General features: G+C 71.2%; 57 protein-coding genes (2 of these 57 running past the window's edge). 28 read left to right on the top strand and 29 right to left on the bottom strand.

Annotation, left to right across the window (positions count from 1 at the left end; all coding sequences use genetic code 11):
- Together JKJ07_RS19555 and JKJ07_RS19550 are read right to left on the bottom strand one after the other, a co-directional pair.
- Positions 1-223, bottom strand: the beginning of a protein-coding gene (locus tag JKJ07_RS19555) for a hypothetical protein (RefSeq protein WP_202993024.1). The gene continues 827 nt to the left of window position 1, outside the view; the window shows 223 of its 1,050 coding nt (coding positions 1-223); its start codon is at positions 221-223; its stop codon lies beyond the left edge, outside the window.
- Between the two features lie 14 nt (positions 224-237).
- The gene (locus JKJ07_RS19550; protein WP_202993023.1) at positions 238-681 is read right to left on the bottom strand and encodes an SRPBCC family protein; all 444 of its coding nucleotides are present in this window, start codon (positions 679-681) and stop codon (positions 238-240) included.
- Positions 682-771: 90 nt separating this feature from the next.
- On the opposite strand from JKJ07_RS19550, the gene JKJ07_RS19545 reads away from it, so the two are divergent.
- Together JKJ07_RS19545 and JKJ07_RS19540 are read left to right on the top strand one after the other, a co-directional pair.
- On the top strand, positions 772-2,454 hold the full coding sequence (locus JKJ07_RS19545) for a GAF domain-containing sensor histidine kinase (protein WP_438871420.1): 1,683 nt from the start codon (positions 772-774) through the stop codon (positions 2,452-2,454).
- Between the two features lie 7 nt (positions 2,455-2,461).
- The gene (locus tag JKJ07_RS19540) at positions 2,462-3,130 is read left to right on the top strand and encodes a response regulator transcription factor (RefSeq protein WP_020512124.1); all 669 of its coding nucleotides are present in this window, start codon (positions 2,462-2,464) and stop codon (positions 3,128-3,130) included.
- A gap of 59 nt (positions 3,131-3,189) precedes the next feature.
- On the opposite strand, the gene JKJ07_RS19535 is transcribed toward JKJ07_RS19540, so the two are convergent.
- Positions 3,190-3,603 (bottom strand): DUF4395 domain-containing protein, encoded by a 414-nt coding sequence (locus tag JKJ07_RS19535; protein WP_202993022.1) that lies wholly within the window; start codon positions 3,601-3,603, stop codon positions 3,190-3,192.
- Between the two features lie 59 nt (positions 3,604-3,662).
- Positions 3,663-4,175, bottom strand: coding sequence for a MarR family winged helix-turn-helix transcriptional regulator (locus JKJ07_RS19530; protein ID WP_202993021.1), 513 nt, complete (start codon positions 4,173-4,175; stop codon positions 3,663-3,665).
- A gap of 59 nt (positions 4,176-4,234) precedes the next feature.
- Between JKJ07_RS19530 and JKJ07_RS19525 the strand changes: the two genes are divergently transcribed.
- Both JKJ07_RS19525 and JKJ07_RS19520 read left to right on the top strand, forming a co-directional pair.
- Positions 4,235-5,470, top strand: a complete 1,236-nt coding sequence (locus JKJ07_RS19525; RefSeq protein ID WP_202993020.1) for an MFS transporter — start codon at positions 4,235-4,237, stop codon at positions 5,468-5,470.
- A 582-nt stretch (positions 5,471-6,052) separates the two neighbouring features.
- Complete coding sequence (locus JKJ07_RS19520) at positions 6,053-6,403, top strand: thioredoxin family protein (protein WP_202993019.1); 351 nt, start codon at positions 6,053-6,055, stop codon at positions 6,401-6,403.
- Here JKJ07_RS19520 and JKJ07_RS19515 read toward each other — a convergent pair.
- The 4 genes from JKJ07_RS19515 to JKJ07_RS19500 form a co-directional block, all read right to left on the bottom strand.
- A complete protein-coding gene (locus JKJ07_RS19515; protein ID WP_202993018.1) occupies positions 6,400-7,524 on the bottom strand; it encodes a glycosyltransferase family 4 protein in 1,125 nt (374 codons plus the stop codon). The two genes, JKJ07_RS19520 and JKJ07_RS19515, sit on opposite strands and share 4 nt — an antisense overlap.
- A complete protein-coding gene (locus tag JKJ07_RS19510; RefSeq protein ID WP_202993315.1) occupies positions 7,524-8,780 on the bottom strand; it encodes a M48 family metallopeptidase in 1,257 nt (418 codons plus the stop codon). Before JKJ07_RS19510 ends, JKJ07_RS19515 begins: the two co-directional genes overlap by 1 nt.
- A gap of 23 nt (positions 8,781-8,803) precedes the next feature.
- Positions 8,804-9,025, bottom strand: coding sequence for a hypothetical protein (locus JKJ07_RS19505; protein WP_202993017.1), 222 nt, complete (start codon positions 9,023-9,025; stop codon positions 8,804-8,806).
- Positions 9,026-9,142: 117 nt separating this feature from the next.
- Positions 9,143-10,513, bottom strand: a complete 1,371-nt coding sequence (locus JKJ07_RS19500) for an NYN domain-containing protein (RefSeq protein WP_202993016.1) — start codon at positions 10,511-10,513, stop codon at positions 9,143-9,145.
- A 104-nt stretch (positions 10,514-10,617) separates the two neighbouring features.
- Between JKJ07_RS19500 and JKJ07_RS19495 the strand changes: the two genes are divergently transcribed.
- The 5 genes from JKJ07_RS19495 to JKJ07_RS19475 all read left to right on the top strand — a co-directional run bounded on the left by JKJ07_RS19495 (position 10,618) and on the right by JKJ07_RS19475 (position 16,167).
- On the top strand, positions 10,618-12,417 hold the full coding sequence (locus JKJ07_RS19495) for a DEDD exonuclease domain-containing protein (RefSeq protein ID WP_202993015.1): 1,800 nt from the start codon (positions 10,618-10,620) through the stop codon (positions 12,415-12,417).
- Positions 12,418-12,526: 109 nt separating this feature from the next.
- Positions 12,527-14,317, top strand: a complete 1,791-nt coding sequence (locus JKJ07_RS19490) for a RelA/SpoT family protein (RefSeq protein ID WP_202993014.1) — start codon at positions 12,527-12,529, stop codon at positions 14,315-14,317.
- 82 nt (positions 14,318-14,399) lie between these two features.
- Positions 14,400-14,849, top strand: a complete 450-nt coding sequence (locus JKJ07_RS19485) for an NUDIX hydrolase (RefSeq protein WP_202993314.1) — start codon at positions 14,400-14,402, stop codon at positions 14,847-14,849.
- A complete protein-coding gene (locus JKJ07_RS19480; RefSeq protein ID WP_202993013.1) occupies positions 14,846-15,712 on the top strand; it encodes a nucleotidyltransferase family protein in 867 nt (288 codons plus the stop codon). The genes JKJ07_RS19485 and JKJ07_RS19480 overlap by 4 nt, the downstream gene beginning before the upstream one ends.
- A 44-nt stretch (positions 15,713-15,756) precedes the next feature.
- A complete protein-coding gene (locus JKJ07_RS19475) occupies positions 15,757-16,167 on the top strand; it encodes a YybH family protein (protein ID WP_202993012.1) in 411 nt (136 codons plus the stop codon).
- 86 nt (positions 16,168-16,253) lie between these two features.
- On the opposite strand, the gene JKJ07_RS19470 is transcribed toward JKJ07_RS19475, so the two are convergent.
- The 5 genes from JKJ07_RS19470 to ctaE form a co-directional block, all read right to left on the bottom strand.
- Positions 16,254-16,541, bottom strand: a complete 288-nt coding sequence (locus tag JKJ07_RS19470; RefSeq protein WP_202993011.1) for an Lrp/AsnC family transcriptional regulator — start codon at positions 16,539-16,541, stop codon at positions 16,254-16,256.
- A 102-nt stretch (positions 16,542-16,643) separates the two neighbouring features.
- Positions 16,644-18,254 carry a cytochrome bc1 complex cytochrome b subunit gene (gene qcrB / locus JKJ07_RS19465; RefSeq protein ID WP_202993010.1) on the bottom strand — a complete coding sequence of 537 codons (1,611 nt, stop codon included), beginning with the start codon at positions 18,252-18,254 and terminating at the stop codon, positions 16,644-16,646.
- A complete protein-coding gene (gene qcrA, locus JKJ07_RS19460) occupies positions 18,251-19,357 on the bottom strand; it encodes a cytochrome bc1 complex Rieske iron-sulfur subunit (RefSeq protein WP_202993009.1) in 1,107 nt (368 codons plus the stop codon). Before qcrA ends, qcrB begins: the two co-directional genes overlap by 4 nt.
- A complete protein-coding gene (gene qcrC / locus JKJ07_RS19455) occupies positions 19,354-20,202 on the bottom strand; it encodes a cytochrome bc1 complex diheme cytochrome c subunit (RefSeq protein WP_202993008.1) in 849 nt (282 codons plus the stop codon). The genes qcrA and qcrC overlap by 4 nt, the downstream gene beginning before the upstream one ends.
- A 52-nt stretch (positions 20,203-20,254) precedes the next feature.
- Positions 20,255-20,854 (bottom strand): aa3-type cytochrome oxidase subunit III, encoded by a 600-nt coding sequence (ctaE, locus tag JKJ07_RS19450; protein WP_202993007.1) that lies wholly within the window; start codon positions 20,852-20,854, stop codon positions 20,255-20,257.
- 108 nt (positions 20,855-20,962) lie between these two features.
- On the opposite strand from ctaE, the gene JKJ07_RS19445 reads away from it, so the two are divergent.
- The 4 genes from JKJ07_RS19445 (at position 20,963) to JKJ07_RS19430 (ending at position 23,872) form a co-directional block, all read left to right on the top strand.
- Positions 20,963-21,991: a cytochrome c oxidase assembly protein gene (locus tag JKJ07_RS19445; protein ID WP_202993006.1), complete on the top strand. Its 1,029-nt coding sequence runs from the start codon at positions 20,963-20,965 to the stop codon at positions 21,989-21,991.
- A 50-nt stretch (positions 21,992-22,041) separates the two neighbouring features.
- The gene (locus tag JKJ07_RS19440; RefSeq protein ID WP_202993005.1) at positions 22,042-22,476 is read left to right on the top strand and encodes a hypothetical protein; all 435 of its coding nucleotides are present in this window, start codon (positions 22,042-22,044) and stop codon (positions 22,474-22,476) included.
- Positions 22,477-22,501: 25 nt separating this feature from the next.
- Positions 22,502-23,560, top strand: coding sequence for an anthranilate phosphoribosyltransferase (gene trpD / locus JKJ07_RS19435; protein WP_202993004.1), 1,059 nt, complete (start codon positions 22,502-22,504; stop codon positions 23,558-23,560).
- 120 nt (positions 23,561-23,680) lie between these two features.
- Positions 23,681-23,872 carry a hypothetical protein gene (locus tag JKJ07_RS19430; protein ID WP_202993003.1) on the top strand — a complete coding sequence of 64 codons (192 nt, stop codon included), beginning with the start codon at positions 23,681-23,683 and terminating at the stop codon, positions 23,870-23,872.
- Positions 23,873-23,930: 58 nt separating this feature from the next.
- On the opposite strand, the gene JKJ07_RS19425 is transcribed toward JKJ07_RS19430, so the two are convergent.
- The gene (locus JKJ07_RS19425; protein WP_202993002.1) at positions 23,931-24,356 is read right to left on the bottom strand and encodes a cytochrome c oxidase subunit 4; all 426 of its coding nucleotides are present in this window, start codon (positions 24,354-24,356) and stop codon (positions 23,931-23,933) included.
- A 6-nt stretch (positions 24,357-24,362) separates the two neighbouring features.
- Positions 24,363-25,241 carry an aa3-type cytochrome oxidase subunit II gene (gene ctaC / locus JKJ07_RS19420; RefSeq protein ID WP_202993313.1) on the bottom strand — a complete coding sequence of 293 codons (879 nt, stop codon included), beginning with the start codon at positions 25,239-25,241 and terminating at the stop codon, positions 24,363-24,365.
- A 250-nt stretch (positions 25,242-25,491) separates the two neighbouring features.
- Between ctaC and JKJ07_RS19415 the strand changes: the two genes are divergently transcribed.
- Positions 25,492-26,637, top strand: coding sequence for a cysteine desulfurase family protein (locus JKJ07_RS19415; RefSeq protein WP_202993001.1), 1,146 nt, complete (start codon positions 25,492-25,494; stop codon positions 26,635-26,637).
- Complete coding sequence (locus JKJ07_RS19410; RefSeq protein ID WP_202993000.1) at positions 26,634-26,846, top strand: sulfurtransferase TusA family protein; 213 nt, start codon at positions 26,634-26,636, stop codon at positions 26,844-26,846. Before JKJ07_RS19415 ends, JKJ07_RS19410 begins: the two co-directional genes overlap by 4 nt.
- Positions 26,847-26,889: 43 nt before the next feature.
- Here the strand turns inward: JKJ07_RS19410 and JKJ07_RS19405 are convergent, their stop codons facing one another.
- From JKJ07_RS19405 to JKJ07_RS19390, 4 genes are all read right to left on the bottom strand, one after another.
- Positions 26,890-27,393, bottom strand: a complete 504-nt coding sequence (locus tag JKJ07_RS19405; RefSeq protein ID WP_202992999.1) for a P-loop nucleotide/nucleoside kinase family protein — start codon at positions 27,391-27,393, stop codon at positions 26,890-26,892.
- Between the two features lie 25 nt (positions 27,394-27,418).
- The gene (locus tag JKJ07_RS19400; RefSeq protein WP_202992998.1) at positions 27,419-28,396 is read right to left on the bottom strand and encodes a carbohydrate kinase family protein; all 978 of its coding nucleotides are present in this window, start codon (positions 28,394-28,396) and stop codon (positions 27,419-27,421) included.
- A gap of 123 nt (positions 28,397-28,519) precedes the next feature.
- Complete coding sequence (gene erpA / locus JKJ07_RS19395; RefSeq protein ID WP_202992997.1) at positions 28,520-28,888, bottom strand: iron-sulfur cluster insertion protein ErpA; 369 nt, start codon at positions 28,886-28,888, stop codon at positions 28,520-28,522.
- An 89-nt stretch (positions 28,889-28,977) separates the two neighbouring features.
- Positions 28,978-30,081, bottom strand: a complete 1,104-nt coding sequence (locus JKJ07_RS19390) for a glycerate kinase family protein (protein ID WP_202992996.1) — start codon at positions 30,079-30,081, stop codon at positions 28,978-28,980.
- Positions 30,082-30,186: 105 nt separating this feature from the next.
- Between JKJ07_RS19390 and nadA the strand changes: the two genes are divergently transcribed.
- From nadA to JKJ07_RS19370, 4 genes are all read left to right on the top strand, one after another.
- Complete coding sequence (gene nadA, locus JKJ07_RS19385; protein WP_236029331.1) at positions 30,187-31,365, top strand: quinolinate synthase NadA; 1,179 nt, start codon at positions 30,187-30,189, stop codon at positions 31,363-31,365.
- Positions 31,366-31,576: 211 nt separating this feature from the next.
- Entirely contained in the window at positions 31,577-32,932 is a 1,356-nt protein-coding gene (murA, locus tag JKJ07_RS19380; protein WP_202992994.1) for a UDP-N-acetylglucosamine 1-carboxyvinyltransferase, read from the top strand.
- A 68-nt stretch (positions 32,933-33,000) separates the two neighbouring features.
- Positions 33,001-33,621 carry a DUF3043 domain-containing protein gene (locus JKJ07_RS19375; RefSeq protein WP_202992993.1) on the top strand — a complete coding sequence of 207 codons (621 nt, stop codon included), beginning with the start codon at positions 33,001-33,003 and terminating at the stop codon, positions 33,619-33,621.
- A gap of 61 nt (positions 33,622-33,682) precedes the next feature.
- Positions 33,683-34,441, top strand: coding sequence for a class I SAM-dependent methyltransferase (locus tag JKJ07_RS19370; protein ID WP_202992992.1), 759 nt, complete (start codon positions 33,683-33,685; stop codon positions 34,439-34,441).
- A gap of 148 nt (positions 34,442-34,589) precedes the next feature.
- On the opposite strand, the gene JKJ07_RS19365 is transcribed toward JKJ07_RS19370, so the two are convergent.
- A complete protein-coding gene (locus JKJ07_RS19365) occupies positions 34,590-34,898 on the bottom strand; it encodes an AzlD domain-containing protein (RefSeq protein WP_202992991.1) in 309 nt (102 codons plus the stop codon).
- Positions 34,895-35,557 (bottom strand): AzlC family ABC transporter permease, encoded by a 663-nt coding sequence (locus JKJ07_RS19360; RefSeq protein WP_202992990.1) that lies wholly within the window; start codon positions 35,555-35,557, stop codon positions 34,895-34,897. The genes JKJ07_RS19365 and JKJ07_RS19360 overlap by 4 nt, the downstream gene beginning before the upstream one ends.
- Before the next feature lie 55 nt (positions 35,558-35,612).
- Between JKJ07_RS19360 and JKJ07_RS19355 the strand changes: the two genes are divergently transcribed.
- The gene (locus JKJ07_RS19355) at positions 35,613-36,179 is read left to right on the top strand and encodes a helix-turn-helix domain-containing protein (protein ID WP_202992989.1); all 567 of its coding nucleotides are present in this window, start codon (positions 35,613-35,615) and stop codon (positions 36,177-36,179) included.
- Here the strand turns inward: JKJ07_RS19355 and JKJ07_RS19350 are convergent.
- The 4 genes from JKJ07_RS19350 to JKJ07_RS19335 form a co-directional block, all read right to left on the bottom strand.
- Positions 36,176-37,129 carry an ABC transporter ATP-binding protein gene (locus JKJ07_RS19350; protein ID WP_202992988.1) on the bottom strand — a complete coding sequence of 318 codons (954 nt, stop codon included), beginning with the start codon at positions 37,127-37,129 and terminating at the stop codon, positions 36,176-36,178. The two genes, JKJ07_RS19355 and JKJ07_RS19350, sit on opposite strands and share 4 nt — an antisense overlap.
- Positions 37,126-37,926 carry an ABC transporter permease gene (locus tag JKJ07_RS19345; protein ID WP_202992987.1) on the bottom strand — a complete coding sequence of 267 codons (801 nt, stop codon included), beginning with the start codon at positions 37,924-37,926 and terminating at the stop codon, positions 37,126-37,128. The genes JKJ07_RS19350 and JKJ07_RS19345 overlap by 4 nt, the downstream gene beginning before the upstream one ends.
- Positions 37,919-38,779 carry an ABC transporter permease gene (locus JKJ07_RS19340; protein ID WP_307834325.1) on the bottom strand — a complete coding sequence of 287 codons (861 nt, stop codon included), beginning with the start codon at positions 38,777-38,779 and terminating at the stop codon, positions 37,919-37,921. The genes JKJ07_RS19345 and JKJ07_RS19340 overlap by 8 nt, the downstream gene beginning before the upstream one ends.
- 1,881 nt (positions 38,780-40,660) lie before the next feature.
- Positions 40,661-41,326 (bottom strand): hypothetical protein, encoded by a 666-nt coding sequence (locus JKJ07_RS19335; RefSeq protein WP_202992986.1) that lies wholly within the window; start codon positions 41,324-41,326, stop codon positions 40,661-40,663.
- A gap of 569 nt (positions 41,327-41,895) precedes the next feature.
- On the opposite strand from JKJ07_RS19335, the gene JKJ07_RS52260 reads away from it, so the two are divergent.
- From JKJ07_RS52260 to JKJ07_RS19325, 3 genes are read left to right on the top strand one after another with little or no spacing between them, the layout of a single operon-like run.
- A complete protein-coding gene (locus tag JKJ07_RS52260; protein WP_369077004.1) occupies positions 41,896-42,822 on the top strand; it encodes a pentapeptide repeat-containing protein in 927 nt (308 codons plus the stop codon).
- Entirely contained in the window at positions 42,786-44,441 is a 1,656-nt protein-coding gene (locus JKJ07_RS19330; protein ID WP_369077003.1) for a WG repeat-containing protein, read from the top strand. The genes JKJ07_RS52260 and JKJ07_RS19330 overlap by 37 nt, the downstream gene beginning before the upstream one ends.
- A gap of 20 nt (positions 44,442-44,461) precedes the next feature.
- Complete coding sequence (locus JKJ07_RS19325; RefSeq protein ID WP_202992984.1) at positions 44,462-45,460, top strand: aldo/keto reductase family protein; 999 nt, start codon at positions 44,462-44,464, stop codon at positions 45,458-45,460.
- 21 nt (positions 45,461-45,481) lie between these two features.
- Here JKJ07_RS19325 and JKJ07_RS19320 read toward each other — a convergent pair whose 3' ends face one another.
- Entirely contained in the window at positions 45,482-46,309 is an 828-nt protein-coding gene (locus tag JKJ07_RS19320; protein WP_202992983.1) for a site-2 protease family protein, read from the bottom strand.
- Positions 46,310-46,319: 10 nt separating this feature from the next.
- Positions 46,320-46,517, bottom strand: a complete 198-nt coding sequence (locus JKJ07_RS19315; protein ID WP_202992982.1) for a hypothetical protein — start codon at positions 46,515-46,517, stop codon at positions 46,320-46,322.
- 81 nt (positions 46,518-46,598) lie between these two features.
- Between JKJ07_RS19315 and JKJ07_RS19310 the strand changes: the two genes are divergently transcribed.
- On the top strand, positions 46,599-48,554 hold the full coding sequence (locus tag JKJ07_RS19310) for a bifunctional adenosylcobinamide kinase/adenosylcobinamide-phosphate guanylyltransferase (protein WP_202992981.1): 1,956 nt from the start codon (positions 46,599-46,601) through the stop codon (positions 48,552-48,554).
- Entirely contained in the window at positions 48,551-49,288 is a 738-nt protein-coding gene (locus JKJ07_RS19305) for an adenosylcobinamide-GDP ribazoletransferase (protein WP_202992980.1), read from the top strand. The genes JKJ07_RS19310 and JKJ07_RS19305 overlap by 4 nt, the downstream gene beginning before the upstream one ends.
- Before the next feature lie 152 nt (positions 49,289-49,440).
- Here JKJ07_RS19305 and gcvT read toward each other — a convergent pair whose 3' ends face one another.
- Positions 49,441-50,523: a glycine cleavage system aminomethyltransferase GcvT gene (gene gcvT / locus JKJ07_RS19300; RefSeq protein WP_202992979.1), complete on the bottom strand. Its 1,083-nt coding sequence runs from the start codon at positions 50,521-50,523 to the stop codon at positions 49,441-49,443.
- 140 nt (positions 50,524-50,663) lie between these two features.
- On the opposite strand from gcvT, the gene JKJ07_RS19295 reads away from it, so the two are divergent.
- Positions 50,664-52,199 (top strand): leucyl aminopeptidase, encoded by a 1,536-nt coding sequence (locus JKJ07_RS19295; protein WP_202992978.1) that lies wholly within the window; start codon positions 50,664-50,666, stop codon positions 52,197-52,199.
- A 38-nt stretch (positions 52,200-52,237) separates the two neighbouring features.
- Here the strand turns inward: JKJ07_RS19295 and JKJ07_RS19290 are convergent, their stop codons facing one another.
- Positions 52,238-52,567, bottom strand: a complete 330-nt coding sequence (locus tag JKJ07_RS19290; protein ID WP_202992977.1) for a hypothetical protein — start codon at positions 52,565-52,567, stop codon at positions 52,238-52,240.
- A gap of 164 nt (positions 52,568-52,731) precedes the next feature.
- On the opposite strand from JKJ07_RS19290, the gene lpdA reads away from it, so the two are divergent.
- Both lpdA and sucB read left to right on the top strand, forming a co-directional pair.
- Positions 52,732-54,120, top strand: coding sequence for a dihydrolipoyl dehydrogenase (lpdA, locus tag JKJ07_RS19285; protein ID WP_202992976.1), 1,389 nt, complete (start codon positions 52,732-52,734; stop codon positions 54,118-54,120).
- 53 nt (positions 54,121-54,173) lie between these two features.
- Positions 54,174-55,078, top strand: partial view of a 2-oxoglutarate dehydrogenase, E2 component, dihydrolipoamide succinyltransferase gene (sucB, locus tag JKJ07_RS19280; RefSeq protein ID WP_202992975.1) — the start only. 931 nt of this gene lie beyond the right edge of the window; only the first 905 of its 1,836 coding nucleotides appear in the window; its start codon is at positions 54,174-54,176; its stop codon lies off the right edge, out of view.

Raw genomic sequence — 55,078 nt, 5'->3', positions numbered from 1 at the left:
GCCCCGCCACCGAGCCTGCGAGGTCGCTCGCGCCGCCGGCCAGCTTGGCCGCCGTCTCGGGTTTCGGGTCGCGCATGGCCGCGATCGCCTTGCACACCGGGCACACGCAGCATTCCGGCTCGCCCGTCGCCCAGCGCTTGTCGTTGAAGGCCTGCCCCGCGACCGCCCGCGCCAGCACCGTGGCGACGAGCCGCTCGGCCTCTTCCCGTGCCGATCCGGCCATAGAAAAACCTCCCGCTACAACGACTCGACTCGACGTTTGAGCTGCTTGAGGGCCGTGTCCATGATCATTTTTTCGGCCTTGCGGCGGAACATGCCCAGCATCCCGATCGACAGCTCTACTTCGAGTGTGTACGTCACTGTCGTGCTGCCGTCGGCGCCCTCGGTCAGGTCGTAGGACCCGCGCTGCGACTTCTGCGTCTTCGACGGCTCGACGAGGTGCCACTCGATCCGCGAGAGATCGTCGGCGTAGGCGTACTCGAGGGTGTAGTCATCGGCCATGACTCCGGCATCGATGACGAAACGGACACGATAGGCATACCCGTCCTCGTACTCCTCGAGGACATCCACCTGCTTCATCGCCTCGGCCCACTCGGTGTAGCGCGGGAAGTCGCTGATCACCGCGGCCACCCGGTCGAGGGGCGCCTGGACCTGGATCGACTGGGTCGAGGTATCCGCCATGCACGGAGGCTACCCCTCGGCTGCGACATTCCCGGCGGCCGGGCCAGGCACGACGCGCCTCCGGAGGAGAGGGCGGCTACCATCCCTCAGGTGCCGGTGCTAGCCAGTGTCTCCGCGCGCGTCCAACCGCTCGCGGTGGCCGCTCGCATCATCATGCTCGCGCTGGTCGCGGCGCTCACCGTGATCGCCACGAGCGACTTCGGGCAGCTCCGCTGGATAGCGCTGCTCGCGGTCGCCGCCCTGCCCGCGGTGCTCGCCCCCGACCATCACCTGCTGGCCCCGCTGGGCCGCTTCGCCGAGGTCGTGGTCACCTGTCTCGCGGCCGGCTCGGTGGCCGCCGCCAGCGACAGCAACAACACATTGGACGCGGGCTTCGGCGCCGAGGCGGTGCTGCCCTATCTGGCGGTCCCGCTGCTCACCGCGGCCCTGCGCCGCCGCCCGACCGAGGGCACGGCGCTGCTCGGCGTCGCGGCCGTCTCGCTGGTGGCCGGCGGCACCCTGGTCGGCGACGTGATCACCCAGCCCGGGTTCCTCGCGGTCGGCGGCCAGTGGCTGGTGCTGGGCGCGATCATCACGTTCGCGGCCGACACCATGCGCCGCTTCATCCAGCCCGCCGAGCCCACCCCCCAGCCGTACGCGGAGGCCACGCGGCTGCTCACCCAGCTGCGCAGCGTGGCCCGGTCGCTGCCGGGAGCCACTCTGGACCCGGGCGGCATCTCCGAGCACCTGCTCGAGGAGTTGCGCCTGGTCAAGCCGTCCGACCGGGCCGCGGTGCTGTCGGCCAGCGGCGGCGGGCGGCTGGTCGTGCTGGCCCAGACCGGGGTCGAGCGGGTCGACTGGGAGGTCACGCTCGACGCCGACTCCGCGATCGCCGACGCCTGGGCCAGCCAGCAGCCGCAGGTCGCGAGCCGCTCGCAGGCCCGGTCGAGCCGCCGCGGCGACACCTCCTCGCTGGTCGTCCCGCTGGTCGCCGGCGTACGGACGATTGGTCTCGTCATTCTCGAGAGCGACGTCGCCAACGCGTACCCCAAGGAGACCGTGGGCGAGGTGACCTGGGTGACCGACGCCGCCGCCCTGCGCCTCGAGGCCGCCCTGCTCTTCGACGACGTGCGGTCGCTGGCCACCAATGAGGAACGTCAGCGGCTGGCCCGCGAGATCCACGACGGGGTCGCGCAGGAGCTCGTCATGGTCGGCTACGGCATCGACAACGCGCAGGCCACGCTGCCCGAGGGCGCGGAGGAGACGGCCGAGGAGCTGCGGGCCCTGCGGGCCGAGGTGACCCGGGTGATCACCGAGTTGCGGCTGAGCCTGTTCGAGCTGCGCTCCGAGGTGGATCGCAACGGCGGCCTGGCCGCGGCGATCGCCGAATACGCACGCACCCTCGGCACGTCGGCCGGCCTGCGGGTGCACTTCACGTTCGACGAGTCGACGGCGCGGCTGCCCGCCGCCACGGAGGCCGAGCTGCTGCGCATCGCCCAGGAGGCGATCACCAATGCGCGCAAGCACGCCGGAGCCTCTAATCTGTGGGTTACCTGTACTGTCGACCCGCCCTACGCCGAGATCGAAGTCTCCGACGACGGACGGGGCTTCGCGGACGACCGCCCGGACGGTCGTTACGGCCTGACCATCATGGCCGAGCGGGCCGAACGGATCCGGGGCCGATTGAAGATCACGCCGCGACACCCCAGCGGGACAACCGTTGCCGTAGTGCTCGGATCCCCTGCCAGGCGCGATAGCGTGCGGGATAGCGTTTCCGCTCCAGAAGGGGAGTAACCCGAGCATGTCGACCAGTCCGGCGCCGACTACGCGCACCAAGGTCCTCCTTGTTGACGATCATGACTTGATTCGTAAGGGGCTGCGACACGCATTCGAGCGCGACCGTCAGTTCGAGGTCGTCGGCGAGGCGGCCACGGCCGCCGAGGCGGTCCGGCAGGCCGGCGCGTTGCAGCCCGATGTCGTGATCATGGACCTGCGCCTGCCCGACGGCAGCGGTCTCGAGGCGACCAAGGCCCTCCGCAAGAACAACGCCAACATGGGCATCGTCGTCCTCACCATGTATGCGGGTGACGATCAGCTGTTCGGAGCGCTCGAGGCCGGCGCGAGCGCGTTCGTGCCCAAGACGGCCCCCGCCGACGAGGTCGTCGCGGCCGCCCGGCACGCCGCCTCCGCCCCCAGCGCCTTCACCGCGGCCGACCTGGCCGAGGCCATGAAGCGCCGGCTCGCCCCGTCGGGCCCGCAGCTCTCCCCGCGTGAGGGTCAGGTGCTGCGCCTGCTGGCCGACGGCATGAGCGTGGCGGGCATCGCCAAGCAGCTGTTCGTGTCGGAGTCCACGGCCAAGACCCACATCTCGAAGCTGTACGAGAAGCTGGGCGCGGCCAACCGGGCCCAGGCCCTGATGACGGCCCTGCGCCTGGGCCTGCTCGAGGCGCCCGACGCCCCCAAGTTCTAAGAGTCGTCAGTTTCCCCACGACGTCAGCGCCCGGTTCCCCCACCGGGCGTGTCGTCTTTCTAGGCGTTTCTCGCGCTCAGCCGCCGGATCGCCAGATAGGCCTCGCAGCCCAGACACAGCCCGAAGGCGGCGTTGAGGAAGGCGGCCAGGAGGGCGAAGGCGGCGAAAACGACCCCGAGCGTCGTCACTCCGGAGAGGTACCCGACACTCGCGACAGCCATGAAGCTAAATCCGACTAACTGCGCGAACCGTACGGGTGGGACGGGTTCGCGCTCGGCCGGCGGGCCCAGGCGGGGCAGCACAAAAGCGCGATAGACGTACGCGTAGGGCCCGCGCCGCGGATCGGCCGCCGTGATCGCGAAGACGATCGCCTGCGCGAGCGCGAGCCATCCCCACCCGGTCGCCAGCACGACGACGAGCACGACGCTGGTCAGCGTGGCGGCGAACCGCTGCCCGCGGGGGTCGAGTTCCATGCCGTCAGGGTCGCATTCACCAGCACTTTTATTGCCGTCCGAGGTCAGTGAGGGGCATCTCAGCCCTCCAGGTCGAGAAGGACCTTCCGCAGCAGCCCGTTGAGCTGCACGAGCTCCTCGTGCGAGAGCGCGCGCAGCAGGCGTTGATCGCGCGCCATGCCCTCGAAGATGTATTTGCTCCACATCGCGCGCCCCGCGGCGGTCGGCCGGATCAGCACGCGACGGCGATCCGTCTCGTCGTTCTCACGGGTCACCAGCTCGGCCGCCACGAGCCGATCGAGCCGGCTGGTCATCGCGGCCCGGGTGACCTTGGACGCCTCGGCCAGCTGGGCCGGCGTGGCCTCGATCGGCCACGGCTGGATCATCAGCACGTGCAGGGTCTTGTAGTCCTCCGAGGTCAATTCGCGCGACTCGGCGAACGCCGCGGCGTCGGCCCGCCGGGCCTCGCGCTGGATGAAGTTCATCCGCACCAGCGCCCCCTCGACCTCGGGCGCGAAGGACGGCTCGTCCTTCCAGAACGCCGCCCACCGGGCCACATGCTGATCGACGCTGTCCTGCTCCATGATCGCCATTCTGCCACCATCTGACTTTTCGATTGCTAATAGTTAGACGGTGAACTAGTTTCCTCGGCATGCGGATCTCCGACTTCCGGCTGCTCGCCGCCGGGCAGACCCTCTCCTGGATCGGCAACGGCTTCCAGACGGTGGCGCTCGCCGTCGCGGTCGTGCTGGCCGGCGGTGGCGCCCGCGACCTGGGCCTGGTCATGGCGTCCTCGATCGTGGCCCGGCTCGTCTGCACCCTCTTCGGCGGCGTCTGGGCCGACCGTCTGCAGCCGCAACGCGTCATGGTCGCTTCCGACCTCGTACGGCTCCTGGCCGCCACCGCGATGGCGGTCATGTTCGCGAGCGACGGCTATCACCTCGTGCTGCTCTGCGCCCTGGCCGCGATCTCGACCGGGGCCGCCAGCTTCTTCGACCCGGCCTTCGGCGCGCTCCGCCCCCTGCTCGTGCCGGCCGAGAGGCGCCAGTCGGCCAACGCGACCTTCAGCATGTTGCAGACCGGCAGCCAGGTGGCCGGCCCCGCGCTCGGCGGCGTGACCGTGGCCGCGTTCGGCGCCTCGGCCGGCTTCACGGTCAACGCCGTCAGCTTCCTGGCCTCGATGGTCGCCGCCTTGCTGCTGCGGGTGCGAGCCGAGCGCGGCCCCCGCACGTCGATGCTGGGCGAGCTGGCCGAGGGCTGGCGCGAGATCAGCAAGCGTGACTGGCTGCTCGGCGGCCTGTTCGGCGCGACGGTCTATCACGTGGCCAACGGCGTCATCCTCGTCCTGGTGCAGATCGTGGCGATCGAACGCCTGGGCGGGGCGTCCGCGGCCGGCTTCATCGCCGCCGCCGAGGGGCTGGGCGGCCTGCTGGGCGCGGCGATCGCCCTGCGCTTCAAGCCACGCCGGCTGCTGCGCGCGGGCTGGCTCACGCTGCTGCTGATGCCGCTGTGGGCCCTCGCGTACGTGTGGCCGGCCGAACTGATCGCCGTCATCGCGGGCGCCATCATCGGCTACGCGGGCCTGATCTTCTTCGACGTGGCCATGGAGACCGCCATCCAGGACAACATCCCCCAGCGCATGCTGGGCCGCGTCACCTCGTGGGACTACCTGACGTCTTTCCTGGCCATGCCCCTGGGCAACGTCCTCGCGGGCCCGCTCTCCGCCCGCTACGGCACCGACAAGGTCCTGACCGCCTGCGCCGCAGTCCTCTTCTGCTCAGCCGCGGCCCAACTCCTCATCCCCGGCACCCGCAACCTGACCCGAACCCACCCCAACCAGGCCACCCCCACAAAACCCCCAGAAGTAGTAGAAGCCACCGGCGCCTGACTCCCTTCCAGCTCGCCTGGGTCCTCCTCCGCGTCCGGCCCCCTCCTCCTCACCTAGCCCCGCCACCCCCACCCGGGTCCCACTCCGCCCCCGGCCATCCCCTACCTGGCCTCTCCACCCGCCCTGGTTGCTCTGGCCGCCACGCCGGGCGAGGGGTGGGCGGGGACGTGGGTTGGATCGCTTGGTCTCGCCACTCGGGGGATGGCGTGACAGAGTTGTCCTATGGATTTGGTGGGTGTCGTCGCGATCGTCGCCGTGCTGGTCGTGGGCGTTCTGGTCGGCTTGTGGCGACGCCGTACGGACGGCCTTATCCGAGATGTCGCGCCTGCCGGAAATATCGGGCAGGCCCAAAGATCGGCGGTCACTCACGGCGCGGCGAGTTCTGGCGGCGCGGCGCGGAAGTCAGGCACAGTGGTGACGCCACTCGCCATGGACGGTGTGGCAACGAACCAGACGAACGCCATGGCAGCGACCGGCACGGCCGCCGCAGGGCTACCGGGCCTCGCGCCGCACGGAGCTGCCGGAGCCGTCGCGCGGACCGAGACAGGCGCCGTCACGGCCGACGAGAGGGAGGAGCCGGGAATGATCGAAGAGACCGGCCACGACCCCAGCGCCGCCGGTCAGCGTCTCGACGCCGCCCTCCTCGGTGAGCTGGGCGTCGGCGCGGCCAGGGCGACCCTCTTGCAGTTCTCGTCCGCGTTCTGCGCTCCCTGCCGGGCCGTGCGCCGGGTCAGCGAAGAAATCGCCGGCATGATCCCGGGCGTGCAGCACGTCGAGGTCGACGCCGAGAGCCACCTCGACGCCGTACGGGCTTTGGGCATCTGGCGCACCCCGACGCTGCTCGTGCTGGACGGCGAGGGCCGCGTGACCAAGCGCGCCACCGGCGTCCCCGGCAAGCCCCAATTGATCGCCGCCCTGGGCGACGTCCTCTAAGCAGCCAGCAGCCGATCGAGCCGGGCCGCCTGGGTCTCCCAGCGCCACTCCTGCTCGACCCAGGCCCGCCCGGCCACGCCCATCTCCTTGGCGCGGGCCGTGTCGGTCAGCAGTTCGGTCAGCCGGGCGGCGATCGCCTGGATGTCGCGGCCGCCCACCACATAGCCCGTCTCGCCCTCGCGCACCGCGTCGGGCGCGCCGCCCGAGTCGCCCCCGAGCACGGGCAGGCCGGTGGCCGACGCCTCCAGATAGACGATGCCCAGGCCCTCCACGTCGAGGCCGCGGGCCCGGGTGCGGCACGGCATCGCATAGACGTCACCGGCCGCGTAGTGCGCCGGCAGCTCGGGCCACGGCACCGAGCCGGTGAAGACGACGTCATTCTCCACGTCGTGCTCGCGCGCCAGCTTTTCGAGCGTCTTGCGATACGGCCCGCCGCTGACCAGCAACAGGGCCGCGCCGGGCACGCGGCGGCGGATCGTCGGCAGGGCCCGGATCAGCATGTCTTGCCCCTTGCGGGGCACCAGCCGCGAGATGCAGACGATCACCGGCCGGTCGCTCAGGCCGTGACGGGCGCGCACCTCGCTGCCGTCGACGCCGGGGTGGAACGTGTCGACGTCGACGCCCGGCGCCAGCCGCTCGAGCGACGTCAGGCCGTGCAGCGCCTGGGCCAGCCTGGTGCGCTGATATTCGCCGAGGTAGGTGACCACGTCGTTGCCGTCGGCGATGCGCCGGAGCAGGGCCCGCGCGCCGGGCAGGGCGGCCCAGCCGATCTCGTGGCCGTGGGTCAGGGCGACCGCGCGGGTGATGCCGGCCCGGCGGCGCAGGCCCTCGGCGAGCAGGCCGAGCGGGGCGGCGGCGCCGAACCAGACCCGGTCGCACTCGTGGGCCTTGGCGATCTCGGCCGCGCGACGGGCCACCGCGGGCGTGGGCAGCAGCAGGCCGGTCTTGTCGCGCACCACCTCGAACGGCTGCTCGGCGTCGAACTTCTCGGCGCCGCGCCACGTCGACGCGTAGACGACCACCGAGCCGGTCGGCTGGCGTACGGCCAGGTTGTGCACGAACTGCTGGATGCCGCCGGGGCGGGGCGGGAAGTCGTTGGTGACCAGCAGGGTGCGGCCCATCAGCGCGCGCCCCGGGCGAAGGCGCGGGCGGCGGCCATCCGTTCCACCGTGGACGGGTGTGAGGCGAACATGAGGTGCTCCCAGGCGGGCGGATCGGGGTCGGACAGGTTGAGCGTGCCGAGGCGGCGTTGCATGGCCTCGAACGTCGCCGGGTCGCCGGTGAGGACGAGGGCGTGCTCGTCGGCGCGGGCCTCGATGCGCCGCGACACGAAGGCCTGGGCGGGCCCGGCGATCAGGCCCGCCAGCGTGACCAACGCGAGCAGCAGGCCGATGGCACGCGGCTCCCCGATCGTGTCGACGCCGGCCCGGCCGAGCAGCCACTGCCAGGAGCCGAGCAGGAAGAGCACGATCCCCGCGGCCGCCGTGCCCAGGGCGCCGAGGATCGTGCCGGTCAGCACGTCGCCGTCCTTGGCGTGGCCCAGCTCGTGGGCGGCCACCGAGACGACCTCGGCCGGCTCGGCTTCCTTGAGCATGGTGTCGTAGACCACGATGCGCCGGGTCGGGCCGAGCCCTGAGACGTATGCGTTGACGGCTCGCGTGCGCCGGGACGCGTCGGCGACCAGCACGTCCTTGACCGGCACGCCGTCGCGGGCGGCCAGTTCCAGCAATTCCGTACGCAGGGGGCCGTCGGCCATCGGCGTGAACTTGTTGAAGACCGGCTCGACCACCACCGGCAGCACGAACGACAGCAGCACGACCAGCCCGGCCGCGCCCGCCGCCCCGATCGCCCACCACCAGCGCGGGGCGAAGTGGGTGACCGTGTAGAAGCCGGCCAGCGCCAGGCCGCCGATCACGGCGCCGACCGCGAACGACTTGAGCAGGTCGACCGTCCACGCGCCCCACGACTGGGTGGAGATGCCGTAACGCACGACGACCGTGTGCCGCCAGGCCGCCAGCGGCAGCGTGACCACCTCGGACACCAGCACGACGGCGAACCCGCCGAGGATCGCCTGGGCCAGCCAGTGGCCGCCGAACGGGCGACCGGCCTGGGTGACCAGCCAGGCGCCGAGCGGCGTGAGCCCGAGGACCAGGGCCACGATCAGGGTCAACAGCATCGCCCCGTACGAACCGGGACGCAGCTCGGCGTGGAACTCGCGGCCCCGGGCGACCTGGTCGGCCGGCAACTGGTCGAGCGCGGCCAGTTGATCGGGCCGCGGGGCCAGGGGCCGATGCCACGGAATCGAGTGCCAGGCGACCAGCACCAGAACCGCCACGAGGACGAGCAGCGTGCCCGCGGCCCAGACCCGATTCATCAGCCCATCCTAGGGGTGAGTCATGATCACGCCACGTGACGCCTCCGCGGATACATCGGGACCACCACTGGCGGCTCGGGCGTCTCGAGCAGCTCGACCTCGAAGCCGGCCAGCTCGAACACCTCGACCGCCCGCAGCTCGCCCGGAGTCAGGTCGCCGATGCCGTCGGGCGTGGTCAGCAACGCGCCGACCACGCACTCGCGGCAGTCCTGCACGCTCCGGTCGCAGCGACCGCAGTCGATGATCATCACTCCTCCTCCCCGGGTGGCGGCGCGACGTCAACGGGGGAAGCACCGTCGCGGACCGACCACCATCGGTGACCAGAACGCTAGGGCGGGGGTATGACAAAAATTCGTTACCGCAGGTCACGACCGGGAGAGCCGGCGTAGCAGAGAGTCCGCACCCATCGGATAGGCCCCGTGCCGCCGGACGCCGTCGGCCACCTCGCGGTCGGAGGAGATGACCACGAGCGGGCGCCCGGCCGGCTCGCCCCGCACCAGCTGGCGGATCAGCTCGTCGGCGGTGTCGCCCTTGCGCGAGAACAGCACCCGCACCCCGCGCGGCGCCGGGGGCAGGCCGTGCACCCGCTCGGCGCCGTCGAAGACCACGGTGACCTCGTCGCCGGTCTGGGCCGCGATCCCGCCGAGCCCGGTGATCAGGCGTTTGCGCTGCTGCTCGAGCGACATCTCGGCGAACCCGCGCTTGGTCACGTTGTAGCCGTCGACGATCAGGTGCGCCCGGGGCAGGGCGAGCAGCTGGTCGAGCCGGCCGGGATCGTCGGTGTCCTGCGCGCGGGCCTGCGACCGCTCGGGCGAGCCGGGACGGTCGGCCGCGGCGTCGGCCACGAAGTCGGCCGGCATCTTGTCGGACGGGTTGAGCGCGAGCTCGCGGCGCAGCCCCGAGGCGGCCTGGCCGATCGTCTCGATCAGCAGCCAGAGCCGGGCGTCGTCGGCGGCCCGGGCGTCCTTGGCGGCGGCCTTGCCGGTCGCGGCGAGCGCCTCGGCCTCGGCCAGCCGGGTCTTGAGCCGGCGGACCTCGGCGTCGTGGTCGGCCGCGACCCGGGCCGCCCGGCCCTTCTCGGTGGCCAGCAGGTCGCTCGCGCGCTTCTGGGCGGCGTGGGCCTCGCGCAGGGCCTTGCCGTTGCTGCGCGCCTCCTCCCGCACCTGGCCGAGCTCCTCGCGGACCCGGGCCAGCTCGTCGCGCAGCTTGTCGGCCTCGACCTTGGCCACCGCGCGGTCGTGCTCGGCCCGGGCGGCCCGCTGCTCGGCCTCGCGCACCTGGTGGGCGACGGCGGCGCTGTCGGCCTCGGCCTGGACGGCGTGCCCGGCCTCCTCGATCAGGTCGCGCCAGCCCTCGGGGCGGGCGAGATAGGCCAGCGCGGCGACCTCGACCGGGTCGGCCGCGCCGGGCGCCACCCCCGCGGCCACGGCGTTGCCGAGATCACCGGCGTCGGCCACGATCCGGCTGCTGATCCGCTGGCGGAACAGCGGGTCGGAGGCGAGCTGGGCGGCGATCTCGCGGCCGCCCAGGCGGGCCCGGCGATTCGGGGCGAACCGGGCGACCTTGCGCATCTGCACCGGCATCTCGTCGGCGGGCAGGCCGGGCAGCGCGGCGGCGGCGAGAACGGTCACCCGCTGGCGGACCGGCTCGGGCAGCACCGGTTCCGGGCCGAACTCCGCATCCTGGACAGCCGCCTCCTCCTCGGGGCGGTCGCCGGACGGCAGGAGCTCTGACATCTACCCATTCTCCCACCGCGGACTGCGGAAAAGCTTGTCGAAGCAAGTGATCTTTTCAAGAGCGCGGCCAGTTTCTGTCGTACCCCCTCTCTAATCTCCCCGCCGTGGCACAACCGGCATATGTCCAGGGCACTCTGGACACCCTTCTCAGCGCCGACGGCTCGGTCGAGCCGGCCGCGCTCTCCCTGGCCGACACCACCTTCGTGGTGCTCGATCTCGAGACGACCGGCGGCGCGGCCGACGGCGCCGGCATCACCGAGATCGGCGCGGTCAAGGTGCGCGGCGGGGTCGAGCTGGGCGTCTTCGCGACCCTGGTCAACCCGGGCGAGCGGCTGCCGCCGTTCATCACCGTGCTGACCGGCATCACCGAGGCGATGCTGGCCCCGGCCCCGCCGATCGAGTCGGTGCTGCCCAGCCTCCTCGAGTTCCTGCGGGGCGCGGTGCTGGTGGCGCACAACGCGCCCTATGACGTGGGCTTCCTCAAGGCCGCCTGCGCCCGTCACGGCTATCTGTGGCCCAACCCGCGGGTGCTCGACACGGCCGCCGTGGCCCGCCGGGCGCTCACCCGCGACGAGGTGCCCAACCGCAAGCTGGGCACGCTGGCCCAGTTCTTCCACGCGACCGTCCAGCCCACCCACCGCGCGCTCGACGACGCCCGCGCCACGGTCGACGTGCTGCACGGCCTGATCGAGCGGCTGGGCAGCTATCGCGTCCACACCCTGGGCGACGCGATCGAGTTCGCCAAGGCGGTCACGCCCACCCAGCGCCGCCAGCGCCACCTGGCCGACGGCCTGCCCCACGTCCCCGGGGTCTACGTGTTCCGCGCCGCCGACGACCGCGCCCTCTACGTCGGCACGTCCAAAGACATCGCCACCCGCGTCCGCAGCTATTTCACCGCCAGCGAGAAGCGGGCGCGCATCTCCGAGATGCTCGGCGCGGCCACTCGGGTCGAGGCCGTCGAGTGCGCCCACTCGCTCGAGGCCGAGGTCCGTGAGCTGCGGCTCATCGCGGCCCACTCCCCGCCGTACAACCGGCGTTCGAAATATCCGGAACGCGTCGTCTGGCTCAAGCTCACCACCGAGGCCTATCCGCGGCTGTCGGTGGTCCGCGCGCTGGCCGACGACGACGCGGCCTACCTGGGCCCGTTCTCGTCGCGCCGCACGGCCGAGCTGGCCGCGGCCGGGGTCTACGACGCCGTCCCCCTGCGCCAGTGCAGCCACAAGCTCTCGGTGCGCACCCCGACCCCGGCGTGCGCGCTGGCCGAGCTGGGCCGGTGCGCCGCGCCCTGCGAACACAAGATCACCCCGGAGGAGTACGCGACCACCGCCGCACTGCCGTTCCGCGACGCCATCCACGGTGACCCGTCGCAGGTGGTCGACGCCCTGATGGATCGGATCGAGATCCTGTCCGGCAAGTGCCGCTACGAGGAGGCGGCCGTCCTGCGCTCCCGGCTGATCGCGCTGCTCCGCGCGACCGTGCGGATGCAGCGATTGTCCGCTTTGACCAGGCTGGGCGAGATCGTCGCGGCCCGGCGCGACACGGTCGGCGGCTGGGAGATCTCGGTCGTCAGGCACGGCCGGCTCGCCGCCGCGGCCACCTCGCCGCCCCGCGAGCACCCCCGGCCGACCCTCGACGCGGTCCGCCTGACGGCCGAAACAGTCCTACCCGGACCGGGCCCGGTGCCCGCCGCCACGGCCGAGGAGACCGAGCGGATCCTGGCCTGGCTCGAACGGCCCGACACCCGGCTGGTGGAAACTTCCGGCGACTGGGTGTCACCGGTTCGTGGCGCGGCGCGGTTCACCGCCCTGCTCAACAGGGCAGAAGCCGCAGCTTCGGGCAAAGACTCGTCCGTTCGCTCATCCGTAACTGACCGTTCGGATGACGCTCGCTCGCTTAGGCTGTAAGGCAAGTGGATTCTCCGGCCTGGTTCGCGGGGCTTCACGACGATTTGGCCCTCGGCTCCCGCGGTCCCCCGCGCGAGAGACCGGCGGCCCTGCGGTGAGGGGGTGTCCAGTGGACGTCGACGCCGGCCACGGCGCCGCCCTTGGACGTGCCCTGCCGACAACCCAGCGCGATCTGTCGATCACCCAGCGGCTCCGGTCCTTTCTGAGCTTCAATGGCGACGACGACGATCCCGTCACCGTCCTCACCCGCACGCATCGAGCCGTGCATCCGTCGGCCGACGCCGGCGTCCTGCGGCGCAGCTACGCGATCGCCGAAAACATGCACCGCGGCCAGATGCGCAAGTCCGGCGAGCCGTACATCACGCATCCGCTCGCCGTCGCCCAGATCTGCGCCGAGCTCGGCATGGACACGACCACCCTGGTCGCCGCCCTGCTGCACGACACGGTGGAAGACACGAGCTACACGCTCGAGGCGCTGCACAGCGACTTCGGCCCCGAGGTGACCCACCTGGTCGACGGCGTGACCAAGTTCGACAAGGCGTTCTACGGCAAGGCGGCCGAGGCCGAGACGATCCGCAAGATGATCGTCGCCGCCGGCAAGGACGTCCGGGTGCTGGTGATCAAGCTGGCCGACCGGCTGCACAACATGCGCACGCTCGACGCCCGCTCCCCCGCCTCCCGCGCCCGCATCGCCACGGCCACGCTCGACGTGCTCGTCCCGCTGTGCGACCGGCTCGGCATCCAGGCCCTCAAGCGCGACCTCGACGACGTGGTGCTCTATCACCTCGAGCCGGATTCGTACGCGCGGATCGACGAGCACGTGCGCAACCGCCCCGGCTGGTCGGAATACCTCGACGACGTCAGCGGCAAGGCGCGCACGGCCCTGCGCCGCCAGCGCGTGACGGCCGAGGTCACGGCCCGCCCGCGGCACTATTACTCGATTTGGAAAGACACCGTGGCCGGCGGGCACGCGGTCCCCTTCGACCTGCCCCGCATCGCGGTCGTGGTCGACGGCCCCGAGACCGACTGTTACGCCGCGCTCGGCGCCATCCACGGCCAGTGGCGCCCGGTGGCCGGCCGTTTCAAAGACTTCATCGCCTCCCCCAAGAACAACCTCTATCGCTCGCTGCACACGACGGTCACCGGCCCCGACGGCCGCCTGGTCGAGGTGCTGATCCGCACGCAGGCGATGCACCGCTATTCGGAATACGGCGTCGCCACGACCTACCGCTATCCGAAATACGCCGAGACCGCCGAGGCCTCGGGCGCCGACCAGCTGACCTGGCTCAAGCGGGTGCTCGACTGGCAGCAGGACACCACCGACGCCGCCCAGTTCCTGGCCTCGCTGCGCTGCGATCTCGCCGAGGCCCAGATCACGGTGTTCGCTCACGGGCACGCGTTCGAGCTGCCGAGCGGTTCCACCCCGGTCGACCTGGCGTACGAGCTGGGTCCGCAGACGGGTGACCAGTGCCTCGCCGCCACGATCAACGGCCGGCTGGCCCCGCTCAGCTCCCAGCTCCGCGACGGCGACGTGGTCGAGATCTTCTCCGAGAACGATCACCACGTGGAGGTGGAGCCGAACGCTCCTCGCGGCCCGCGCCGCGAGTGGCTCGGCTTCGTGAAATCGAGCCAGGCCCAGATGCAGATCAACCGGTACTTCGACGAGAAGAACGAGCCGGGCATCAGCATCGCCGACAAGGTGCGCCTGGGCCGCGCCACGATCGGGCTGACGCTGCGCAAGCACGACCGCGGCCTGGCCAGCGAGGTGCCGCTGCGCCGCCTGGCCGAGGAGCTGGGCTATCCCGACCTCGAGACGATGCTGGTCGCGGTCTGTGAGCGCACCCTCGAGCCCGACACGGTGGTCGAGCAGCTGATCGCCCTCGTCGACCACCCTGACTAGACCACGGCCGGGCCCGGCTAGCCTTGCGCTTGTGAATATTCCTCGGCGCGTGCGGGCGTACGCCTATCAGACGTTCTATCGCATGCCGAGTTCCGTGCGCCGCACCGTCGCGAGCCTGGTCGCCCCGAAATACCTGGTCGGTGCGGTGGCGGTGATCCGCGACTCGGAGACTCCGGAGCCCTCGCGGCTGCTCCTGCTGCGGCAGCCGACCAAGCACGGCTGGAGCCTCCCGGCGGGGCTGCTCAAGCGGCACGAGCCCGCGGCCGTCGGCGCCGCCCGCGAGCTCTTCGAGGAGACCGGCGTCCGGGTCGACCCCGGCGAGCTCACCCCCGGCAACCCGAACGCGATCATCCACCCGGTCGGCGTCGTCGACACCGTCTGGTTCGCCTCGGTCCCGGCGTCCACCACGGAGCTGCGCGTCGACGGCGGCGAGATCCTCGAGGCGAACTGGTTCCCGGTCGACGACCTGCCCCGCCTCACCCGCAACACCGCCCAGCTGCTGGCCCGCTACGACATCGGCCGCCGGCCGTGACCAGCGCCGACCGCCCGGTCGCGCAGCCGCACCGAGCTGTCTGCGGAATCGTGCTGGCCGCCGGTGAGGGCCAGCGGCTGCGGCCCCTGACCGAGTCACTGCCCAAGGCGCTGTGCCCGGTCGGCAACGTGGCCCTGCTCGACCGCGCGCTGGCCCGGCTGGCCGCGCTCGGGCTGGCCGGCCCGGCGCAGGTGGCGGTCAACGCGTGCTACCTCGGCGAGCAGGTCGTGCGGCACGTCGGCGACCGCGCCCACCTGTCGGTCGAGCCCGGCGATCCGGTCGGCACGTCGGGCGGTGTGGGCCGGCTCAAGGGCTGGGTCGACGGCCGCGGCGCGCTGGTCGGCAACGCCGACGCCTATCTGGCCGACCCCGCCCGCGACCCCGGCAAGGACATCGCGGCCCTGCTCGACGGCTGGTCGGGTGAGACGGTCCGGATGCTCACCAAGCCCAACCTGCCCGGCGCGACGGGCGGGTTCAGCGGCCGCCGGTTCACCGGTTTCTCCCTGCTGCCGTGGCGCTACGTCCGCGCCCTGTCGACCGAGCACAGCAACCTCGTCCGGACGGTGTGGCGGCCGGCCGAGGCCGAGGGCGCGCTCGAGCTGATCAACTACGAGGGCGTCTACATCGACACCGGCACCCCGGCCGACTACTTGAGAGCCAATCTGCACGCCGCGAACGGCGGTGTCCTCATCGACCCCACGGCGGAGGTCACCGGGGCCGTCACGGAGTCTGTGGTGGGCGCGGGGGCCCGGGTCCACGGCACAGTCACGCGCTGCGTCGTCTGGCCGGGCGCCGAGGTCGCCGCGGACGAGTCCCTCACCGACTGCGTCCGCGCTCCGGGCAACGTCACCGTCCCGGTCTGAGCAGGCCACCGATGAGTCTCCGGCCCGCGCCGGGTCCTACCGCCATGAGTGCTGACCGTCGACAGGACGAGAAGACCATCGCCGACCTGGTGGAACGGTGGGCGTCCGCGATCCGGGCCGGCGACCTGGAGGGTGTCGTCGCCGATCACGCCGACGACATCGTGATGTTCGACGTGCCGCCGCCGCACGACGGCGTCCGGGGCATCGAGGCCTACCGTGCCGTCTGGCCACCGTTCTTCGAGTTCATCGCCTCGGGCGCCGCGTTCGAGATCGTGCGCCTGGACGTGACCGCCGACGCGGATGTCGCCTATGCCCACGCGCTGCTGCGCTGCGACAAGCCGGAGGAGCTCGAAGCCCACCCCGACCGGCGGCTGCGCCTGTCCCTCGGCTTCCGCAAGGACAACGGCCGGTGGCTGGTGACCCACGAGCACCACTCGTTCCCGCTGGAGGGATAAGGGGCTCGCCGGAGGGGTGAGGGCGCCGCCGGAGCGGTGAGAGCCGCTGCTGGCAGGCCGGTGAGGGCCGTTGGCGGGGCTGGGTGTCAGTCGGCGGCGGGCAGGCCGATGGCGAACGCGTCGTCGAGGTCGTGCTTGGAGTAGGCGCGGAACGCGATGTGCGACTCGGTGTTGAGGACGCCCGCCGTCTTGGAGATCCGGCCCGCGATTACCTCGGCGATGTCCTCGAACTTGGCGACCCGCACGATCGCGATCAGGTCGACGTGGCCGGCCACCGAATAGACCTCGCTCACCCCGTCCAGGGCGGCCAGCGCCTCCGCGACCTCGGGGATGGAGTCGGTTGCGCAGTCGATGTGCACGATCGCGGTGTTCACCGGCGGGCTCCTCAGCTGGGAGGACGAATGGTCGCGACCATGCTATCCGGCACACGAGAAGGGGCCCGCCGAAGCGGGCCCCTTCTGTGACTTGCCGTTGCCTTACTTGCGACCGGACGTGATCTCTTCGCGGTCGTCGCCGCTTACCGGTGGCATGCCCGGCGAGACCGGCGCCTCGGCCGGCTTCTCGACCGGGAAGAAGAAGCCCTTCACGGCCGGGGCCAGGGCGCCGACGCGGTTCATCTTCTTCGGGACGACCCAGCCGCCGTACTCCAGCGGGATCGGGTGGCCGTGGTCGTCGACCGGGCCGAGCGGCTGGTGCACCTCGACGAACTGGCCGTTCGGCAGGCGCCTGATGATGCCGGTCTCGACGCCGTGCGCCAGCACCTCACGGTCGTGCTGCTGCAGACCCAGGCAGATGCGGACCGAGATGAAGTACGCCAGCGGCGGCAGCACGATCATGCCGATACGGCCGGCCCACGTCATCGCGTTGAGGCTGATGTGGAACTTGTCGGCGATGACGTCGTTGCCGCCGGACAGGGTCGCGATGATGAAGAACGTGAACGCCATCGCGCCGATGCCGACCCGCTCCGGGTTGTCGCGCGGGCGCTCCAGCAGGTTGTGGATCCGTTTGTCGCCGGTCTTGCGCGCCTCGATCCACGGCCAGAAGATCGGGCCCGTGGTGAGGGCGCCCAGGCCGACCACGGCGGGCCAGAACAACGGCGGGATGCTGTAGTCGCCGATGTAGATCTGCCAGTTCGGCATGAGCCGGACCAGGCCGTCCATGAACATGACGTACCAGTCGGGCTGCGACGCCGACGACACCTCGGACGCGCGATACGGGCCGAACAGCCAGATCGGGTTGATCTGGAACAGGCCCGCCATCAGGGCGACCGTGCCGAAGACGGCCATGAAGAAGCCGCCCTGCTTGAGCGCGTACCGCGGGAACATGCGCTCGCCGACCACGTTGGTGTTCGTGCGCATCGGGCCGGGCCACTGGGTGTGCTTCTGCTTGAAGACCAGGCCCAGGTGGACGCTGATCAGCGCGAGCAGGCCGCCCGGGATGAGCAGCACGTGCGCGATGTAGAAGCGCCCGATGATCAGGTGGCCCGGGAACTCGCCGCCGAAGATCGAGGCGGAGAGCCAGGTGCCGACGACCGGGATCGACAGCATGATCGCCGAGGCGATGCGGAGACCGGTGCCGGAGAGCCCGTCGTCCGGGAGCGAGTAGCCGGTGAAGCCGGCCAGGAAGCCCAGGAGGAACAGGATCATGCCGATCGCCCAGTTCGCCTCGCGCGGCTTGCGGTAGGCGCCGGTGAAGAAGATGCGGGCCATGTGCACGACGATCGACGCCATGAACAGCAGCGCCGCCCAGTGGTGCATCTGGCGCATGAACAGACCGCCGCGCACCTCGAACGAGAGGTTCAGCGAGGACTCGTACGCCGCGGACATCATCGTGCCGCGCAGGGCCGAGTAGCTGCCCTCGTACGGCACCTCCTTCATCGACGGGTCGAAGAAGAGGGTCAGGAAGACACCCGTGAGCAGCAGGATGATGAACGAGAAGAGGGCGATCTCACCGAGCAGGAACGACCAGTGATCAGGGAAAACCTTGTTGAGCAGGGCACGCAGGGGCGTCGCCGCCTGAAACCGCTCGTCAACGCCCTTGGCTGCGGTGACCGGCGCCTGCTGGAGGTCTACTTTCCGGCGCTTCACGGCCGCTCCCAGAAGTCAGGTCCGACAGTGTCCTTGAAGTCGGACGTTGCCACGAAGAAGCCCTCGTCGTCCACCCCCAGCGGCAACATCGGCAGACGCCGGGTGGCGGGACCGAAGATCGGCTGGGCGTTGCGGGTGATGAGGAACTGCGACTGGTGGCAGGGGCACAACAGGCGGTTCGTCTGCTGCTCGTACAGGCTCGCCGGGCAGCCGGCGTGCGTGCAGATCTTCGAGTACGCCACGTAGTCGCCCCACATCGACCCCTTGTTGCGGCGGTCGGCCTCGGCCGCGTCGCGGGTCGCCTGCGCGTCGTCGGCGCGCAGGTGGATCAGCAGGGTCGGCGAGTCGGCGTACTCGTTGGTCGCGCCGTGCGGGATGCCGGGGAAGACCGTCATCTGGCCACCGGTGCTGACGTCCTCGGGGCGGATCGGCGAGCCGTCCTCCCTGGTCAGCCGCACCGGGTTGCCGCCGTTCTTGCCCGGGTTGAACCCGGTGGTGTACATGATCGGCAGCTCGTCCTTGTGCGGATTCTCGATCAGGCCGCCGATCAGCGGGGCCGCGGCGACGAGGCCGATCGGCGCCAGGCCGAAGCCGATCGCGCCCTTGAGCAGCGGCCGGCGCTGGACGCCGTTGCCGAGCTCGTCGGCGACGAACATCATCGTCTGGCCGGTGATCTTCTGCTCGTCGCTCGGCGACCCGCCGTCGTGCCGGGCCTGGATCGACACCTCGTGCGGCAGCAGCTTCTTGGCCCAGGCCAGGATCGCGAAGCCGACCGCGAACAGCGAGATGCCCAGCGAGATGCCCAGCAGCGGGGTGTAGAAGTCGCTCAGCGTCTCGCCGAGCTCGAAGCGCCACGGCCACCAGATGTAGAAGCCGAGGAAGGCCAGGGCGCCCAGGCCGGCGATGAAGAACAGGAAGGCGATGTTGCGCACGACGCGCTTCTCGGCCTTCGAGTTCTTGCCCTGGAACTGCGACTCGTAGGTGATGATCTCGATCTCGTCGCGGCGCAGGCCCTCTTTGACGATGTCGAAACGCGACAGCCTCGGGTCGTTGACGTCGACCGCCTTGCTCGCATCGGTCGCGTCGTCGTGCAGCGTGGTCATGACTTCCCCGCAATCCACAGCGACGTGAAGACCAGGATGGTGATGCCGACGAGGAAGATCGCGATGCCCTCGGTCGACGGGCCGTAACCACCCAGGTTGAAGATACCGCCCGGGTCCCGGTCTTCCTGCAGCTGCACCTTGATGTAGGTGATGATCTCGCGCTTCTCGTCCGGCGTGAGCTGGTTGTCACCGAAGACCGGCATGTTCTGCGGGCCGGTGAGCATCGCCGCGTAGATCGTCTCGGGGGTGGCGTCGTGCAGGGCCGGGGCGAACTTGCCCGAGCTCAGCGCGCCACCGGCACCGGTGAAGCTGTGGCACGAGGTGCAGTTGACCCGGAACAGCTCGCCACCGCGGGCGATCGCCTCGGGGTTCTCCTTGACGTCCTCGTACAGCTCGCCGGCGGGCAGCTCGGGGCCGCCACCCAGCTCCTGCACGTACTGGCCGAGCTGCTTGGTCTGGTTCTTGTCGAACTGCGGCTTCTTCTCCTCGGCCTGAGCCTCCTGCCGGGTCATCGGCATGCGGCCGGTGCCCACCTGGAACTCGACCGACGCCGAGCCGACGCCGATCAGGCTCGGGCCGCGGTCGTCGACACCCTGGCCGTCGCGGCCGTGGCAGCTGATGCAGCTGTTGTCGTAGAGCTGCTTGCCCTCTTGAGCCGTGGCCGACAGCTGGCGGGGTTCGTCGGCGAACGCGCCCGGCGCGAACGCGGTGTATACGCCGCCGGCGAGCGCGAGCGCGGCGACCATGCGCACGGCCGCTCCGAGGCGCCGCCGCGCCTTGCTCGGCGCGCCACGCCGCCGGGAGAACACCCTGAGGCGCCGGCCGGCGGGGGTGTCTGAAGTCATGGGTTGTATCCCTCTGCGTTTTGACCAGAAGCTCATGGACGGGCGTGCGGCTCTACTGCAGCCAATAGATCATGGCGAACAGCGCGATCCACACGATGTCCACGAAGTGCCAGTAGTACGACACGACGATCGCCGAGGTGGCCTGCGCCGGGGTGAACCTTCCCATCGTCGTGCGGATCATGTAGACGATGAAGGCGATCAGGCCGCCGGTGACGTGCAGCCCGTGGAAGCCGGTGGTCAGGTAGAACATCGAGCCGTACCCGTCGCCGTTGAGCTTGATGCCCTCGTGGACGAGGTTGCGGTACTCGTTCGCCTGGCCGAGCACGAAGATCAGGCCCATCACGAAGGTGATGGTGAACCAGCGCCGCAGCGCGAACACGTCACCCTTCTCCGCCGCGAAGACGCCGAGCTGGCAGGTGACCGAGGAGAGCACCAGGATCACCGTGAACGTCGTCGCGTACGGCAGCTCCAGATGTGGGGTGTGCTCCTCCCACATGCTGTAGTCCGCCGCGCGGATCGAGAAGTACATCGCGAACAAGGCCGCGAAGAACATGAGCTCGCTGGAGAGCCACACGATCGTCCCGACGCTCACCATGTTCGGTCGCGTCAGCGAGTGGATCCTGCTCTTGTCGATGGCTGAGGCCGCTGTCACGGGCTCATTATTGCCCCGCGATCAGTCCAACGTGCTGCGGGGGGTCGAATTCGTCGCATCAGTTGCAGCCCGGAAGATTGGGCACCGACCGGGTAGGCCTAGCCTCGAGTGGTGCACCTAGCCGAAACGCCCACACTCGTCGCCGCGAGCGGGGATACTGTTCTTCCGCCGTTCACTCCGGGCGTGTTCTTCACGGAGCTCCACCTCGGCAGCCTGATCGCGCTCTTCCTGCTGGTCGCCGCGGCGCTCTACGGCTACGGCGTGTATCGGCTGCGCCAGCGGGGCGACGCCTGGCCGCCTGCCCGCACGGTGGCGTTCGTCGCCGGTGGACTCGGCTCGATCGCGGCGGTCTCGGTGACCGGCATCGAGGCGTACGACACCACGCTGATCTCGGTGCACATGGTCCAGCACATGGTGCTCTCGATGGTCGGCCCGATCTTCCTGGCCCTCGGCGCGCCGGTGACCCTGGCCCTGCGCACGCTGCCCGCCGCGCCCCGCAAGAAGCTGCTCGCCGTCGTGCACAGCCGGGTCGCCCGCGTGCTGACGTTTCCGCTGGTCGCGTTCGGAATCTTCGTGGCCAACCCGTTCGTCCTGTACTTCACCGACCTCTATCGGCAGACGCTGCTGCACTCGTGGCTGCACGAGTTCATCCACGTCCACTTCATCATCACCGGCTGCCTGTTCTTCTGGCCGCTGCTGGGCCTGGACCCGCTGCCCAACCGCTGGCCCTATCCCGGCCGCGCGCTGCTGATGGTGCTGTCGGTGCCGTTCCACACCGTGCTCGGCCTGACGATCATGCAGAGCAAGACGCTGCTGGCCGGCGACTACTACCCCAGCCTGGGCCTGAGCTGGCTCGACCCGGCGGCCGACCAGGTCACGGCCGGGGGCATCCTGTGGGCCGGGGGCGAGATCGTCAGCGTCACCATGCTGGGCATTCTGATCCTGCAGTGGGTCAAGCAGTCGGAACGCGAGGCCCGCCGGATCGACCGCGCGCTGGACCGCCAGGAGGCCGAGGAGGCCGCCGAGCAGGCCCGCCAGGAGGCCGGGGAGCACACCGAGCCGCCCCGCCCGGATGCTGCCAAGATCACAAACGGGGGACCCGCCGACACCCGAGGACCGGGGTCCGACACCCCGTAAACGGTTCCGTTACGATCGGCGGGCACCTACGACGTGAACCGGGGCACATTATGAGCGACGAACCGACTCAGTACACGGTCCTCCTGTACAGCGACGACGCCGCCGTGCGCGACCGCATCCGGATGGCGATCGGGGTGCGGCCCGCGGCCGACCTCAAGGTCGAGTTCGCCGACGCCTCCACCTGGGAGGACTGCCGCGACCTGCTCGACAAGTACGAGATCGACTTGATGGTGCTCGACGGCGAGGCCGCCCCCGCGGGTGGCATGGGCATCGCCCGCCAGACCAAGGACGAGTACGCCACGCCCCCGCCCGTCTGCGTCGTCATCGCCCGGGCCGCCGACCGCTGGCTCGCGGCGTACGCGCAGGTCGACCAGACCCTGGTCGCGCCGCTCGACCCGGTCACCACCGGCCAGACCGTCGCCGCCATGCTCCGCGCCCGCCGCAACGGCGCGATCCCCCTGGGCACGCTCGGCAAGCTCGGTTAGTCCCCCAGACGAAAGGGCCCCTGCTGTGGGCGCACGCACCTGGCCGAACCTGACGAGTGCCCTGCTGCGGGGCGAGGAGCTCGAGACCCCCGACACGGCCTGGGCCATGGGCGAGATCATGGCCGGCAACGTCACACCGGCCCAGATCGCCGGCTTCGCGATCGCGCTGCGGGCCAAGGGCGAGACCCCGGGCGAGCTGGCCGGCCTGGTCGAGGCCATGCTGGCCAGCGCGACCCTGGTCGAGCTGCCCGAGGCTGTGCGCACCGACGCGGTCGACGTGGTCGGCACGGGTGGCGACCGGGCCAACACCGTGAACATCTCGACGATGGCGGCGATCATCACAGCCGCCTCGGGTGTGACGGTGGTCAAGCACGGCAATCGCTCCGCCTCGTCCAGCACCGGCACGGCCGACCTCCTCGAGCATTTCGGCATCCCGCTCGACCTGGGCCCCGACGGCGTCGTGAGCACGGTGACCGACGCCGGCATGGGCTTCTGCTTCGCGGCCCGCTTCCACCCCGGCATGCGGCACGCCGCCGTGACGCGGCGCGAGCTGGGTGTGCCCACGTTCTTCAACGTGCTGGGCCCGCTGACCAACCCGGCCCGGCCCACGGCGGCCGCGGTCGGCTGCTTCGACCTGCGGATGGCCCCGGTGATGGCGGCCGTGTTCGCCCGGCGCGGCGACTCGGCGCTGGTGATGCGGGGCGAGGACGGGCTCGACGAGTTCACCACCTGCGCACCCACCCGCCTCTGGCAGGCCAAGGACGGCGAGGTCACCGAGCACGTGATCGACGCCGTCGAGCTGGGCCTGCCGCGCAGCGAGCCGGGCGCCCTGCGGGGCGGCGACACCCCGTTCAACGCCGACGTGGCCCACCGGACGTTCGCCGGCGAGGCCGGCCCGGTGCGTGACGCGGTCGTGCTCAACGCGGCGGCCGCCCTGGCCGCGCACGGAGGCTTCCCCGGCGACCTGAGAGACACGCTGCGGGCCGGAATAGCCCGGGCCCAAGAGACGATCGACTCGGGCGCCGCGACGGCTCAGCTGGCCCGCTGGGTGGATGCGGCCCAGAAGGCCAAAGCCGCCGAGTAGGCACGTCCGAGCAATTTCACAGCGGACACGCCGCCGCGAATGCTCCCATATGCCTGATTTACGTGGCAGCGTCGGAATCAGTTTCGGGTAATCCACCTTCCGGCGAAGAGGAGGCCACCCGTGTCATATCAGGAACCCCGCTGCGTCATCTGTGACAGCGACATGTTGTTCGAGGTGCCGGCGACCCCGGACGGCGAGGTCGAGGAGCTGGTCTGCCGGCGCTGCGGCGCCGCCGAGGTGGTCACCCCCGTCATAGCCCACCTGTGGCCGGGCCGCACTCCCGTCCTCCCCCAGCAACGCCGCGCAGCCTGACAAACACAAAGAAGCCCGCGTCCCCGAGGGGCGCGGGCTTCTTCACAAAAGCTTCGGCTCAGTGCTCCGCGGGGTGCCGCGTGCCCGTGTAGTACTCGAAGATCATGGCGCTGGACGACGCGATCACCATGATCAGGCCCAGGGCCAGCAGCCACCACAGCCAGAAGACCAGGCCGAGACCGGCGATCGTGGCCGACAGTGCGATCCCGAACGGCCAGTAGCTGCCCGGGCTGAAGAAGCCGATCTCGCCGGCGCCCTCGGCGATCTCGCCGTCCTCGCGGTCCTCCGGGCGCAGGTCGATGCGCCGGGCGACGAACCAGAAGAAGCCGCCGCACATCGAGCAGAGCAGGCCGGACAGGATCAGCGCGACCGTGCCGATCCACTCCAGATGGCCGGTGGCCCCGTGGGTGTAGAAGCCGTAGACGACGGACGCGCCGAAGAGGAAGACGGCCACACCCGCGAAGATCTTGTATTCGGTACGCACGTTCCCCTACTTCCCGGCCGTCGCGGCGGCGCCCGTGCCGGCCGCGACCGCGCCACGCTGGTTCCAGTTGTTCTTCTGGCGCCGCGTGTCGAACGGCTCGGTCGTCGTCGCGTACATCTGATCGCCGGTGAAGCCGATCGCGGCCATGGCCTCCTGCGTGGAGGACCCGTCCCGCTTGGCCGCCAGGAACTGATCGAACCGCTCGGGTGAGACCACGACGAGCTCGAAGTTCATGAAGGCGTGATACGTCCCGCAGAGCTCGGCGCAGCGGCCGACGTAGCGGCCCTCCTTGTCGAGAGTGATCTCGAAGGTGTTGCGCACACTGCCCGGGAAGACGTCCCGCTTGAACAGGATCTCGGGGACCCAGAACGAGTGGATGACGTCCTTGCTCGTCTCCTCGAACCGGATCTTTTCGTTGGTCGGGAGGACCAGGATCGGGATGACGTCGGACGAGCCGACTGTCGAGGCGACCGTGCCGGCGTCCTTACCCATGCCGTCGCGGTAGTTGAACTGCCAGTTCCACTTGAACGCGACGACCTCGACGACCTGGTCGGGGTTCTTCGAGAGCTTGTCCACGTCGGTCTGCACGATCGCCGTGTAGTAGAAGAGGATCGCCACGATCAGCACCGGGGTGACCGTGTAGAGGACCTCCATCGGCATGTTGAACCGGGTCTGCACGGGCAGCTCGTCGCCGCGCTTGCGATACCGGATGATGCACCAGAAGATCAGGCCCCACACGAAGACGCCGACGATCAACGCCGCGATCGTCGAGGCGATCCACAGGTCGTACATCTTGTGCGCCTGCAGGGTGATGCCCTTGCCGGGCCATCCGAAGTGGCCGAAGGCGCTTCCGACGCCCTCAAGCGAACATCCCGAGAGCAGCATCAGCAGCGCCGTGCCGCTGAGACCGAGCCCGGCGATCCGGACTGCAGCTCGCGACCGCGCGGCCGAACTCTTTGCGCTCACCTGCTTTTGCCTCCTTAGCAGCGCCGCCTCCCGCCCGAAACGGACACGAGTGGCCAGGCGTTACCGACGGTCGCACACTACTCGACCAGGCCCTGACACACCTTTGCGGGGGTCCGATCTTCGAGCGCGCGCATATGCCCCTCGACATTCGGAGGATACCGTTCCTGGGGTGGAATACACGGGCGATCCCGCTGGTCCGGCCGCATACCTCGACGCGGCGACCGCGAGTCCACTGCATCCGGTGACCCGCGAGGCGCTGCTGGCCGCGCTCGAGGACGGCTGGGCCGACCCGGCGCGCCTCTATGCCGCGGGCCGGCGGGCGCAGCAGCTCTCCGACGCGGCCCGGGCCGCTTTCGCCGAGGCCTTGGGCGTGCGGGCCGACGAGGTCTCCTTCTGGCCCTCGGGCACGGCCGCCGCGCAGGCCGCCGTGCTCGGGGGGCTCGCCGGGCGGGCCCGCAAGGGCGACACGCTGGTGCATTCCGCGATCGAGCACTCGGCCGTCCTGCACGCGGCCGCCCGGGGCAAGGCGGCCGAGGTCGGGGTCGACCGGCTGGGCCGCCTCGACCTGGACGCCTGGGAGCGGGCCGTCGCCGCGCCCGGGGTGGCGCTGGCCTCGCTGATCAGCGCGAGTCACGAGGTGGGCACGGTGCAGCCGGTGGCGGCGGCGGCCGCGTACTGCGCCGAGGCCGGCGTGCCGCTCTTCGTCGACGCCGCCCAGTCGGTGGGCCGGGCCGACGTGCCGCCGGGCTGGTCGCTGCTGAGCGCGAGCGCACACAAGTGGGGTGGCCCGCCGGGTGTCGGAGTGCTGGTTGTGCGCAAAGGTGTGCGCTGGATCTCCCCGTACCCGCAGGATGATCTTTATCGCCCCGGGACGCCCGGGAGCGTCGATCTGCCCGCGGTGGTCGCCGCCGCGGCGAGTCTGCGCGCCGTCCGGGCCGAGGCAAAGGCCGAGGCCGTACGGCTGAGCGCGCTGGTCGACCGCATCCGCGCGCGTGTGCCCGAGCTGGTGCCCGACGTCGAGGTGGTCGGCGATCCCGAGCAGCGGCTGCCGCACCTGGTCACGTTCTCGTGCCTCTACGTCGACGGGGAGGCCCTGCTGCACGCGCTCGACCGGGCCGGCTTCGCGGTCTCGTCGGGCTCGTCGTGCACGGCGTCGACGCTGCGGCCCAGCCACGTGCTCGAGGCGATGGGCGTGCTCAGCCACGGCAACGTACGGGTCTCGCTGCACCGCGGCACGACCGAGGCCGACGTCGACCGGTTCCTGGCCGTGCTGCCGGGCCTGGTCGAGACCATCCGGCGGGCGGCGGGAATGTGATCGAGCTCGACTGCCTGGGTCAGAAGTGCCCGCTGCCGGTGATCAAGCTGGCCCGGACGATCGGCCGGGTCGAGGTCGGCGGGATCGTCCGGGTGCTGGCCGACGACCCGGCCGCCGCGAACGACATCCCGGCCTGGTGCCGCATGAAGAAGCAGGAGTACGTGGGCTCCCCGGCGGCGAACACGTTCGACGTCCGCCGGCTCAGCTGACGAGCCCGTCCGACCACCCCAGCCAGCCGCCCCTTCGACCTGCCTAAAGGCTGAGATACTGGACGATCGCCCCGACCGGCTCCTTGGCCAGATGCGTGTCGACGACCAGGCGCGGGCCCAGGTACGGCTCGTATTCCGCCTGGCGCTCGAGGACCCGCACCCAGTCGGGCACGCCGTCGTGGTCGCGGGTCTCGTAGCGCTTCTCGACCCGGCGGCGATGCTCGGCGTCGTCACCGACCACCACCTCGACCACGCGCAGCGGCACGCCGGCCCGCTCGGCCACGTCGACCCACAGCTGGCGGGCCGCCTTGACCGGGCTGACCGCGTCGATGATCACGTGGTGACCCATGCCGAGCTGCACCTCGGCCAGCGCGGCCACCGTCCCGTACGCGGCGAAACCGGGTCTCGGCTCGACCACCTCGTATCGCTGGAGCGCGAAGTCGACGGTGTCGACCGCCAGCACGCACGCGGGCAGCTCAGTGGCCACCCGCGCGGCAAGCGTGCTCTTTCCGACACCGGGCAGACCGGCGAAGACCGCTAAGACCATGACTCCGATCAGACCATGCGCCTGATCAGGCCGGAAGGTAGGCCCTGATCTCGGCGGCCGCGGCGTCGCCGTACGAGTCGGCGAAGCGCTTGGCGAAGTCCTCGGCGCGGATGTCGTACTCCTGGGGGCCGACCGACTCGAGCACGAGCGCCGCCACCAGCGAGCCGACCTGGGCCGCCCGCTCGAGGCCGAGCCCCCACGAGACCGCGCTGAAGAAGCCGGCCCGGAAGCCGTCGCCGACGCCGGTCGGGTCCTCGGCCAGCACGTCCCGCGCGACCGGCACATGGATGCGCTCGATGTCGCGGCCGGTGATCTCGACGCCGTCCTTGCCGAGCGTGGTGACCCGGATCTTGACCTGCTCGAGGACCTGCTCGGAGGTGAGGCCGGCCTTGGTCTCGAGCAGCGAGCGCTCGTACTCGTTGGTCAGCAGGTAGTCGGCGCCGGTGATCAGGGTGAGCACGTCGCTGCCGTCCATGCGGGCGAGCTGCTGCGACGGGTCGGCGGCGAACTTGAAGCCGCGGGCCCGGCACTCCTGCGAGTGGCGGATCATCGCGGCCGGGTCGTTCGCGCTGATCAGCACGAGGTCGAGGCCGCCCGCGCGCTGGTCGACCGGCGAGAGCTCGATGTTGCGGGCCTCGGCCATGGCGCCCGCGTAGAACGAGGCGATCTGGTTGAGGTCGTCGTCGGTGGTGCAGACGAAGCGGGCCGTGTGCGCGACCTCGCTCACGTGCACCGAGTCGCAGTCGACGCCGTGGCGCTCGAGCCAGGACCGGTAGTCGGCGAAGTCGGCGCCGACCGCGCCCACCAGGATCGGCCGCAGACCCAGCTTGCCCATGCCGAACGAGATGTTGCTGGCCACGCCGCCGCGCCGGACCACCAGGTCGTCGACGAGGAACGAGAGCGAGACCTTGTGCAGCTGGTCGGCGATGAGCTGGTCGGCGAACCGCCCCGGGAAGTGCATCAGGTGGTCGGTGGCGATCGAACCGGTCACGGCGATCTTCATGAGGGCCCTCGGAGTTTTCGGGAACGGGGGGCTTACGTACGCAGCCTACCGGCTGGGTTACACGCAGCAGGCCGCCCCGTTAACGGGACGGCCTGCTGAGAGATTCTTGCTGCGTGGCGTGGATCAGTGGAACGAGTCGCCACAGGCGCAGGAGTTCTGCGCGTTCGGGTTGTCGATCGTGAAGCCCTGCGCGTCGATCCGGTCGGCGAAGTCGATCGTGGCGCCGGCCAGGTAGGGGGCGCTCATGCGGTCGACGACGACCTCGACACCGCCGAAGTCGTTGACGACGTCACCGTCGAGCGACCGCTCGTCGAAGAACAGCTGGTAACGCAGGCCGGAGCAGCCACCGGGCTGAACCGCGATGCGCAGGCGCAGGTCGTCGCGGCCTTCCTGCTCGATCAGGGCCTTGACCTTCACTGCGGCGACATCGGTCAGGAGGACAGTGGTCGGGGCGGTGGCCTCGGCCGACTCGGTGTGCTGTTCAGTGGTCACTGCGTTATCTCCCTGCAAGTGCGGACAGATCTGCCGTACTGGCCAACGCTAGCCCCATTCCCGAAGATTCCCAATCCGGGTGTCCCAGTTCACCTGCTCCACTGCTCACTCAGGCGTTGTGCCAGCTCGCGCAGTCCGCGCCCGGGTTCGTTCATCGCCAAATCAGTGCTGCCGAAGTGCTCGGTGAGGGAATACGTCTCGGTGACACCGGCCGCGGCGGCCTCGCGATAGCCCGTCTCGTTGCGCCCGGCCAGCACGACGCAGGGCAGGCCCCGGTCGCGGGCGGCGTTCGCGATGCCGGCCACCACCTTGCCGCGCAGCGACTGGTGGTCGAAAGATCCCTCTCCGGTGATCACCAGGTCGGCCGCGTCGAGCTCCTTCTCGAGCCCGATGGCCGTGCTGACCAGGCCGATCCCCGACACCACGCGGCCGCCGAGGGCGATCAGGGCCGCGCCGATCCCGCCCGCCGCGCCACCACCGGGGACCCGCTGCAGATCCTCGACCCCGAAAGCCTTTTCCAGTACGCCGGCGAACTGCTCCAGGGCGGCGTCGAGGCGGTAGACGTCCTCGCGGCTCGCACCCTTCTGCGGGCCGAAGACGTTGCTCGCGCCCTGCAGGCCGGTCAGCGGGTTGTCGACGTCGGTGGCGGCGATCAGGCTGACCTGCCGCAACCGGGGCACGCCACCGAGCGCGGCCGCCGCGTTCAGATAGGCGCCCCCGTACGGCAGGGCGTACCCGGCAATGTCGACCGGCGCGGCGCCCAGCGCGGCCAGCATGCCGGCCCCGGCGTCGTTGACCGCGGAACCCCCGAGGCCGATCACGACCTCGGTCGCGCCCGCTTCGACCGCCGCCAGCAGGAGCAGGCCCAACCCGTACGAGGAAGCGCTGTTGGGGTCTCGCTCCTCGGCAGTGAGCAGATGCAGACCGCAGGCATGCGCGCTCTCGATGTAGGCCGTCGGACCGGAGAGCAGGATCTCGCCCTGGACCGGACGCCCGAGCGGGTCGACCGTCGGCACCGGGACGCGGCGGCCGGGCAGCGCGCTCGCGAGCACCTCGACGAACCCGGGGCCGCCGTCGGAGAGGGGCCTTTTGATCAGGTCGTCGGGTCCGGCCCAGCCATCGACGACTGCCTGGGCGACCTCGGGGGCGGACAGGGTGCCGGCGAACTTGTCCGGACAGATCAGTACGCGCACGCGTATGAGTGTGGCAGGCCACGTCCGCCTCCCCACCCACCGCCCGTAACAGGACTGAAGGCTGTGTTTCTTGTGACTCCGTTACCGGTCCTGCCTTGTGCGACGATGGCGAATGTGACGTCGACCTGGACCGAGCCCTCGAACACCGCCACCGCCCTGCTCCTGCTGGGCCGGGGCACCGACCCCGCCTCCGAGCGCGGCGTCGACTGCCCGGGCGATCTGCCCGCGCCGAGCGACCCCGACCTGGTCGCCCGGGCCACCGCCGCCAAGGCCGCGCTGGGCGACCGCGTCTTCGTGCTCGGCCACCACTACCAGCGCGACGAGGTCATCCAGTTCGCCGACGTCACCGGCGACTCCTTCAAGCTGGCGCAGCAGGCCGCGGCCCGGCCCGACGCCGAGTTCATCGTGTTCTGCGGCGTGCACTTCATGGCCGAGAGCGCCGACATCCTCACCACCGCCCGGCAGCGGGTCATCCTGCCCGACCTGGCGGCCGGCTGCTCGATGGCCGACATGGCCGTGCTGGGCCAGGTCGAGACCGCGTGGGAGCGCTTCGAGGATCTGGGGATCGCCGCCGACGTCGTCCCGGTGACCTACATGAACTCGTCGGCCGACATCAAGGGCTTCGTGGGCCGCAACAAGGGCGTGGTCTGCACGTCGTCGAACGCCAAGCGCGCCCTGACCTGGTCGTTCGAGCAGGGCAGCAAGGTGTTCTTCCTGCCCGACCAGCACCTGGGACGCAACACGGCCGTCCTGGAGATGGGATTCGATCTCGACGACTGTGTGCTCTACGACCCGCACAAGCCCGGGGGCGGCCTGACCGACGACGAGCTGCGTGACGCCCGCATGATCCTGTGGCGGGGGCACTGCTCGGTGCACGGCCGCTTCACGCTCGACAGCGTGCGCGAGGTGCGCGAGCGGGTGCCCGGGGTCAACGTGCTGGTGCACCCCGAGTGCCGCCACGACGTCGTGCGGGCGGCCGACCAGGTGGGCTCGACCGAATACATCATCAAGGCGCTGGACGCGGCCCCGTCCGGGTCGGCCTGGGCGGTCGGCACCGAGCTCAACCTCGTACGGCGGCTGGCTCTGGCGCACCCCGACAAGCAGATCATGTTCCTCGACCGTACGGTCTGCTACTGCTCGACCATGAACCGTATCGACCTCCCCCACCTGGTGTGGGCGCTGGAGGAACTGGTGGCCGGCCGGGTGCCGAACGTCATCACGGTGGACGAGGAAACGGCGGCCAACGCGCGTGTCGCACTGGACCAGATGCTCGCCCTGCCGTAACGCACCGTGATCAACAAGATCCGCTGAGCGCGAAGCTACCTTTCTGTTGTCTTAATCATCAGGGTTTCGTGCCAGCCCGGGCGTTTGACGACTGGCGCGTCTGTCACTCAGCGCTATGCTTCCCCGGTTGCAAGAACGGGTACCCCTGCCCGTCCCCTTGCCCCTCGATCATCTTCGGGCGCCCACTGACGCCCGCCGGCTGGAGGTTACGTTGACCGACGACGTCTTGGTCGTGCACGGCGGTACGCCGCTGCAGGGTCAGATCCGGGTCCGTGGCGCCAAAAATCTTGTTTCCAAGGCGATGGTGGCCGCCCTGCTGGGCGAGACCCCGAGCGTCCTGTTCGACGTCCCGCGCATCCGCGACGTCGAGGTCGTCCGCGGCCTGCTCGAACTGCACGGCGTCAAGGTCAGCGACGGTGCCGACGACGGCGAGATCGTCATGGACCCCACAAATGTGGAGAGCGCCAGCACCGACGAGATCAACGTGCACGCCGGCTCGAGCCGCATCCCGATCCTGTTCTGCGGCCCGCTGCTGCACCGCCTGGGTCACGCGTTCATCCCCGACCTCGGCGGCTGCCACATCGGCCCGCGCCCGATCGACTTCCACATCCAGGCGCTGCGCGAGTTCGGCGCGGTCGTCGACAAGACGCCCGAGGGCATGCACCTGAGCGCGCCCCACGGCCTCAAGGGCGCCAAGCTCGAGCTGCCCTACCCGAGCGTCGGCGCCACCGAGCAGGTGCTGCTGACCGCCGTACGGGCCGAGGGTGTCACCGAGCTGCGCAACGCGGCCATCGAGCCCGAGATCATCGACCTGATCTGCGTCCTGCAGAAGATGGGCGCGATCATCACGGTGCACACCGACCGGGTCATCGAGATCCAGGGTGTGCCGCGGCTGCACGGCTACCAGCACAAGCCGATCCCCGACCGGATCGAGGCCGCCAGCTGGGCCGCCGCCGCGCTCGCGACCAAGGGCGAGATCGAGGTGCTCGGCGCCCGTCAGCAGGACATGATGACGTTCCTCAACGTCTTCCGGTCGATCGGCGGCGAGTTCCAGATCACCGACGACCGGGTGGCCCGCGCGGGCGTGACCGGCGCCGAGGGCGGCATCAAGTTCTGGCACCCCGGCCACGAGCTGCAGGCCGTCGCGCTCGAGACCGACGTGCACCCCGGCTTCATGACCGACTGGCAGCAGCCCCTGGTGGTCGCGCTGACCCAGGCCCGCGGCCTGTCGATCATGCACGAGACCGTCTACGAGCAGCGGCTGGGCTACACCGACGCGCTCAACCAGATGGGCGCGACGATCCAGGTCTACCGCGACTGCCTGGGTGGCACCCCGTGCCGGTTCGGCCGCCGCAACTTCAAGCACTCCGCCGTCATCGCCGGCCCGTCCAAGCTGCACGCGGCCGACCTGGTGATCCCCGACCTGCGGGCCGGCTTCGCCCACCTGATCGCGGCGCTGGCCGCCGAGGGCACCTCGCGCGTCTACGGCGTCGACCTGATCAACCGCGGCTACGAGGACTTCGAGGGCAAGCTGGCGGCGCTCGGCGCCCACGTCGAGCGCCTCTAGCCCTTCAGTTTCATCACTATCAGCGGCGCGGTGTGAATCACACCGCGCCGCTTGGCTACTCTCTGAGCGTGCCCTCGCTTTTTCGCCGCAAGCAGTCCGACGTCGCCACTCCCGAGATCGAGGAGGAGGTGACGCCGGCCGAGCCGCGCCCCAAGGGCTACACCCCCAGCAAGAAGGAACTCGGCGTCGTCACGCCCAAGCGCACGGCGACCGGCCGCCGCGTGGGCGCCGAGGCCGCCCCGGCCAACCGCCGCGAGCAGCTCAAGCAGATGCGCGAGCGGCAGCGGGCCGAGCGGGCCGAGGCCTCCGCGGGCATGCGGGCCGGTGACGAGCGCTACCTGCTGGCGCGTGACCGCGGCCCCGAGCGCTCGCTGGTCCGCGACATCATCGACAGCCGCCGCACGGTCGGCACCTACTTCTTCGGCGGCGCGCTGATCGTGCTGATCGGCTCGACCGTGCAGATCCCCGCCGTCCAGCTCGCCAGCAACCTGCTGTGGCTGATGCTGGCCCTCGGCGTGATCGTCGACAGCGTGCTGATCTCGCGCAAGGTCAAGCGCCTGGTCAACGAGCGCTTCCCCGGCACCACCCAGCGGGTCGGCTCGCTGCAGATCTACGGCGTGATGCGGGGCCTGACGTTCCGCCGCATGCGGGTGCCCAAGCCGAAGGTCGAGCTCGGCCAGGCCATCTAGTCTTCTTGCGATATCGGCAAGGTTTCGTGTCGTCGGCGCAAACGGCCTCTACCTTCGAGGCATGGCACACGACCACCTGATCGAAATGCTCGACCTGGACGCCGAGGTTCTGAGCGACTATCACCGCGAGCTGATCGCCCTTGTCGGCCGCTCGTCCGTCGACGCCCCCGAGGTCATCGATCTCGGCGCGGGCAGCGGCACGGGGTCGCTGGCCCTGGCCCGCGAACTGCCCGGGGCCCGGGTCACCGCGGTCGACGTGTCCCCCGAGATGCTGGCCCACCTGCGGGCCCGCGCCGCCGCCGAAGGGCTGGGCGACCGGATCCGTACGGTCGAGGCCGACCTCGACCAGCCGTGGCCCGCCCTCGGCCCGGCCGACGTGGTCTGGGCGTCGGCGTCGATGCACCACATGGCCGACCCGTCGTTCGCGCTGACCTCGGCCCACGCCGCGCTCCGGCCCGGCGGGCTGCTGGTGATCGCCGAACTCGACTCGTTCCCGCGCTTCCTGGTGGGGACGCCGGACGAGGAGCTGGAGGCGCAGGCCCACGCCGAGGCGGACAAGGCCCGGCACGAGGCGGGGATGCACATGCACGAGAACTGGGGCGATCTGGCCTCGCGCGCCGGCTTCAGCGATGTGGCCGAGCGGCGGTTCGACATCATGCTGTCGCCGCCCTTGCCTGCTGCCGTGGTGCGGTATGCGGAGGTGTCGCTGGGGCGACTGGGTGAGCGCGTGCCGGGGCTGGACCAGGTGATCGCGGGACTGCACGGCCGGGACGACCTGAGCGTGCGCACCGAGCGAACTGTCTGGCTGGCTCGCCGTTGATCGTCATCGCTAGTTGATCTCGGCCTATATAACCCGCCGCTCCCAGGGGGGTCTCCCCCGCCACGGCCACAAGTGTGACGGAAAATCGCGATCTCTGCGGCGGCAGGGCAGCGGGGCTGTGGATAACCCGGGACTGTGGATATCGGCGCTATTCGATTCCCGCAAGTCGGAGCAGGGCTGCGGTGGCCGCGGCGGCCACGACCACGACGACAAACGGGGCCTTGCGCCAGGCCAGCAGGGCCCCGACGGCGACGCCGGCCGGGCGGGCCACGCCGGCGAAGCCGCTGCCGGCCATCAGCGTCGAGGTGGCGGCCAGGGCGGTCAGCAGCGCGGCGGCGGCCATCGGGAGCAGGCGTTGCAGGTTGTCCGAGAGCTCAATGCGCTCACGCAGCAGCACGCCACCGAGGCGCATCGTGTAGGTGCCGATGCCGAGCACGATGATCGCGGCGAGCATCATGCGGCGGCCCGCCTCGGGCGGAGCAGGGTCAGCAGGCCCAGCAGGGCGCACAGGACGGGCAGGCCGGCGGGCAGCACGGGGGTGGCCAGGACGGCCACGGCAGCGCCGGTGAGCGCGACGACGCGGGTCGGACGGTCGCGCAGCGAGGGCAGGATCAGGGCGATCAGCGCGGCCGGGAAGGCGGCGTCGAGGCCGAGCGTCTCGTAGTCGCCGACGGCGGTGCCGAGCAGGACGCCGAGGGCGGTGCCGAGGTTCCACGACGTGAACAGGGTGACGCCGATCAGCCAGTACGTCCGGCGGCGCTGCACCGGGTCGTCCTCGGCCAAGGTGAAGGCCACCACCTCGTCGGTCATCAGGTGGCTGCCGATCAGGCGTTCGCGCCAACTGGTGCCCATGCTGCTGCCGATCGCCATGCCGAACGGGAGGTGGCGGGCGTTGAGCAGCAGGCCGGCCAGCACCGCGGCGACGGGGCTGGCGGCGAGCAGGCCGACCGCGAGGAACTGCGCTCCGCCGGCGAACACGACCGTGGACATGAGGAACGGCACCCACACCGGCAGCCCGTACGCGATGGCGATGGCCCCGAAGGAGGCGCCGACCGCCACCATGGCCGCGGCGATGGCGGCCGCGTCCCGGAGCAGCGTTCGCTGTATCGTACGCATGGTTCGAAATACTGAACGACGCCGAGCGCGTTCGTCAAACCGAACAATCCGATCGATGGAGCGAACATTGCACGAACCGGCCCCGCCGCTCGCCACGATTGCCGCCGCCCTGCGCCGGGAGCGGGAACGGGCCGGCATCTCGCTGACCGAACTCGCCCGCCGGGCCGGGCTGGCCAAGTCGACGCTGTCGCAGCTCGAGGCGGGCACCGGCAACCCGAGCATCGAGACGCTGTGGTCGCTCGGGGTGGCGCTCGGCGTGCCGTTCAGCCGCCTGGTCGAGCCGCCCGAGACGCGGGTCCGGGTCATCCGGGCCGGCGAGGGGCCGCGATTGCAGGCCGACGAGGCCGACTTCGTGGCGACCCTGCTCGCGGCTGGGTCCCCGCACACCCGGCGCGACCTCTACGTGATGGAGCTGGAGCCCGGTCAGGCCCGCGACGCGCTGGCCCACATCCCGGGCAGCGTCGAGCACATCGTGCTGGCGTCCGGGCGGATCAAGGCGGGCCCGGTCGGCGAGCAGGTCGAGCTCGGGCCGGGCGACTACGTGACCTTCCCGGGCGACGTCGATCACCATTACGAGGCGCTGGAGCCGTCCTGGGCCGTCCTCGTGATGGAGCACCGCTAACGCGAGTCGGTGTAGAGGCGGGCCACGACGTCCTCGATCTCGGGCTCGACGACTGACAGATCCCGTACGGGGGCCGCGGTGACCAGGGCCGCGACCGCCGCCCCGGCCGCGATCGACTCGAGCGCGAACGTCACGCGGTGGCCGTCGGCCTCGGCCGCGAGCAGGGTGGCGCCGGGCAGCGCGAAATCCGGGGGCAGGGGCGCCTCGAGGTCGGCGACCAGCCGGCGCCTGGACCCGTACCGGGAATGAAGGTCCTCGATCGTGCCGTCGTGCACTACCCGGCCGTGATCGATCACGACCAGCCGCCGGCACAGCCGCTCGATGTCGGCCAGGTCGTGGGTCGTGAGCACGAGCGTGGTGTCACCGGCCTGACCCAGCTCGCCCAGGAACGAGCGCACCGCCTGCTTGCTCACCACGTCGAGCCCGATCGTCGGCTCGTCGAGGAACAGCACCTCGGGACCGTGCAGCAGGGCCGCCGTCAGCTCGCCGCGCATGCGCTGGCCGAGCGACAACTGGCGTACGGGGGTGTCCATGAACGCGTCGAGATCGAGCAGGTCACGGCAGCGGCGCAGGCGGGACTCGTGGTCGGCCGCGGGCACCCGATAGACGTGCCGGAGCAGCCCGAACGACTCGCGCAGGGGCAGATCCCACCACAGCTGCGAGCGCTGACCGAACACGACACCGATCCGCAGGGCCAGCCTGGTCCGCTGCGGCACCGGGCTGAGCCCGCACACCGAGACCTCGCCGCCGGACGGGGAGAGCACGCCGGTCAGCATCTTGAGCGTGGTCGACTTGCCGGCGCCGTTCGGCCCGATATAGCCCACCATCTCGCCCGCGGCTATCGCCAGGCTGACCCCGTCGACCGCCGCGAGCAGGCGTTTCTCCCGGCGGAAGCGGCCCGTCTTGACCCGTACGGTGAACTCTTTGCGCAGATCCTTCATCTCGATCATGAGCCGGTGCTCCGGTAATGCCGCACGCCAGTCCTCCAGACGAGCCCGGCGATCCCCGCGGCGACCAGCGCCACCAGCGGCGACAGATAACCCGCCCAGGCCGGCAGACCGAGCGGGTCCGCGCGCCCGAGCAGCGTCAGTGCCGGGTGATAACTCACAAAACCGAAGCCCAGCCCGTACGCGAAAATCGCGCGGAACCAGCCGCCGTAAACCGTGATCGGGTACGAGGTGAAGTCGCGCCCGCCGTACGTGAAGGCCGCCCCGACCTCGCCCGACTCGACCCACCAGAAGGCCAGGCTGGCGCTCAGCACGAAGATCGACCCGAAGAACACAGCACCGGCGAGCGGGGCCGTGACCAGCAGGATTACCTTGCCCGGCGTCCACGTGATGTCGTTGGCCGCGATCGCGACGATCAGGACGGCGAGCCCGACGACGAAGCGCATCAGCTTGCGCAGGGGCAGGTCGGCGATCACGAGCTGGGGCAGCACGGCCAGCGGGCGCACCAGCACGGCGTCCAGCGTGCCCATCCGTACGTACGTCTTGAGCTGGTCGACGTTGCCGACGGTGAGGTCGGCGAGCACGAAACCGGACGCGGTCAGCCCGGTCATCATCAGCGCCTCACCGAGCGTGAAGCCGCCGACGACCTTGGCTGTGTGGAAGAGCACGAAGACCGTGGAGACGTCGACCGCCGTGCCGCCCGCATTGGTGATCAATTCAACGGCGAAAGAGGCCCTGTACGCCGTGGCGCTGCGGAACCGGCCGGCGATGAGAGCCCCGTACGGCCTGGCCTTATCCACCCTGCACGACCAGTTTGCGCTCGGCGCGGCGCTGCACCAGGCTCGCCAGTGCGACCATGATCACTGCCCAGATCGCCTGCAGCGCGACCAGCCCCGCCTGCAACGCCGGGCCGTCCCGCTCGACCAGCACGTCAAGCGGCGTCTGCAACAGCCCCGGAATCGGCGTGGCGACCCAGAGCGTGATCGTCAGCCACTCCGGGAGCAGGCGCAACGGGAAGAAGAGGCCGGCCAGCACACCCGAGCCAAGCGTCCAGAACATGAGCGGGCCGCGGGCGTCGCCGAGCCAGTACGCGGTCGCGTTGACCAAATAACGGCAGCCGAAACTCCCGATAACGGCCAGCGACACAGAAGCTGCGAAAAGCGGCACCGTCTGCCATCTCGACGGGGCGACCAGCGGAAACACCAGCGCCCCGACGATCACCGGCGGCGCGAACCGGGTGAGCATCTGATAGCCGCTGCGGCCCAGGTCGGCAGCCAAATAGGCGGTCACCGGCGGGACCGGCCGCAACAGATCGGCGGCGATGTCACCGGTGCGGATGCGCTCCGCGAGGTCGTTCCAGCCCCAAATCCCGACCACGTTGAGTAACCCCTGGCCCACCCAGACGAAGGTCGCCAGCTGCCGCCGGTCGTAGCCGCCGGCCAGGCCCCCGGCCGCGCCCGCCGCGACGGCCAGGAGCACGTAGCAGCGAAGAAAGCCGAAGACTATGTTGGTGAACGATCCGGCCAGCGTGGCCTGCCGATAGGTCGCGTAGCGCCGGAAACCCGACCACATCAGTGCACCGAAAGTAGCGACGGAGGCGCTCAACGGACGGTACGGGGAGATCGTCGGCACGCTGGCGTCGAGCCCGTCCACGCCGTTAATCTCCTTCCCTGAAGTAGAGCCGGGCGACTCTACCCATCTTGGCCGGACGCCCGCCGCACAATTTCGACCAGAAGTGGAAGTTCGCCGTGACGGAGCGTCGCCATTCGCCGGGCCCTCTCGTGGGTGCCCGATGAGCGGCTGGGGCTCGTGGGCCGACGAACCGGCCTGGGTGTACGAGATCACTTGGGAGTGGGAGCCGCAGCCCGGGCAGCGGTATCCGGGCGATCCGGGCAAGCGCAAGGCCGTGCACACGCCGGTCTACGAGGCCTCCGACTCGGGGTCGACCTCGGCGCCGGCCTCGTGGGCCTCGCCGTCTTCCTCGTCTTCCTCGTCTTCCTCGTCCTCTGATTCGCCGTCTTCCTCGTCCTCTGGCTCGCCGTCTTCCTCGTCCTCTGGCTCGCCGTCTTCCTCGTCTTCTGGCTCGCCGTCTTCGCAGGGGTCGCCGCGCCGGGAGGAGCCGCTCTGGAACCGGCCGGCCGGGGCGATGCCCGAGCAGCGGCGTGGGGATGCTCCCGCCTACGGCGCCCCGCCCGCGACGGCGGGCGGGTCCTACCGCGATGCGGTGCAGTTCCGCGAGGCCCAGATGCGCGAGGCCGGGCCGCGCCCACCACAATTCCGCGGCGGCGGTCAGGTTCCGGTCACACCCGGCCACACTTCGCCGCCGCAAGGCTCCGCTCCCCCACAGCCGCCGGGCCCGTACGGGTCCGAGCCTTATCAGGGCCGTCGGCAGGCTCCTTCGGGCGGGCCGCGCCCGGTTTCGCCCTCGGCCGGGGTCTACGGCAGCGCCCGCCCGGCGCCCTCCGATGCCTTCCCGTCCCGTCCCGGCGTGGCCCCCGGCCAGCGCGACGGGCGGGAGGACACGCCGTTCGACCTGCGCCCGTCGCCGCCTGAGCGCGGCACGCCCGCCCAGGCCCGTCCCGCACCACAGCCGACGCGCATGACCCCGTCTCGCTCGGCGGCGCCTTCGCCCGCTTATCCCCAGTCGCCGGGACAGGCCTTCTCCGGCTCTCACGCGCCGGGCCAGCCCGCCGGGCCCGGATCCCACGGACCTGGGCAGGCCGGTGGCCGCGGGCCTCAGTCGGCAGGTCAGGGTGCTTACGGATCGCCGTCGGCGGGTCAGGCTCCGGGGCGTTCGCAGGCGGTGCCGACGCAACCCGGTGCTGACCGGCCTGTCTCCGGCCAACCGGGCAGCCGCCAGCCTGCCTATCCGCCTCGGCCCGAGGCCGTTCATCCCGCGTCGGGTCAGCCCATGCCTCCGCGCGCCGGCTACCCGCAGTCCGGGCCGGCGCAGCCGGCTCGTCCGCAGCCGCCATACGCCGGCTACCCGCCTGCTGCCGGGGCGCCGCGCGGGGGTCCCGGCGCCCAGTCGCACGGCGGCTATCAGGGACCGGGGGCGTCGCGTCCCGTCTCGGGGCAACCTTCGGGTGTTCAGCCGAGTTCCGGACAGCCTTACAGCGGTCGCCCCGGATCCGCGCAGGCCACGCCGCCGGGCTACCCGGCGCCGGGACGGCGGGACGACGCCTATGGGCCCACGCGTCCCACGTCCGGGCACCCGGCATCGGGCGGGCCGTCGCGGGGCGACTACGCGCACCCCGGATCCGGCCAGCCTGCATCGACGCAACCCGGATCCGGCCAGCCTGCGTTGGCGCAACCGGGGTTCACCCAGCCTGCATCGGCGCAGCCGGGGTTCGCCCAGCCGCCGTCGCCTCAACCGCAGTCTGCGCAGCCTTCTTCGCCGCAATCCGGGTCCGCGCAGCTTTCGTCGTCGCAACCTGCCTCGACGCAGCCCTTGTCGGCGCAGCCTTATCCGACTTCCGGGCAGCCGGGGTGGGGTGGCGAGCAGTATCAGGGTTCGGACGAGGCCCGCCGCCGTCAGCAGGCGGCCACCTCGGGACCGCAGCAGCAGTCGGACGGGGGCTGGGCTGCACCGCGGGCAGATGCGGATGACCGCGGTGTCTCACCCGTCACCGCACCGCCGTATTCGGTGCCGGACGACGCATACGACCCGTCGGCGGGTCCGGTGTCGACGCTTCCCGCCGGGCAGTCGGTTGAGGACATCGGATCGCCGAATCCGGAGCCGAGTGGTTCGGTGTGGGACCGCCCCACCGCCTCGGACCCTGTTTCCGCCGCCCCGGCCGCCCCCGCCGAGGAAGACAACGAACCCCACGGCCTGGGCTGGCTGCTCTCCCAAAGCGGCCTCGGCGCGATCACCCCGCTGCCGCCGCCCATCCCCCAGCCGATCACCGGCTCCCCCGTGGCCCAGCCGGTAGTCATCGAGCCCATCGACGAGCCGGTGTCTGGGCAGCCGTCCGTGTTCCAGCCGACGTCCGCACAGCCCGACACGTCCTCCCCGGTCTCGGCCCAACCCGCCGCGCCCCAACCGACATCGGCACAACCAGCCGCGTCCCGGCCGGTCTCGGCGCAGCCTGCCGCATCTCGGCCGGTGTCCGCGCAGCCATCCGCGTTCCAGCCGACGTCCGCGCAGCCCGACACGTCCGATCCGATCTCCGCGCAGCCTGCCGCGTCGCGGCCGGTCACCGCGCAGCCGTCCGCGTTCGAGCCGGCCCGAATCCGGCCCACGACGTCCCGGCCAGTATCGGCACAGCCCGCCGCGCCTCAACCGACATCGGCACAGCCGGCCGCGTCTCAACCGGTCTCTGGAGAGCCGTCTGCATTCCAGCCGACCTCCACGCCGCCCGCCGCCTCCCGGCCAGTGTCGGCGCAGCCGTCCGCCTCCGTGCAGCCCGCTGGAATGGAGCCGGTCTCGGGGCAGCCGTCTGCATTCCAGCCCACATCCGCGCCGCCCGCCGCATCTCGGCCGGTCTCCATGCAGCCGTCGGCCTCCCAGCCGGCCTCCGCGCAGCCCGTTGGAGTGCCGCCGGTCTCGGGGCAGCCGTCTGCGGTCCAGCAGGTCTCTGGGGGCACCCTCGCGCCGCAGCCGGCCTCTGGGCAGCCCTCGGCCGGGCCGCTCGGGCCTGGGCCGGTGTCGGGGCTGCCCGCCGGGTGGGGGAGGCAGGATTCGGCGCCGGACGACGGTGGGCGGGGGACGGCCGGACCGGAGCCGGTGTCGGGTGGGGCGTGGCCGGTTTCGGGGCAGCCTGCTGCGGATGGCTCGGGATGGCATTCGGACGGGCCCCGGGCCGGTTCGGCGCACACCACTGCCGGTGGTTCGGGTTGGGCCGACGATGCGGCCGACGTTCGGGAGGCTGGCGGCGCGGGCGTTGCCGAGGCTCGGCTGGGTAGTGGCGGGCCCGAGACCCCGGACTGGTTCGCGCCGTCGGGGGCGCAGCCCATCGTGGTCCCGCGGCAGGGCGAGAGCGGGACCGCCGGCGAAGCGTCTGTCGCGACGGAGCCGCGGCCCTCGGGGGACCTTCCCTACGCCGACTACGACGAGCCGATCTCCGTGCAGCCGATCGTCCGGCCGAACGCCGCGGAGGACAGGCCCGCCGCGGCTTCCGCTCAGCCGGTGTCGGCGCAGCCCGTCTCCGCGGAGCCGGTATCGGCCGCGCCCGCTCAGCCGCAGTCGGTGTCGGCTCAGCCTGTCACGATGCAGCCCGCATCGGCTCAGTCCACGCAGTCACCGCCGGCCACCGACGGGCCGGACTGGTCGCAGCCCGTCTCCGCGCAACCCGTGTCGGCCCAGCCGGTGTCGGCTCAGCCGGTGTCGGCTCAGCCGGTGTCGGCTCAGCCGGTGTCGGCTCAGCCGGTGTCGGCTCAGCCGGTGTCGGCTCAGCCCGTGCCGGGTCAGCCGGTCTCGGCTCAGCCCGTGTCGAGCCAGCCGGTGTCGGCTCAGCCCGTGTCGGCTCAGCCCATCTCGGCCGAACCGGACGAGGCTCCGAAGCAGGATGAGGGCGCTTTCGCCGAGGGTGACTTTGAGTCGGAGGATCCACTCCCCGGGGCGTCGGCCGAGTTGCATGACGACGGTGAGCCGATCGATGTTGAGATCGTCGAGCCGGAGATCGATGATGACGAGCCGGTGCTGCTGCGGGCTTCGGAGATGCCGGCCAACGACGACATCGTCGACGCCGAGCTGATTGAGGACACGCCGCAGGCGATCGGCGGGCGTGCGGCCACGCATGCGATCACGGCTGAGGCGTACGGGGCCGACGAAGACGGCGCGACGGCGCAGGTGGACGAAGTTGCCGGGCCCGGCGACAGCGCGGCCGAGGAGCCGGACAAGGCGGCCGCGCCGGGCGTCGAAGCAGACGCGGACGACACCGAGGCGACCGCGGAACCGGGCGACGAGAGCACGACAGGCACGGAGCAAATCGACCAGGGCGACGCGACCGGGGGCGGCTCTCCGGCGTACGAGGGAAGGCCCATCAAGCAACGCCGCGAGCAGGTGGCGGATCCGCGCAACCGGAGGACCGATCCGGAGCAGATTCTTGCCGCTTACCCGGTGACGTACGACCCCCGGACGCTGCGTGAGCAGATCGAGGACGACGAGCCGATGTGGGTGGTCATCGATCGGCTCACGGACAAGCTCGAGTACGCCGAGCGCGACTCCGACCGGGCGCGCCTGTTGAGTCTGCGGGCGGTGGCCGAGCGGCTGCTCAACGACCTGGACGCGGCCCTCGAGGACGCGCAGGCGGCGCTGCGGCACGCGGAGACGGCCGGCGACCTCGTACGGCTGGCGACCGTTCAGGCGCGCCTCGGGCACGTGTTGCTGTGGCGCGGGGAGTACGCCGAGGCCGACAAGATCTTCGAGGAGACGAACTCGGCCGAGTTGCCGGCCCGGTTGCGGGCCGAGATGCACGAGCTGGCCGGGCGGTCGGCGTTCGAGCAGGGCCGCTACCTGGAGGCCGTGAACCATCTGGAGCTCGCCCTCGACCTGCGCAAGGGGGCCGACCCGGATCTGGTCGAGCGGATCGAGCTGGCCCTCGACACGATCACCGGGCAGGCCGCGGAGAGCTGGGGTCCGTATCCGCGCACCCGCGAGCAGATCGTGGGCAAGCGAACGCAGCCGCGGCCGTTGAAGGACGAAGCGTCGGGGTTGTGGGGCTATCCGGGGTCGTTGACGCCGCGGTTCGCGCAGGCGCAGCCGTTCGCGGACGGCGTGGCCTGGGTGCGGCGGCCGGAGGCGCAGGCCTGGGAGCTGATCGACGGGACCGGCGAGGTGCTGATCGACGCGGCGGCCGGGTATCGGGCGGCGGGCCGGTTCGCGGACGGGCTGGCCTGGGTGTCGCGGGACGACGCGGGCGGCTGGTACGCGATCGACCAGCAGAATCGGGTCATCGTGCCGGGCGGGTTCGACGACGCGCGGCCGTTCCACAACGGGTTGGCCCTCGTGCGCCGGGGCGGCTGGGGTGTGGTCGACAAGCACGCACGGCTCGTCGTGCAGCCGCATTATCGGGCGTTCGCGACGATGCTGGCCACGGGCGAGCCGGTCGACGGGTTCACCGAGGAGGGGCTGGCCGTGGTCGACGCCGGGGAGCTGTACGGGGTCGTCGACCGTACGGGGCAATTGCTGGTGCAGCCGGTGCACGCCGCCCTGCTCATCCACCCCGCGGCGTTCCTGGTGGCCGACAAGTTCGGGCTGTGGGGCGCGCTCGACCGCAAGGGCGAACCGCTGGTCGAGCTCAAGTATCGGGAGCGGGCCGACGTGCTCGACGAGATCGACAAGTTGATCAAGGACACTCGGCCGGTGCTCTGAGGAGGGCATAGGGTCGGGAGATGGAACATCGTCATCTCGGCCGTTCCGGCCTGCTGATCAGCGAGCTCGCCTACGGCAACTGGATCACCCACGGCTCCCAGGTCGAGGAGGAGGCCGCGGTCGCGTGCGTCCGGGCCGCGCTCGACGTGGGCATCACGAGCTTCGACACCGCGGACGCGTACGCCGGTGGCCGCGCCGAGGAGGTGCTGGGCCGGGCGCTGAAGGGCGAGCGCCGCGCCGGCCTGGAGATCTTTACCAAGGTGTTCTGGCCGACCGGTCCCGGCCCGAACGACCGCAGCCTGTCCCGCAAGCACATCATGGAGTCGATCGACGCGTCGCTGGGCCGGCTGCAGACCTCGTACGTCGACCTCTTCCAGGCCCACCGCTACGACTACTCGACCCCGCTCGAGGAGACCATGCAGGCGTTCGCCGACGTGGTCCGGCAGGGCAAGGCGCTCTACATCGGCGTCTCGGAGTGGACGGCTACGGAGATCCGGGCGGGCTGGGAGATGGCCCAGGATCTGAAGATTCCGTTCGTCTCGAATCAGCCGCAGTACTCCGCGCTGCACCGGGTCATCGAGGCCGAGGTGGTGCCGATGTCGATTGAGCTGGGCGTCGGTCAGGTGGTGTTCTCGCCGATGGCGCAGGGCGTGCTGAGCGGCAAGTACAAGGTGGGCGAGCAGCCGCCGGCCGGGTCGCGGGCCACCGACGAGAAGTCGGGCGCCAACTTCATCTCGCGGCTCATGCGCGACGAGGTGCTCACGGCGGTCGAGCAGCTGCGGCCGCTGGCCGACCAGGCCGGGCTGTCGATGGCGCAACTGGCCCTGGCCTGGGTGCTGCAGAACGACAACGTCTCGGCCGCGATCATCGGCGCGTCGCGTCCCGAGCAGGTGCGCGACAACGCGGTGGCCTCGGGCAAGAAGCTCGACGCCGACCTGATGAAGGCGATCGACGCCGCTCTCGAGCCGGTCGTCGAGCGTGACCCCGCGAAGACGGTAAGCCCCGCCCGACGTCCGTGAGACGGATCGGTTCTGGTCGGGCTAGTTACCCGACCAGAACCGCATCAGCTCCAGGCCGACCTGGATCAGGACCTGGTCCACACCCAATTTGTCGGTGATCCAGAAGACCAGGTCGTAGAAGTAGTCGCCGACGCGTGTCTGCCACAGCAGCAGGAAGAGCAGGATGAACCCGTACGGCGCGAAGAGGTTCCACGCCCGCTGGTAGGCCGGGCTCATCCACGGCGCGATGATGCCGCCGCCGTCGAGGCCCGGGATCGGCAGCAGGTTGAGGATCGTCGCCGTGACCTGCAGGAACGCCAGGGCCGCGAGGGCCGCCCAGAACTCGGCGTGGGCGTCCGGGTCGAGCGCGAAGCCCCCGGCGACCTCGATGATCGGCAGGTCGACGACGCCGATCAGGAACGGGAACGCGGCGATCAGCGCGAGCACCACGTTGGTCAGCGGGCCGGCCGCGCTGATCAGCGAATCCTTGAGACGGCTGTTGATGTGACGGTGGTCGACCCAGACGGCGCCGCCGGGCAGGCCGATGCCGCCCAGGATCACCACGACCACGGGCAGCACGATCGACAGCAGCGGGCTCGTGTATTTCAGCGGGTTGAGCCGCAGGTAGCCGCGGTCGGCCACGCTGCGGTCGCCGGAGAAGAAGCCGAGCAGCGCGTGCGCGTACTCGTGCAGGCACAGCGAGACCAGCCAGCCCGACACGATGAACAGGAAGACGTCGACCCGGACGTTGCCGAAGCCCGTCCACGTCATCCAGCCGCTGACCGCGAAGACGGCGACGATGCCCACGAAGACCGGGCTGGGCACGAAGGCGTTGCGAGGCGTCCTGGTGGAGACCGGCTCGTATGTCACGGCGCTGCGCTCACTCGGCCGGGCGCAGGCTCATCTTGTAGTCGACCCGGTCGTCCTCGAGCAGCACGACACCGGCGACTCCCTGCTCGGACAGCTGCCGCCATTCCTGGCCGATCCACGACTCGGCGTCGGCCTGGCTGCTGAACGTCTCCTGCGGCCCGCCGACCGGCTGGCCCTCGACGTTCTCGTACCGCCAACTCCACGGCATTCGCCGCCCCCTCACGTCCTCGGTCGGTGCGCCTCCACCCTACGGCGTCCGCGTGTGCGCACCGGCCTTAAGGTACGGGGCATGTCCGATGATCGGTGGCACACGGTCCTGGTGCTCGGCGGGATCCGTTCCGGCAAGTCCGAGTTCGCCGAATCGCTGGTGGCGGACGCCCCCGCGGTGCGCTACGTGGCGACGGCGGCCGGCGGCGAGGACGACCCGGAGTGGCTGGGCCGCATCGAGGCCCATCAGCGGCGGCGGCCGCAATCCTGGTCGACCGAGGAGACCGGCGCCGACCCGGCCCGGCTGACCGAGCTGCTGACCGAGGCCAAGCCCGACGACACGCTGCTCGTGGACGATCTGGGCGGCTGGGTGGCGGCGGTGCTCGACCCGGCCCGCCAGCCCAACGACGACGAGGCCGACGTGGCGGCGCTGGCCGCGGCGGTGCGGGCCTGCACGGCCCGGGTGGTGCTGGTGAGCCCCGAGGTCGGCCTGTCGCTGGTGGCGGCGACGCCGGTCGGGCGGGCCTTCACCGACGCCCTGGGCACGACGAACCAGGCCCTGGCCGACGCCTGCGACCGGGTCGCCCTGGTCGTGGCGGGCCGCGTTCTCTGGCTCAAGGAACCGGGCGACTCCGCTTCGCCGCTTCCCGCCTCAGCCTCCGCTCCGCCGCTCGCCGCCACCGCTCCGCCGCTCTCCGCCACCGCCGCCGCTCCGACGCTTCCCGCCTCAGCCTCCGCTTCGCCGCTCTCCGCCTCGCCTCCCAACTCCGACATTTCGGATTTGTCCGAGAAGTCCGGCGAAGTTGGGGCGCGAGAGAACGCGGAAGACGCGGGCGCCCCGAGCGGGTCCGTCCTGGCTGAGCCCGTCGCTGAGGCGCACGTCGTCAGCCCGGTCGTCGCAGAAGACCCTTCCCCCCGTACGGCGGCAGGGGTGCTCAACGAGCCCACCATGGTGCTCCCGCTCGTGGCGTCCAGGACGGTCATCGAGGCCGGCATGGAGTTGCCGCTGCCCGACAGCGACGCCGGCCCCGACGCGCGCGACCGCCTGGCCACGGTCGACTTCCCCGGGGCGGGGCTGGGGCGGCTGGTCGAGGCCGTCGAGTTCGCCGCCGCGACCCAGTCCACCGTCACCCCGCAGCCCTGGTCGGCCCCGCGGGTGCTGCTGCTCTCGGGCCGGCATGCCGGCGGCGCCGCGGCCGGTGACGACGTCGAGGACGTGGAGCGCCGGGTGGCCCAGGTCGAGGCGGGCGAGGGCGTGCTGAGCCGCCTGGCCGGCTCGGCCGGGGCCGACATCGCCGTGCTGCGCACCGAGGAGTCGGCCGCCATCGAGGACGGTCCGGCCGCCACCGACGAGGAGGTCGAGCGCGCCCTGCTGCAGGGCTGGCACCTGGCCGACGCGGCCGCCGAGGCGGGCAAGGACCTGCTCGTGCTCGCGTCGATCGGGGCCGGCACCGACGCGGTGGCCACGGCCGTCTCCGTCGCCACCACCGGCTCCGAGGCGGTCGCCGTGCTGCCCCGGGTGCTGCTGCCGGGCGGCGTGTTCGACGACGAGTCGTGGATGCTGCGCTGCGCCGCCGTCCGGGACGCGCTGCACCGCATCCGCCGGGAGCCCCGCGGCGCCAAGGACATCCTGCGCGAGCTGGGCGGGCACGACCTCGCCGTCGCCACCGGCGCGCTGCTGGGCGCGGCCGCCCGCCGGCTTCCGGTCGTGCTCGACGGGCCGGTCGGCATCGCGGCCGGCCTGATCGCCCGCGACCTGGCCAGTCAGACCCGGCACTGGTCGCTGCTGGTCGACACGGGCGACCTCGAACTGGTGCGCCAGGGTGGGGACGTGCTCGGGCTCAACCCCGTACTGGAGCTGGGTCTGGGTCTCGGGGAAGGGGCCAACGCGCTGGCCGCCCTGCCGCTGCTGAGGACGGCCGTGGGGCTGGCGTCGGCGGTCGGGGCGCATCCGGCGCTGGCCGCCGACCCCGAAAACGACTCCGAGGCCGACTTCGTGGAGCCGGAGCCGGACGGCCCGGGGCCGGCCAGCACGTGACCCTCGCGGACGGCGTCCGCCTCTCGATCACCACGCTGACGGTCCTGCCGGTTCGTGCCGGGCGGATCGACCGGGCGGCGGCCGCGGTGGCGATGAGCGTGGCGCCGGCCGTGGGTGCGCTGCTCGGGGCGCTGCTGGCCGGGCTGCTCTGGCTGCTGCGCGAGGCGCACGCCCCGGCGCTGGTCGCGGCGGCGGTCACGGTGGCCGTGGCGGCCCTGCTGACCCGCGGCATGCACCTGGACGGGCTGGCCGACACGATCGACGCGCTGGGCTCCTACCGCCGGGGCGAGGCCGCCCTCGAGATCATGAGGAAGCCGGACATCGGGCCGTTCGGGGTGGCCGCGATCGCCTGCACGCTGCTGATCCAGACCGCAGCCCTGACCACGCTCCCGCTCATCGCGGTGATCGTCGCGTTCGCGGCCGGCCGGGTGGCCATTCCGCTCGCCTGCCGTCGCGGTGTGCCGGCGGCTCGGCCCGAGGGGCTGGGCGCGCTGGTGGCCGGCACGGTGCCGCTGCCGGTCGCGATCGCGGGAGCGGCGCTGGTCATGGCGGCCGCCGCGGCGATTCCGGACAGGACGTGGCAGGGGCCGCTCGCCGTCGCCGTGGCGCTGCTGGCGGTGGTCGCGCTGGTGCGCCACGCCGTACGCCGTTTCGGCGGCATCACCGGCGACGTGCTGGGCGCGGCCGTGGAGGTCACCACGACGCTGGCCATGATCCTTCTGACCCTCTACTAGGCCCTCCCCGCCCACCCAGGGGGCTGGCCAAAAAATACACGTCGGTCAACTCGCGAACGGGATTATCCACAGGTGACGAGGCCGACAATCCCCGGCCGACCAGCCGTGGTAAGCGGGTCGCGAAACGGCCGGAGAGGCGGAACGGCCGGAGGTCAGCGGACCGAGGGCTGCACGAACGGCGGCTTCACGACCCGGGCCTCGGTGCGCCGCCCCCGAATGTCGATCTCGACCAGGTCGCCGTCGGTGATGCCGGCCGCCGTGTCGAGCAGGGCCAGGGCGATGCCGACCTTCTTGGTCGGTGAGAACGTCCCGCTCGTGGTCTCGCCGATCGGCGACCCACCGGCGTACACGGGCATGTGGCCTCTCGGGATGCCGCGGCCGGTCAGCTCGAGCCCGCGCAGGGTGCGACGGGGACCCTCGGCCTTCTCGGCGACCAGCGCGTCCCGGCCCCAGAACGAAGGCTTGCCCCAGCCCACGGCCCAGCCCGAACGCGCCTGCACCGGCGTGATCTCGAGCGTCAGGTCCTGCCCGTGCAGCGGATAGCCCATCTCCGTACGCAGGGTGTCGCGGGCGCCGAGGCCGCACGGGCGCACCCCGGCGTCGATCAGTGAATCCCACACCCCGGTCGCCGCGGACCAGGGCACGACCAGCTCGTAGCCGTGCTCGCCGGTGTAGCCCGTACGGCAGACGATCAGCTCGCCGGAGGGGACGAATGCCATGTAGTCGCCCGGCGTGGGCAGGCCCAGCTTGGCCAGCACCTCGGGCGACTGCGGACCCTGCACGGCCAGCACCGCGTACGACCGGTGCTCGTCGGTCACCGTGATCCCGGACGGCGCGGCGGCCTGCAGAAGCCGTACGACGGAAGCGGTGTTCGCGGCGTTGGGGATCAGGAAGACCTCGTCGTCGGAGATCAGATACGCGATCAGGTCGTCGACCACGCCGCCGGTCTCGTCGCAGCACAGCGTGTACTGCGCTTTGCCGGGCGCGATGCGGCCCAGGTCGTTCGTGAGGCACGCGTTGACGAAGGCGGCCGCGCCCTCCCCCCGTACGCGGGCCTTGCCGAGATGCGACACGTCGAACACGCCGGACGCCTCGCGCACCGCCGTGTGCTCCTTGATGACGCCGCCGCCCGCGTACTCCAGCGGCATCTCCCAGCCCCCGAAAGCGGCGAACTTCGCACCGAGGGCGACATGGCGCTCGTGCAACGGGGAATGAGAAAGGGCGTCGGCAGACATGAGAGTCAACTTACCCGTGACCTTGCGCTTGGTTAGAGTCGCGGGGACACCCCACCTCCGGCGTCAGTCCGCCGGGGAACCACCGACCAGCCGGAGCGGCCCATGAGGCGCCCGGCCCCGAAGTCCGCGGAGAGCCTTCAGTGAGCCAGCCCAGCCTCAGCCTGGTCGACACCGACCCGGCCGAATTGGCAGTCGATGCCATCGTCATCGGCCTGCACAGCCAGCCCGACGAGGGCGGCGCCCTGCTGCCGGCCGCCGGCGCCGAGAGCATCGCCGCCGCGTTCGACGGCAAGCTGACCTCGACGCTGGCGCTGCTCGGGGCGAGCGGCGCGCCCGGCGAGGTGACCAAGCTGGCCACCCTCGGCACGATCTCCGCCCCGCTGGTGGTGGCGGTCGGCCTCGGCGACGAGCCCTCCGGTTCGGCTCCCAGCCCCGAGACCCTGCGCCGGGGCACCGGCGCCGCCGTGCGCGCGCTGGCCGGCAGCACCACCGTCGCGCTCGCCCTGCCGCTGCCCGACGACGAGGACGCGCCGTCAGTGCTGCGCGCGATCCTCGAGGGCGCGCTCCTGGGGTCGTACAAGTTCGCCGGTTACAAGACCAAGCCGCAGCCGAATCGCCGTGACCCGGTGTCGGCGCTGCAGGTGCACGTGCCCGACGCGAGCGACGCGGCCGCCGCGGCCGAGGTGAGCCGGGCCGAGGTCGTCGCGCGGGCCGTGCGCCTGACCCGCGACTGGGTCAACACCCCGCCCAACTCGCTGCGCCCGCCGCAGTTCGCCGACGCCGTGGTGGCCGCGGCCAAGGGCACCGGCCTGCAGGTCGAGGTGCTCGACTTCGACGAGCTCAAGGCGGGCGGGTACGGCGGCATCGTGGCCGTGGGCCAGGGCTCGGAGGCGCCGCCGCGGCTGGTCAAGCTGACCTACGTGCCCGAGGGTGTGGAGTCGCCGAAGCGGGTGGCGCTGGTCGGCAAGGGCATCACGTTCGACACCGGCGGCATCAGCATCAAGCCGGCCGCGGGCATGTGGGAGATGAAGTCCGACATGGCCGGCGCGGCCGCGGTCGGCGCGACCATGCTGGCCGTGGCGGCGCTCAAGCCCCCGGTCGCGGTCAGCGCCTACCTCGCGATGGCGGAGAACATGCCTTCCGGTACGGCGTACCGGCCGGGCGACGTCATCACGATGTTCAACGGCAAGCGGGTCGAGGTCTTCAACACCGACGCCGAGGGCCGCATGGTGCTGGGCGACGCGATCGCCCGGGCCTGCGCCGACGGCACCGACTACGTGTTCGAGGCGTCGACGCTGACCGGCGGCCAGGTCATCGCGCTGGGCAAGCGCATCTCGGGCCTGATGGGCTCGGCGGCGGCCACCGAGCTGGTGCGCGCGGCGGGCGACGAGGTCGGCGAGCCGGCCTGGCCGATGCCGCTCCCCGAGGAGGTGCGCAAGGGCATGGAGTCGGACATCGCCGACATCTGCCAGACGAACGCGAACCTGGACCGGGCCGGGCACATGCTGCAGGGCGGCGTCTTCCTGCGCGAATTTGTGGCCGAGGGCGTCGAGTGGGCGCACATCGACATCGCGGGGCCGAGCTATCACACCGGCGAGGCCAGCGGCTACTGGACGAAGGGCGGCACGGGCGTCCCGATTCGCACGCTTCTGTCGGTTATCGACCGGTTGAGCTAATTATCTCCGGTTCCGGGCGCACGCCGCCCGGAACCGTGTCAGCTTTCCTCAGCGGGCCGGCGCTTCCGGCGCTCGTTGAAGTCGCGCATCCGCTGCGGATAGCCCATGAGCCGCACGTCATAGATGGGAACGCTCAGCTGATGAGCCCAACGCCGGGCGATCTCGGGAGTCTCGGTGCGCCGGCGCGTCCACTCGCCGTCGTGTGCCACGAGCAACACCGTGGTCTCGGTCACGTTGGTGCGCGGCTCGATGAATGCCTCCACACCCTTGCGGGTGCGGACGAACTCCGCAAGATACTCGAGATCGGCACGGTCAACAGCCCGTCCAGCCGCGGCTCGCGGCTCCTGGCGACGCCGAAACCAGGCCACCACACGCTCCTCACGTTCAATTGCGGCAAGAGTACGTCGAGCAGGCCCGCCGCGGGGAACCTGAGTGCATCGGCCGGTTCGCAAAGTGACAAGATGGCGTGGACATACTGTGACCGTTTCCGTTGTGTGACCCGCATGGGAACGACGCGAACACTGGAGTCAACGTGAGCCAGCCGAACGGCGGAACCTTCGACATCGTCATCCTCGGCGCCGGCAGCGGTGGTTATGCGGCCGCCCTGCGCGCGGCCGAGCTCAACCTCTCCGTCGCGCTGATCGACAAGGCCGAGCTGGGCGGCACCTGCCTGCACCGCGGCTGCATCCCGACCAAGGCGCTGCTGCACGCGGCCGAGATCGCCGACCAGACCCGCGAGAGCGAGCAGTTCGGCGTCAAGGCCGACCTGGTCGGCATCGACATGGCCGGCGTCAACGCCTACAAGGACGGCGTGGTCGCGCGTCTCTACAAGGGCCTGCAGGGTCTGCTCAAGCAGGACAAGATCACGGTGGTGCAGGGCGCCGGCAAGCTCGTCGGCAAGGACACTGTCGAGGTCGACGGCAAGCGCTACACCGGCCGCAACGTCATCCTGGCGACGGGCTCCTACTCGCGCACCATTCCCGGCCTCGAGATCGACGGCAAGCGCGTCATCGCCAGCGAGCACGCCCTCAAGCTCGACCGCGTGCCCGCCTCGGCGATCGTGCTCGGCGGCGGCGTGATCGGCGTCGAGTTCGCCAGCGTGTGGAAGTCGTTCGGCGCCGACGTCACCATCATCGAGGCCCTCCCCCGCCTGGTCGCGGCCGAGGACGAGGAGATCTCGAAGACGGTCGAGCGCGCCTTCCGCAAGCGCAAGATCAACTTCAAGGTCGGCAAGCCGTTCGAGAAGGTCGAGCACACCGAGAACGGCGTGCGCGCGACGATCGCCGGCGGCGAGACCGTCGAGGCCGAGGTGCTGCTGGTCGCGGTCGGCCGCGGCCCGACGACGGCCGACCTGGGCTACGAGCAGCAGGGCATCACGCTCGACCGGGGCTTCGTGATCACCAACGAGCGGCTGCACACCGGCGTCGGCAACATCTACGCCGTCGGCGACATCGTCCCCGGCCTGCAGCTCGCGCACCGCGGCTTCCAGCAGGGCATCTTCGTCGCCGAGGAGATCGCCGGGATGAAGCCGGCCCCGATCGACGAGGCGGGCATCCCCCGGGTCACCTACTCCGACCCCGAGGTCGCGTCGGTCGGCCTGACCGAGGCCAAGGCCAAGGAGCAGTACGGCGCGGACAAGGTCTCGACGTACAACTACAACCTCGGCGGCAACGGCAAGAGCCAGATCCTCAAGACCGCCGGCTTCGTCAAGCTCGTCCGCCTCAACGACGGCCCGGTCCTGGGCGTCCACATGGTCGGCGCGCGCATGGGTGAGCTGGTCGGCGAGGCCCAGCTGATCTACAACTGGGAGGCGTTCCCGGAGGAGGTCGCCCAGCTGGTCCACGCGCACCCGACGCAGAACGAGGCGCTCGGCGAGGCGTTCCTGGCCCTGTCGGGCAAGCCCCTGCACGCACACAGCTGATCACCTGATCCACGCCGAGCCGTACTAGAAACATGGTTAAGGAGTTCTGAGACATGCCGGTATCGGTCACCATGCCGCGGCTGGGTGAGAGCGTCACCGAGGGCACCGTCACTCGCTGGCTGAAGCAAGAGGGCGAGCGGGTGGAGGCCGACGAGCCGCTGCTCGAGGTCTCCACCGACAAGGTCGACACCGAGATCCCCTCGCCCGCGGCGGGTGTGCTGTCGCGCATCGTCGTCGGCGAGGACGAGACGGCCGACGTCGGCAGCGAGCTCGCGGTCATCGCGGGCGACGGCGAGGACGCGAGCGCCTCCGCCCCGGCTCCCGCGCAGCAGCAGGAGCAGCAGCAGGAGGAGCCCGAGCCGCCCGCGCCCACCGAGCCCTCGACCGAGAAGCCGGTCGAGGAGGAGGCCCCGGCCCCGCAGGCCCAGGCCTCCGCGCCGTCGAGCGGCGAGGGCACCGCGGTCAAGATGCCGGCCCTGGGCGAGAGCGTCACCGAGGGCACCGTCACCCGCTGGCTCAAGGCGGTCGGCGACTCCGTCGAGGTCGACGAGCCGCTGCTCGAGGTCTCCACCGACAAGGTCGACACCGAGATCCCCTCGCCGGTCGCGGGCACGCTGCTCGAGATCAAGGTGCAGGAGGACGAGACGGCCGACGTCGGCGCCGACCTGGCGATCATCGGCACCGAGGGTGCGGCTCCCGCGCCCGCCGCCGCTTCGGCTCCCGCCGAGGAGAAGAAGCCGGCTCCGGCCCCCGCGCCGCAGCAGCAGGCCGCTCCGAAGATCGAGTCGGCTCCGGCCCCCGACTTCGCGCCGTCCGGCGAGTCCTACGCCGACCCGGCCCCCGAGGCCGAGACGGCCAAGGACCCGGTCGCCGCCGAGGCCAAGGCCGAGCCGCCCGCCCCGTCGAAGCCGCGCGTCGAGCAGGCCAGCCCGAACGGGGCCGGCGACGCCGGCTACGT

This window comes from Paractinoplanes lichenicola, assembly GCF_016785085.1.
Lineage (GTDB): Bacteria > Actinomycetota > Actinomycetes > Mycobacteriales > Micromonosporaceae > Actinoplanes > Actinoplanes lichenicola.
Note: the sequence above shows the minus strand (reverse complement) of the source record. Positions and strands in the feature narration are given on the sequence as shown.

Bases quoted from the DNA above. Each gene is read 5' to 3' on its own strand.
- JKJ07_RS19550 (WP_202993023.1), bottom strand. From the start codon at position 681: ATGGCGGATACCTCGACCCAGTCGATCCAGGTCCAGGCGCCCCTCGAC.
- JKJ07_RS19540 (WP_020512124.1), top strand. From the start codon at position 2,462: ATGTCGACCAGTCCGGCGCCGACTACGCGCACCAAGGTCCTCCTTGTT.
- JKJ07_RS19535 (WP_202993022.1), bottom strand. From the start codon at position 3,603: ATGGAACTCGACCCCCGCGGGCAGCGGTTCGCCGCCACGCTGACCAGC.
- JKJ07_RS19530 (WP_202993021.1), bottom strand. From the start codon at position 4,175: ATGGCGATCATGGAGCAGGACAGCGTCGATCAGCATGTGGCCCGGTGG.
- JKJ07_RS19525 (WP_202993020.1), top strand. From the start codon at position 4,235: ATGCGGATCTCCGACTTCCGGCTGCTCGCCGCCGGGCAGACCCTCTCC.
- JKJ07_RS19520 (WP_202993019.1), top strand. From the start codon at position 6,053: ATGATCGAAGAGACCGGCCACGACCCCAGCGCCGCCGGTCAGCGTCTC.
- JKJ07_RS19515 (WP_202993018.1), bottom strand. From the start codon at position 7,524: ATGGGCCGCACCCTGCTGGTCACCAACGACTTCCCGCCCCGCCCCGGC.
- JKJ07_RS19505 (WP_202993017.1), bottom strand. From the start codon at position 9,025: ATGATCATCGACTGCGGTCGCTGCGACCGGAGCGTGCAGGACTGCCGC.
- JKJ07_RS19500 (WP_202993016.1), bottom strand. From the start codon at position 10,513: ATGTCAGAGCTCCTGCCGTCCGGCGACCGCCCCGAGGAGGAGGCGGCT.
- JKJ07_RS19485 (WP_202993314.1), top strand. From the start codon at position 14,400: ATGCCGAGTTCCGTGCGCCGCACCGTCGCGAGCCTGGTCGCCCCGAAA.
- JKJ07_RS19475 (WP_202993012.1), top strand. From the start codon at position 15,757: ATGAGTGCTGACCGTCGACAGGACGAGAAGACCATCGCCGACCTGGTG.
- qcrA (WP_202993009.1), bottom strand. From the start codon at position 19,357: ATGACCACGCTGCACGACGACGCGACCGATGCGAGCAAGGCGGTCGAC.
- qcrC (WP_202993008.1), bottom strand. From the start codon at position 20,202: ATGACTTCAGACACCCCCGCCGGCCGGCGCCTCAGGGTGTTCTCCCGG.
- JKJ07_RS19440 (WP_202993005.1), top strand. From the start codon at position 22,042: ATGAGCGACGAACCGACTCAGTACACGGTCCTCCTGTACAGCGACGAC.
- ctaC (WP_202993313.1), bottom strand. From the start codon at position 25,241: ATGCTGCTCTCGGGATGTTCGCTTGAGGGCGTCGGAAGCGCCTTCGGC.
- JKJ07_RS19405 (WP_202992999.1), bottom strand. From the start codon at position 27,393: ATGGTCTTAGCGGTCTTCGCCGGTCTGCCCGGTGTCGGAAAGAGCACG.
- JKJ07_RS19400 (WP_202992998.1), bottom strand. From the start codon at position 28,396: ATGAAGATCGCCGTGACCGGTTCGATCGCCACCGACCACCTGATGCAC.
- nadA (WP_236029331.1), top strand. From the start codon at position 30,187: ATGGCGAATGTGACGTCGACCTGGACCGAGCCCTCGAACACCGCCACC.
- JKJ07_RS19370 (WP_202992992.1), top strand. From the start codon at position 33,683: ATGGCACACGACCACCTGATCGAAATGCTCGACCTGGACGCCGAGGTT.
- JKJ07_RS19365 (WP_202992991.1), bottom strand. From the start codon at position 34,898: ATGATGCTCGCCGCGATCATCGTGCTCGGCATCGGCACCTACACGATG.
- JKJ07_RS19360 (WP_202992990.1), bottom strand. From the start codon at position 35,557: ATGCGTACGATACAGCGAACGCTGCTCCGGGACGCGGCCGCCATCGCC.
- JKJ07_RS19355 (WP_202992989.1), top strand. From the start codon at position 35,613: ATGGAGCGAACATTGCACGAACCGGCCCCGCCGCTCGCCACGATTGCC.
- JKJ07_RS19350 (WP_202992988.1), bottom strand. From the start codon at position 37,129: ATGATCGAGATGAAGGATCTGCGCAAAGAGTTCACCGTACGGGTCAAG.
- JKJ07_RS52260 (WP_369077004.1), top strand. From the start codon at position 41,896: ATGGCTCGGGATGGCATTCGGACGGGCCCCGGGCCGGTTCGGCGCACA.
- JKJ07_RS19330 (WP_369077003.1), top strand. From the start codon at position 42,786: ATGCCGGCCAACGACGACATCGTCGACGCCGAGCTGATTGAGGACACG.
- JKJ07_RS19325 (WP_202992984.1), top strand. From the start codon at position 44,462: ATGGAACATCGTCATCTCGGCCGTTCCGGCCTGCTGATCAGCGAGCTC.
- JKJ07_RS19315 (WP_202992982.1), bottom strand. From the start codon at position 46,517: ATGCCGTGGAGTTGGCGGTACGAGAACGTCGAGGGCCAGCCGGTCGGC.
- JKJ07_RS19310 (WP_202992981.1), top strand. From the start codon at position 46,599: ATGTCCGATGATCGGTGGCACACGGTCCTGGTGCTCGGCGGGATCCGT.
- gcvT (WP_202992979.1), bottom strand. From the start codon at position 50,523: ATGTCTGCCGACGCCCTTTCTCATTCCCCGTTGCACGAGCGCCATGTC.